This is a genomic window from Mycobacterium sp. DHQP2018-32-09, assembly GCF_058148405.1.
Genome location: NZ_JBYVYK010000013.1, coordinates 1 through 57,197, shown reverse-complemented (window position 1 = coordinate 57,197; position 57,197 = coordinate 1). Strand labels below are relative to the sequence as shown.

Here is a 57,197-nt window from a genome sequence, read left to right as displayed (position 1 = left end):
GGTCGGCACGCTGGCAGCGTTCGCCACCTATTTCGTCGGGTATCTCGCTCGCCCCCTCGGCGGAATCATCTTCGGACACTTCGGCGACAAGCTCGGACGCAAGAACGTCTTGATCGTCACGATGCTCATGATGGGCATCGGCACGTTCGCCATCGGCCTCTTGCCGTCCTACGACACCATCGGCATCGCCGCGCCGATACTGCTCGTCGCGATCCGCGTGCTGCAGGGTCTCGGCATGGGCGGCGAGTACGGCGGCGGCGTGCTGATGGCGCTCGAACACAGTCCGCGCGAACGCCAGGGTCTCTTCACGTCTCTCGTTCACATCGGGACCCCGGCTGGAGTCCTCATTCCGGTCGCCTTGGTCGCCGTGCTCGACGGCGTCCTACCGGCTGGCGCTTACGAGGAATGGGCCTGGCGACTGCCCTTCCTCGCCAGCATCGTCCTGATCGGCGTGGGCGTCTACATCCGGCTCAAGGTCACCGAGAGCCCCGAATTCGTCCAGATGCGGGAACAGAAGGCCGTGCAGAGCATGCCGGCCAAGGACGTCGTCACCCGCCACGGCGGGATCCTGGCCACCTCGGTCCTCGCCAAGATCGCCGAATCCGGACTGTTCAACATCTACTACGTCGTGGCGATCGCCTACGTCACCACCGAACTCGACCTTCCCCGGGGAACGGTCCTGATGGCGGTACTGGTGGCCTGCGCCATCGAGTGCTTCACCCTGCCCCTGTTCGGCGCGCTGTCCGATCGGATCGGACGCCGTCGCGTCTACATCGGAGGCGCCCTGTTCCAGGCCGCCTTGAGCGTCCCCTTCTTCCTCCTGCTGCAGACGGGAAGCTTCGCAGCCATGGCGTTGGCGATGACGCTCGGCCTCGCGATCGGGCACGGCGCCATGTACGGAGCCCAGGGTGCGCTGTTCGGAAACCTGTATCCGGTCAACGTGCGCTACACGGGCCTGTCCATGACCCAGCAGATCGGCGCCACCCTCGGCGGCGGGCTGTCGCCCATCATCGGGACCGCGCTCCTGGCCGCCGGTGACGGCCACTGGTCGTACATCGTCGCCTACTGCGTCGGTGTTGCCCTGATGTCAAGTCTCGCAGCCTACTTCCTGCGCCGCGGCGAGCGGCCGGCATCGCCACCCCTGTCCGACGAGACGCGACGGCATTCCACGTCCGCTCCCTCCATCTCCTGAGCGCGCACACCCCGAAACGGCAACCGCTCCCCCACACCGAGTTCACCGTGAGATCGGCGTCGACGACGGGTGAGGCATCTCCGCTCCCATTGATCGATGCCGGACAATCGGCGAAACCGGCGGTTGGACCATTGAAGAGTGGCCTGCATCACAGTAAAGTGACCACTGGTCACATCACTGGGAGGCGCCATGCCGACGGTCACCTGGTCCCGTCTCGGTGGTGAACGCCGGGCGGCGGTGGTGGCCGCCGCAGAGTCGGAGTTCGCCACGCACGGCTTCTCCGGCGGCAGCCTGAATGTCATCGCCCGGAGAGCAGGCGTGGCCAAGGGCAGCCTCTTCCAATACTTCGCCGACAAACGAGACCTGTACGCCTACATCACCGACGTGGGCAGTCAGCGGGTCCGGTCCCACATGGAAGACCAGATTCGCCTGCTCGACGAGAGCCGACCGTTCTTCGAGTTCCTCACCGACCTGCTCGACGTGTGGGTGGCCTACTTCGCCGAGCATCCACGCGACCGGGCGTTGCACGCGGCGGCCAGCTTCGAAGTCGACACCGACGCCCGAGTCAGCGTTCGAGCCGTCGTCCACCGGCACTACCTGGACGTGCTGCGGCCGCTGGTGCGGCACGCGCGCGAGCGCGGCGACCTGCGCGCCGACGCCGATGTCGAGGCGCTGCTGTCGCTGCTGCTGATGTTGTTGCCGCACTTGGCCCTGGCGCCGTACGTGCGGGGCATGGACCCCGTCCTCGGCCTCGACGAACAGACGCCCGATCAACCCGCGCTCGTCGTCCGACGCTATGTCGCCGTGCTGGCAACGGCTTTCGGATCGGTCGCGCCACGAACCCTCACCATCACCACCACCGGAGGTACCCACCCACATGAATAGGACACACTCGGATTCACTGGCCGCCGGCGGCCTAAACTGGGACAGCCTGCCGCTCAAGCTCTTCGCCGGCGGCAACGCGAAGTTTTGGAATCCCGCAGACATCGACTTCTCCCGGGACCGCGCCGACTGGGAGAAGCTCACCGACCTGGAACGCGAATGGGCCACCCGGCTGTGCGCCCAATTCATCGCCGGCGAAGAGGCCGTGACACAGGACATCCAGCCCTTCATGACGGCGATGCGTGCCGAGGGCCGCCTGGGCGACGAGATGTACCTGACGCAGTTCGCCTTCGAGGAGGCCAAGCACACCCAGGTGTTCCGGCTGTGGCTCGATGCCGTCGGGGTGACCGAAGACCTACAGGTCCTCGTCGACGACCTGCCGACCTATCGAACCATCTTCTACGAGGAACTGCCCGCCTCGCTCGACGCGCTCGCCACCGATCCGTCGCCGGCCGCCCAGGTACGTGCGTCGGCGACCTACAACCACGTCATCGAGGGGATGATGGCGTTGACGGGATACTATGCGTGGCATCGCATTTGCGTGGACAACCACATTCTTCCCGGCATGCAGGAGCTGGTCCGCAGGATCGGCGATGACGAACGCCGCCACATGGCGTGGGGCACGTTCACCTGCCGACGGCACGTCGCGGCCGACGACCACAACTGGGCGGTGTTCGAGCAGCGCATGAACGAACTGATCCCGCTGGCGCTGCAGAACACCGACGACGCGTACGACCTCTACGACGAGGTGCCGTTCAACCTCCAGAAGGAGGAATTCCAGAACTACGCGGCAGACAAGGGCATGCGTCGGTTCGGGACCATCAGCAGTGCACGCGGCCGCCCGCTGGCCGAGATCGACGTCGACTACTCGCCGCTGCACCTCGAGGACACTTTCGCCGACGAGGATCGCAAGGCTCTCGCCGCCTCCGCCTGACGCGGTCGGTGCGCGCTCGCAGTTCGCCGGGGCGCGCGGTCAGGGATCGAGGCATGGCCGTTCCGGTTGCCGTGAGGGTCGTCAACTCGACGCGATCACGACCATGACGGCAATCGAAGCGCACCCGACGCTCGTCTGGGTCCGGCGACGACGGATGTGTCAGACATCGAATGTATGTTCGAAGCATGCGGGCGGGGATGGTGGCAGAGTCGGTGGCAGCGTTGCGTGCCGCCGTGGATGCGCTGGCTTCCTGCGACCTCGAATCACTCGACGCCGCCGAGCGGGTGGAGCTACTGGCCGAGCTGGAGACCCACCGCTGCCGCATCCCCGCGCTCGAACATCGCCTGATCACGTCCCTGGACGCCGACACCCCGCCCGCCCAGCTCGGCGCCAAGAGTCTCGCCGATGCGTTGCAGACCCGGCTGAACCTGCACCCCAGGGAGGCCAAGCGCCGCGTCGCGGTGGCCGCCGACCTCGGGCCCCGACGGTCTCTGACCGGACAGCCGATGCCACCGAAGCTGCCCGCCACCGCGATCGCGGTGGCGCACGGAGTGATCAACGCCGACCACGTGACCGTGATCCGCGACGCGGTCGCCAAGATCCCCGGCCACGTCGACCCGATGCAGCGGTCGGGGTTGGAGGTCGCGTGGGCGCGGGCGGCCACGACCATGGCGCCCCATCAGTTGGCCACCGACCTCAAGCGCACCCTGTACCTCCTCGATCAAGACGGGCCGGAACCCACCGACGAGGACGGGGTGCGGCGTCGTGGCATGACCGTCGGCAAGCAGGCCGCCGATGGCACCGTGGCGGTGAACGTGGTGATGACCGCCGCGGCGTGGGCGGCGTTGGAGGTGCTGTTGGCGAAGTTCGCTGCCCCCGGGATGTGCAACCCCGCCGACGACGAGCCCTGTACGTCGGGGACGCCGAGCCAAGCGCAGATCGACGCCGATGACCGCACCCTGGCCCAGCGCCGTCACGACGCGTTGGCGTTCCTCCACCGCACGGCCCTGGCCAAGGGTGAACTGGGCCGGCTCAACGGGATTCCCACGGCGATCCTGATCCGCACCACCCTCGCCGATCTGGAGTCGCGCGCCGGCGTCGGGGTGACCGGCGGCGGGACCGTGCTGACGCGCCGCGAGATGCTGCAGCTGGCCGCCCAATCCACCACCACCGGGTTCCTGACGCTGTTCGACGATGCGACCGGCAAGGTCCTCGACCTGTTCCAGACCCGCCGCACCGCCACCGTCGTGCAACGCCTCGCCCTGATCACCCGCGACGGGGGCTGCACCAAACCCGGTTGCACCGTGCCCGCCTACGGCTGCCAGGTGCATCACGCCAAGAAGGACTTCGCCGCCGGCGGGAACACCAACGTCAACGACAACGCCCTGGCGTGCGGCGCGGACAACCGTCTCGTCGGCACGACCGGCGGCTGGACCACCCGGATGAACGCCCGCCACGAGGTCGAATGGCACCCACCCCCGCTGCTGGACCGCGGCCAAACCCGGGTGAACAGCTACCACCACCCCGAACGACTGCACCCACCACCGGCCGCTGCGGAAAGTGCCTGCACGGCAAGCCGACCGCAGGTCGATGCCGGGACCGGACGTACCGGGGCGGACCCCGGCACGAATACCGATACCGGCGCGGATCTCGGCACGAGTACCGATACCGGCGCGGACCCGGCCAGGAACGGTGAGTCGGACCCGAGCAGCGACGCGGGATCGGATGCCAGTGACGGCATCCCCGGAGAAGCCACCGTGAGAGCCGGCATCGACGACCCGTGGGCGCCGGAACTCCACCCGAACCGCATCGGCCGCCTGCCGAGGACCGGCTGCCCGGTCACCGATCCCTGGGCACCGCACCACACCCAGGGACCCCCGACGGGACCCCCGACCGGCGAACTCGCCGCACCGGTGCACGACCTTGGCAACGAGGGGTGACGACGATGAGGGATGGAGCGGGACGCGCGTGCGTGACGAGGCGCCCCGACGGTCTTGCGCCCGCCGGTACCAAGCCCGCCGGTACCAGGCCCACCGGTACCAGGCCCACTGGTACCAGGCCCGCCGGCACCAGGCCCACTGGTACCAGGCCCACCGGTACCAAGCCCGCCGGCACCAGGCCCGCTACACGCCTGCCAGGCGATGCACCTGTTCGCGGGTTGCCGGGTACAACTCGCGCCACGTGCCGTACAGGTCGTCGTACAGCGCCCGTGTGTGCGGGTTCGGCGATACCTCGCGCTCGATGCGCGCCCAATCGGTGTCACGGTCGACGAGGCCCGTCCCGATGGCCGCCAACAGCGCATCCCCATACGAGGCGCCGATCGCCTGCTCGGGTACCAACTGAACCCGGCCCGTGACGTCGCTGACCGCTTGCGTCCACGCCGAACTTCGCAACCCCCCGCCCACGGCCACGGTCCTGGTACCGGAATGCGCATCGTCGAACCGCTCCAGGATCTCCCGGATCCCGAACGCGATGCCCTCGTAGGCGGCACGGAACAGATGACCCCGGCCATGCCTCAGCGTCAACCCGGCGAACACCCCGCGCGCCTGCGGATCGAACACCGGCGTCCGCTCGCCTGCGAAGTAGGGCAACACCAGCAGGCCCTCGCTGCCCGGCGGAACCGCCGCCACCTCCGCCATCAACTGCTCGAACGGGGCGCCTCCCGTGATGGTCTGCAACCAGCCGATCAAGCTGCCCGCCGTCGACGTGCCCGCCGCCAAGGCCAAACTGCCGTGCTCGATGCCCGCCGTCGTCCACAGCGTCGGATCACTGTGGTACTCCCCGAGAATCTGCACCAGGAACATCGTCGAGCCGTACATCAGCATCTGGTCCCCGGCGTGCCGAACCCCCACCGAGAACGCCTCGGAGTACGCATCGACCGCGCCCGCCACCACCGGCGTGCCCACCGGCACCCCCGTCGCCTCGGCAGCCTCGGCATGCACGACGCCGACGACGTCACTGGGCCACACCAGCCGCGGCAGCGGCAGACGACCGCAGATGCGCTCCGCCCACGGCAGATTCCAGGTGAACCGGCGTGTCGCATACAGCGGGTCACACTGGCTGGCGGTGTGGTGGTCCATCACGTACTCGCCGGTCAGCTTGGCCGCGACATACGAGTTGGACCCGTACCACCCGCGAGCCGCCTCGAACACCTCCGGTTCGTGGCGTCGGACCCATTCCAACTTGGGTCCCACGGCCTGACTCGACAGCAGCGTGCCCGCCTGATCGAGGATCGCGTCCCGCCCGAACTCCGCTGTCAACGAGGAGATCTCGTCGGTCGCGCGAGTGTCGATGCCGTACAGGATCGCCGGCCGCAACGGCCTCAACTCGGCGTCGCAGAGCACCAGGCACGGTCCCACGCCACTGACGCACATCGCCGCCAACCGCCCGGACCCCGGGATCCGAGCGACGAGCCTACGGCTGATCTCGCACACCTCGCGCCACCACAGGCCCTCGGCGTCGACCTCCGCCCAACCCGGCCGGGGCAGGCTCATGGCGTGCGTCACGGTCTCCGAGGCGACCACGACGCCCGCCGTGTCGACGAGGACACCCTTGGTGCTTCCGGTCCCCATGTCGATGCCGAGCAGCAGATCCACGGACCTCACCCTACGTGCGCGCCGCCGCCGGACGTCCGCCACCGGTCAGCGGATCAGCTCCGACCGCGAATTGGTGGTGAAGTCGATCTGCGCTGCCGGATTGCTCACCGCCGTGACCATGCCGGTGCCGAACGGTCCGTCGACGTCGAACAGCGTGGCGGTGCCCGTCGAGATGCCTTCCGCGGTGAGGTGGTCGTCGGCCTGCAACCCGATCCAGTCGCCGACGGGCAGTCGGCACAGGGCCACGGTGAGATCGCCGTTGATGTAACCGACACCGGCCGAGCCGAGATTGGTCACCAGGCTGGTGGTCTCCGCGGCCAGCACGGCATTGACGAACGGCGAATTGATGCGGCCGGCGATCGCGGCGATGGGCCGCTGCAGCGCCCGCTTGCGCGCCGCATTCTGGTGCTCGGCGATCCCCGGCGTCCAGCCCAGGTCGTCGCAGCCGACGTAGACGTGCTGACCCACATCAACGTCGGCGGGGAAGTCGAATCGCGTTGTCCTGCTCCACTCCTCGCCCGGCGGAGATGCCGAACGCCGATACTGCGTCATGACCGCGCGCGCCACCGGCACGCCGTTCTGAACGATCTCGCACTCGGTGTTGCGCACTCTCCTGCCGTCGCGCACCAGCCGCGAGGTGACCGTCGTCGGGACGCCCCGCGCCGCCTTGAACAGGTCGACGGTGAGCCGCGCGGGCAGCAGATCGGCCTCCCCGAACCCTTCCTCGAGCACCGATGCCGCCAACCCGACTACCGCGGGGCCGTTGAGATGATCATCGCCCCAGAGGCTCTGCGCAAACGGGGTCGGCTCGTAGCCGTCGTCGGTGGTGCGCACGAAGTGTGCGGGGCCCGCGGTCATTCCGGCATCGTCGCATACGGCGATCGACCCTCCGCGTGGCCCTCGATCCGTGCGGGACAATCGTCTCGTGGACACCCGACGCCTGCACCTGCTGCTCGCGCTGTCGCGACTGGGTTCGATGCGGGCCGTCGCGGAAGCCCACGGCCTCACCACGTCGACGGTATCGGCGCAGATCGCCGCGCTGGCGCGTGACACCGGCACCACGCTCGTCGAACCCGACGGACGCCGCGTGCGGTTGACGCCCGCGGGCCGGCGGCTCGCCGACCACGCCGTCCGGATCCTGGCCGCCGTCGACGCGGCGCGCCTGGACCTCGATCCGGACGCCGAGCCTGCGGGGACGTTGCGGGTGGGCGGGTTCGCCACCGGCGTGCGGGTCTCGCTGCTGCCCATCCTGGCCGACCTCGGCACGCAGCACCCCGGCATCGACGTGGTGATCTACGAATTCGAACCCAGTGAGGCCTTCGCCATGCTCGGCAGGGACGACCTCGACCTGGCGCTCACCTACGACTACAACCTGGCGCCGGCGTCGCCGAGCCCATCGCTGGATGCCGTCGCCCTGTGGTCCATCCCCTGGGGGCTCGGCGTGCCCGACGACGAACCCGACGGCGTGCCCGACCTGTCGCGATACTCCGGCACGCCGTGGATCGTGAACTCGCGCAATACCGCCGACGAGGCTGCGGTGCGGACGTTGGCCGCGTTGGCGGGCTTCACCCCGAAGATCGCCCACCAGATCGACAGCCTCGACCTCGTCGAGGACCTCATCGTCGCCGGCTTCGGGGTGGGGCTGCTGCCCATCGGAAGACCCACCGTCGCCGGCGTCAAGGTGTTGCCGCTGCGCGACCCCGTCATCCTGACGGCCTACGCCGTCACACGCGTGGGTCGAGCCACCTGGTCACCGCTACGCGCGGTGCTGGAACGCATGACACCCACCAACGGCGAGGTGTTCCAGGCCGATTGGCCTCGACCCCAGGCGGGGTGAGCGTCACTGGCCCAGTGTCAGGCGCTGCGCCACCTGGTAGCGCTCGACCACCTCGGGTGTCGGGTCCGCCTCGAACGTGCTCGTCGCACCGGCCGACCACTGCGGCGGGGCCTCCTGCCCGGAGTGCACCCACGCCGCCTGCCGCGCCGCGCCGAGGGCGACGTACTCGCCGGGCGTGGGCACCTGTACGGGCTTGCCCAGCACCGCAGGCGCCAGCCTGCGCACCGCCTCCGACCGGGCTCCCCCGCCGACCAGGAGCACCCGTTCCACGGCGACCCCCTGGGCGGTGATCTGGTCGAGACAGAATGCGATCGAACTCAGCAGACCTTCGACGGCAGCGCGGGCCACGTTGGCGGGCGACAGGTTTCGCGTCGTGATGCCCTGCAGAGCGCCCTGCGCGTTGGGAAGGTTCGGCGACCGCTCGCCGTCGAAGTACGGCACCAGGACCAATCCCTCGGCACCGGCGGGTGCCGCCAGGGCCAACCGGTCCAGTTCGTCGAAGTCGACACCGAGCATCTTCGTGGCCGCCGCCAGCACGGGCGCACCGTTGAGCGTGCAGACCAGGGGCAGTTGGCGACCGGTCGCGTCGGCGAACCCGGCGACCAGCCCACTGGCGTCCTGCGACGCCGCGTCGCCCACGGCGCTCACCACGCCGGACGTCCCCAGGGACACCACGCAGTCGCCAGGTCCGGCACCGATGCCGAGCGCGGCGGCGGCGTTGTCCCCCGCCCCCGGGCCCAGCGTCGCGCCGCTGCGGGTGCGCCCGGCGCTGTCGCGGGGACCCAGGACGGCCGGGACGTGCGGGCGACGGCCGCGGCAGGCCATCTCGAGCAGCTCGAGGTCGTAGGCATCCGACCGCGCCGAGAAGTACCCGGTGCCGCTGGCGTCGCTGCGGTCGGTGCGCAGTTCCGCGAGGTCGCCCGAACCCGCCAGCCGCCACGTGAGCCAGTCGTGCGGCAGACACACCGCGGCAGTGGCGTCGGCATGGGCGGGCTCGGCGTCGGCCAACCAGCGCAGCTTGGTGGCGGTGATGGCGGCGACGGGCACGACGCCGATGCGCTCGGCCCACGCCGCCGGGCCGCCCAACTCGTCGATGAGAGCGACCGCCGCGTCGGCCGAACGGGTGTCGTTCCACAGCAGTGCGGGTCGCACCACCGTGCCGTCACCGTCGAGGCAGACCATGCCGTGCTGTTGCGCGCCGACAGAGACGGCGGCCACGTCGTCGAGGCCACCTGCAGCCGTCGCGGCCTCGCCGAGCGCCTGCCACCACGCCGCCGGGTCCACCTCGGTGCCACCGGGGTGCGGCGCCGAACCGGAACGCACGATCTCGCCGGAATCGGCATCGCAGACGAGGACCTTGCACGACTGGGTCGAGGAGTCGATTCCCGCGACGAGTGCCACCGACATCTCCTTCTGGCGCTGCTGGCGTGTTCGACGACGAATGCTTCGACGTCAGAGCCGAAACTACCGCGTGAGTGCCCGAGCCCCGGCAGTGACCGGCGCCCCGATGAAGATCAAATCCGGGTTTGTGACGGTGACCGCGTGGGAATATCGCCCGCATGTTGATTCGTCGCGTCGCCCGTCCCATGCTGGCCACCACGTTCATCGCTCGCGGCGTGGAGTCGCTGCGCAGCCCGAAGCCGGCGGCCGACGCGGCGCAGCCCGCGTTGGACGGGTTGTCCAAGCTCCCCGACCCCGTCGGCACGAACGTCCCCACCGACGCCGAGACCGTCGCCAAGGTCACCGCCGGCGTGCAGATCGGCGCCGGCCTGCTGCTGGCCTCGGGCAAGCTGCCCCGGGTGGCATCGGCCGCCCTGGCTCTCAGCGTCGTGCCGGGTGGCCTTGGCAGCCATGCCTTCTGGAACGAGTCGGACCCCGAGCGCAAGGCCGCCGAGCGACGCGCGTTCCTGGCCGACGTCAGCCTCATCGGCGGTCTGATCATCGCCTCGGTGGACACCGAGGGCAAGCCCTCGCTGGGCTGGCGTGGCCGCCGCGCCGCGCGCAAGGTGTCCGAGTCGGTCGGTGGCGCCGTCTCCCAGGTGCTGCCGTCGTCGCACTCGGCGCTCATCGACAGCGAACTGGTCGACCGCGTCGGACACAACGTGCAGAGCGGACTGCACGTGGGAGCCGAGCGCGGGCGGGAGTTCGCCCACGTCGCCCTCGAGCGGGCCGCGCCGTTGGCCGAGGTGGCCCAAAAGCGCGGTGCGGAGCTGGCCGAGGTCGCCCAGAAGCGCGGCGAGAAGCTCGCCGAGGTCGCTCAGAAGCGCGGTGCGGAGTGGGCCGAGGTCGCCCAGAAGCGTGGTGCCGACCTGGCCGACACGGCACGCGACCGCGGCGCCGAGTTCGCGGAGGTGGCCCAGAAGCGCAGCGAGAAGCTCGCGAAGAAGGCCGAGAAGCGCAGCGACAAGCTGGCGAAGAAGGCGCGCAAGCGCGGCGAGAAGCTGGCCAAGGTCGCCCAGAAGCGCGGCGCCGACTGGGCCGAGGTCGCGCAGAAGCGCGGCGCTGAACTCGCCGACACCGCGCGCGACCGCGGCGCCGACCTCGCCGACACGGCGCGCGACCGCGGACTCGAGTTGGCCGACACCGCCCGAAAGGAAGTCAAGCGTCGCCGGTGACCCCCGGCGGTAGATTGGGCGCATGAGCGCTGGCTACCCCTACCCCGGTTCCTACGGCGATTCGCAACCCGTTGCGGGCCAGCCAGGCGGTCTCCTCGTCCGCTGGCTGGCCCGCGTCATCGACGGGATCCTGGTGGCGATCGTCGGACTGGTGCTCGCCCTGGTGACCGACACGATGTCCGATGTCATGGTGACCGGGCTGTTCACCGGCGTCCTGGCGTTCGCGTACTTCGTGCTCTTCGAGACCACGCAGGGCTGGACCCCCGGCAAGAAGGTCCTGGGCCTGCACGTGCGGGGTGCGGGCGGAGCGGTCAAGCCCGACCTCAAGCAGTCGGCGATCCGCAACCTGTTCACGCTGCTGCCCGTCATTCCCTTCGTCGGTGGCCTGCTCGGCGTGATCGCGATGATCGTCATCGCCGTCACCATCAGCAGCAGCGTCACCAAGCAGGGCAAGCACGACGAGATGGCGGGCGGCACGCAGGTCGTGAAGACCTAGCCGTCACACCACCAGGTCGAGCAGCAGCACGACCGCCAGACCGCTGACCGACAGCACGGTCTCCATGATCGACCAGCTCTTGACGGTCTGGCCGACGCTCAGGCGGAAGTACTCCTTCACCAACCAGAACCCGGCGTCGTTGACGTGGGAGAAGAACAGCGAACCCGCGCCGACCGCCAGCACCACCAGCGACACCTGCCCGGTGCTCATACCCTCGACCAGTCCCACCACCAGCGACGACGCCGTGATCGTGGCCACCGTGGCAGATCCGGTCGCGAGCCGGATGAGCACGGCGAGCACCCACGCCAGGACCAGCACCGAGATGTTGCTGTTCTCTGCCCATTCGGCCAGCGCGGTGCCGATCCCGGTGTCGACCAGGACCTGCTTGAAGCCGCCGCCGGCGGCGACGATGAGGATGATGCCGGCCACCGGCGGCAACCCCGATTCGATGCACGTGGTGATCTCCGACCGGGTCATGCCGGACCCGCGGCCGAGGGTGAACAAGCCGACGATGACGGCGATCAGCAGGGCGATGAGCGGCGTGCCCAACGTGTCGAAGGTGCGGCGGAACCACTGATTCTCGTCGGCGATGAAGATGTCGACCAGCGCCTTGCCGAGCATCAGCACCACGGGCAGCAGCACCGAGAACATCGTGGCCGCGAAGGACGGGCGCCGGTCGGCGTCGGAGGACCGGTCGGCGTCGAACGTGTCCGGGGCGTCGACGACGACCCACGTGCCCGCGAGCCTGCCGAACAGCGGTCCGGCGACGATGATCGTCGGGATCGCCACGGCGACGCCGAGCGCCAACGTGACACCGAGGTCGGCGTCGAGATAGCCGATCGCGGTGAGCGGGCCGGGGTGCGGCGGCACGAATCCGTGCATGGCCGAGAGGCCCGCAAGCGCGGGGATGCCGATGGTGATGAGCGACTGGCCGGAGCGCCGCGCCACCAGGTAGATCACCGGCATCAACAGCACCAGGCCGATCTCGAAGAACATCGGCAGGCCGATGATCGCGCCGACGAGCGCCATCGCCCAGGGCAGCATGCGTGGTGACGCCCGACCGATGATGGTGTCGACGATCTCGTCGGCGCCGCCGGAGTCCGCGAGCAGTTTCGCGAACATCGCCCCGAGCGCGATCAGGATGCCGACGCTGGCCGCGGTGGAACCGAAGCCGTCGGTGAACGACTTCAGCGCCTTCGCGAAGTCCTCACCCGCCACCAGTCCGACGGTGAGGGCACCGAAGATGAGCCCGAGGAACGGGTGCAGCTTGATCACCGTGATGAGCACGACGATCACCGCGATGCCCGCGAGGAAGGCGACGACCAGTTGCGGGATGGCCGCCACCGGCTCGGTGAGTTTCGGCGCGTCGGCCAGGATCGTGCTCACCGGGTTCATCTGTCCTCCGCTCCGGTCCGTGCGACGTAGTCGTCGACGATGGCGTCGATGCTCTGGTCGACGTCGATGGTGATGCCGTGCTCGTCGGCCGTGAGTGGCTCGAGCGTGTCGAACTGGGATTGCAGCAGTGAGGCGGGCATGAAGTGGCCCGGCCTGCTGGCCTGACGGCGTCCGATGACCTCGGGCGTGCCTGCCAAGTGCAGGAACGACACGCCTGCGCAGTGTGCGCGGAGTACGTCACGGTACTCGTGCTTGAGTGCCGAGCAACTCATCACGCCACCGTGCGCATGCGCCGCGAGCCAATCTCCGATGGCCTCGAGCCATGGTTTGCGGTCGGTGTCGTCGAGGGGGTGCCCCGCGGTCATCTTGTCGATGTTGGCCTGCGGGTGGAAGTCGTCGGCGTCGGCGAACGGCACCCGCAGACGCTGCGCGAGCGCCGCCCCCACCGTGGACTTGCCCGATCCCGACACCCCCATGACCACCACCGGATTCATCGGTCCGCCCACGGCACTGCGCCTACCCCAAGGTGCTGCATGTCACACACCCTGCATCAAAGATCTGACGTTTGCAACCTACGGCCCGTGAATGCCATTCTTATTTCAATCCCTGAGGCTTATGACAAGATGTATGGCGTGGTCACACCGTCGAGCGTCCGGGCGCTGCACGACAACGTGCTGGCCGCCATCGGCGCCGAGATCGTCTCCGGCGCCCTGGCGCCCGGCCAGGTGATCACGCTCGACGGCATCAGCGACCGCCACCGCGTGTCACGCAGCGTGGCCCGCGAGGCCATCCGGGTCCTGGAGTCCATGGGCATGGTCGCCTCGCGGCGCCGCGTCGGGATCACGATCCAACCGGTGGAGCGATGGAACGTGTTCGACCCCATGGTGATTCGCTGGCGCCTCGAGTCGGGCGACCGCGCCGCACAGTTGGTGTCGCTGTCGGAACTGCGCCGCGGGTTCGAGCCCACGGCCGCGGCGCTGGCCGCCCGTCGCGCCGATCCACACCAGTGCCGCATCATGGCGGCCGCCGTCTCCGACATGGTGATGCACGGCCGCTCCGGTGATCTGGAGTCGTACCTGTTGGCCGACAAGGTGTTCCATCGAACGCTGCTGGCGGCCAGCGGCAACGAGATGTTCCGCGCACTCAACGGCGTGGTGGCCGAGGTGCTCGCCGGACGTACCCACCACGGGCTCATGCCCGAGACCCCCAACCCCGCCGCCATCGCGCTGCACGACGAGGTGGCCCGTGCCATCCGGCTGCGCGACGAGGAGGGCGCCGAACGCGCCATGCGCGCAATCATCGACGAGGCCGCCAGCAGCGTCGTCAACCCGCCGTCAGACTGAAGTTCATCGTCAAACCCGACACCGACGTGACCCGGACCGTGCGCCGGTGCCGCGTACCGCCGGCGTCGACGTCGCAAAAGGCCTCCGCGTCGGCGTTGCCGACCAATCCCGACTCGCAGGCGACGAAGTCGACCGGCGGCCCCCCGCCCTGGACGACGAGCCGCGCCACCGCCGCCTCCAGCTGCGCTCGTGACAACGCGGGCGTCATCTCGTAGGACACCGTGCCGCCCGACACGTCGGTGACGGTGACGATGGGCTGAAAGCTGTTCGTGTCGTCGACGACCACGTCGCAGCGTGAGGTGCGGCCGATCTCGCCGACGAGATCCTCCCGGCAGACCACCGACCGCGGGGCCTCGCCGTCGTCGTCCAATCGGGCCGCCACGTCGGCCTGCAGCGCCTCCTTCGACACCGTCGGCGACGACCCACCTCCACAGCCGGCGAGCACCACACCAACTGCGACCATCGCGATCCCCGGCACCGCGCGGCGGGTCGGCGTCACGCCTGGTTGCGGTTCCACTCGAGCCAGCCGACGCCGCTGCGACCGTCGGTCGTGGTGACGGTGGCCCACGCGCGCGGGAACAGGCTGACGCGACCGTCCGGTGCCACCAGCCGGACTGGGGCGTGACCCCGAACGTCGGCGCGTGCGACGAAACCCCCGGGGTCGCATCGCAGCGTCGTCGTCACCGGCAGGTCGCCGGCGAACGTCTCCTCGGCCACCACGCGGTCGAACTCGACCATCGGGGCGCCCCCGCCCTGCAGGTATCCCGCCGCCAGTCGGGGCGCGCCGGGGATCCGCAAATCCAGTCCGTGGACGTGCGCGCCGTCGTCGAGATGCAGGGCGCTCCACACCCAATCCATGCTCCACCAGTCCCTGGCCGCCCACGAGTGGTCGCGTTGGGCGGGCACGCCCGCGATGCGGTGTTCCGTGCCGTCGATGGTCACCGTTCCCGTTGCCGTGCAGGGAATCTCGTATCGCGACGACAGCCGATACTGATACGGCGTGCCCGCCGTCGTCCACGTGATGTCCATGGCGAGGTCGACGGGCCTTCCGGGTTCCCCGCGCAGCAGTGCCGCCGGATCGTCGTGCGCCTCCCCCCGTCCGGTCAACGACACCCGGTACTCCTGCAGCGGGGCGACGGCATCCAGGCGGAGTTCGGCCGCCGCCGACCGGACCGCGGCGTGGTCGGCGGGCAACGGGGCGTCGAAGTCGAGCACGGCGACCGTCGGCATGTCCGGGCCGCACACCAGCGCGTTGATCCAGGAGCGTCCCTGGTTGGGGAGCAGTCCCAGCCGGATCCACCCGCCGATGCCCTGCCCGGCGTCGACGAAGTCGAAGTACCAGCTCTCACTCCACGACGGCTCGTCGGTGGGCTGGTGCGCACCCTCGTCGGCGGCGTTGGCCTGCAACGGTTCCGGGACCGTTGGTGCCGGCAGTAGCTCGAGGGCGCCGGTGTCCAGCACGTGGTCGCAGTGCCTGGCCAGGATGGTCGTGAACATGTCGTCACCGCGGTCGGTGCGCTCGACGAGCATCGACGACACGATCGCCATCAGCACGCCGAAGAAGCTTTGCCGGCGCACCTGCTCGCGGACGTCGTCGGCCGTCAGCCCGTTCCCCGGGCCCAGCGCCTCGTGATACGCCGCCAACAGGGCGTCGTAGTGCTCGCGCCGGGCGTCGGTCGGCAGGGCGCATCCCAAGAAGTAGGCGACGTCGGTCAGCGCGGGCCCGCTGGTCACGGTCTGCCAGTCGACGACGGTCACGTCCTCGGCGTCGAACAGCAGGTTGTCCAACCGGTAGTCACCGTGGACGAGCCCGCGCGGCGCCGTCTCCTGCTCGGCCATGAAGGCGTCGAACGAGGCCACGTACCGGTCGCACACCTCGCGGTGCTCGGGGGCGATGCGATCGTGGTAGCGGTCGAGGAAACCCGCGTACAGCGCGCCGATGAGCGCTTGGTCGACGGGTGACTCCCGGGTCAGCCAGTCGGCGTCGGCCAGCGCCGCGTCGCGCATCGCGGGGCCGTGCACGCGGCCCAGGGTGCGCAGCGCCGCCATCGCCTGATCGACGGTCGCACCGCGGATCTCGTCGCCGGGGACGGCGGGGTGGGCATCCTCGAGCAGCAGGTCGAAGGCGCCCGTCTCCGGATCGTAGGCGGCGTGGTGACAGGCCGCGACGCCGTCGCCGAGGCCGGGCGCCACGTCGGCGTAGAAGCGGACCTCCCGCTCGTACAGGCCCATCGACAGCCCGGTCTGGCGGCTGCTCGGATCGGCGGCGGCGACCTTCAGGATGACCGACGCCGGGCCCGTCGCCGCCGTCTCGGTCCCGTAGCGCAGCCGCACCCGGTAGCACTCGCTCATCTGCCCGGTGCCGATGCGCTCCACCTCGAACCCGGTCACCGGTGGGCCGCCGAGGGTGGCGGTCAACCAGTCGGCCGTCAGGTCGGTGGGGCGCTCGATGAGGGTACGGGTCGGCATGGGCACAACATAGGACACGAATGGCGGCGGCCACCCCGTTTCGGCCAAACCGTTGACACCTGTCAAGTGGTGGCCGTCAGGGCTCGGCGTGGCAGTGCGCGGCGGCCGTCGGCGGCACGTCGAGGCTGGGGTTGCGGTCGAAGAAGCCGAACGGCTTGAGCCAGAACGAGACCACGTCGACCGGCATCACCGGCCAGTCCTCCGGCCGCGTCACGTGATGCAACCCGAAGACGTACCACAGCACCACGTCGGTGTTCTCGATGGGCCGGTCGGCCGCGGTCCACACGCCCAGACCACCGTCGGTCGCAGACTGGTTGACGAACTCACCCGCCGGCCACCGTTCGTCGGGATGATGCGGCGTGACCCACAGGGTGTGCCCGATGACGTTGGCGCGCTGGAGAACCGGCGAGTCTGGGTCGAACATGGGCGGGATCGCTCCGCTAGGCACCAGCTTGTAGGCCGGATGGGTCCCCAAGCCGTTCACGACGTTCGGGTTGACGACCTTCCACGCCCGCTGGGTCGCGAAGTCGACGTCCTGGCGAGCTTCCAGCTCGGTGCGCAACGCGACGTTGCGCGTAACCAGCGACAGTCCGTGGGGATTGTCGGGTCCCGTCGGTTCGGCGTACGACTCGCTGCACTGCACGGTGTTGTCCGGCCCGTCCACGTCCAGATCCAACCGCGCCACCAGGAAGTGTTGGTGAAACGGGGCGTACGTGCGCTCGTCGACCAGAGTCCCGTTGGGGTGGGGTTGCCCGGCAGCCAACGGCGTGGTGACCATGATGCCGGTGGCGCGCACCTCACACTCGATGTTGCCGTCCTGATACAGCCGCCAGTACGTCAGGTACTCGTAGTTGGCCACCGTCACGTGGAACGACAGCGTCAGCCTGCGCATGCGCCGCACCTCGGCGCCGCTGTGATGGTCGACGTGCTTCCACAGGACCGCGTCGTCTTCCTCGTGAATGCAGACGGCGTTGCTGATGGTGTACGGCTCCCCGGCGCTGTCGTGCAAGACGGCGTCGAGATAGCGGATCTCCCCGAGGCAGTCGCATCCCAATGCCAACGACTGGGTCATGAAGCCGAGACCCCACTCACCGATGTCGAACGCCGTGCGGCGGTAGTGATCCGGCGACGGATCGCGGTACGGCACCACCATCTCGGCGAACGACAGCCGGTGCGCGATCGACCGATCGCGGTCCCCGTCGCGATAGCGCACGGTGTGCAGCGTCATGCCCTCGCGATGGTTGAAACCGACGCGCAGCGACCAGTTCTGCCACCGCAGCAGGTTGCCGTCGAGGGTGAACGACGGCCCCTCGGGTTGGGTGATGAGCAACGGCTTGAGCGGCTCGCGTCGCGACGCCGCCCGGATCCGCTCCGGGACGTGCCTCGGCACGTACTCCCCCATGACCGGCGGTGCGTCGACGCCCCCGGTGTCCTCGACCCGCAGCAATTCCATGCGGTTCAGGTCGATCACGCAGTGCAGACCGCTGACCAGATGCGCATACGGGTTCATGCCGGGCCCGTCCTTGAGCCAGGTGTCCGACCAACCGAGACGACGTCCCCGGAACTCGTCGGGGATCACGGCGTCGCCGTAGGTCCACGTGTCCACGAAGACCAGGTCGACGTCGGTGATGCCGCGCGCGGCCAGCGCCGCCAGGAAGTCCGGGTGGCTGCGCAGCATCCGGTCGCACTCTTCGAACTCGTCGACGGTGAAGTTGGGCTGGACGCCGGGCACGTGCTCGAACGACTCCGCATGCTGCTCGGTCAGCGACACCACGCTCTTGTAGGTGGCATTGGCCGCACGATCGAGCAGCGTCACGGTGGCCTTGCGCGCGGGAGCGGCGCCACCGCCCTCGAACGTCGCCAACTCGGACTTGCCGGGCTCGGACATCTCGATCGACGCGAACCGCCAACCGTCACCGACGCCGTGCTCGCGGCGCAGGATCGAGGCCACGGCGCGGAACTCGTCGGCCGACAGCGGATCGAGTGGGTGGTTCATGCGCACAGCCGATCACATCCGGACGACGGCCGCGGCGTTTCGCACGCGTCAACCCGCGCTGAGCGTGAACCCCTCCCACGCCTGGCGGCGTTCCGGATTCGGGTCGTGCTCGACGCGCGTCTCGCGGTCGAAGACGAGCACCGCGCGCTCTCCGACGTCGTAGGAGGGCCATCCCGGGCCGGGGTGGCCCGTGCGGCTGAACGTGCGCCACCGGTTCTGCACGTCGTTGCTCACCCGCAGCGCCGAACGCCGGTCGGCGGCGGCGGTCAGCAGCCCGCCCAAGCGGGTGCGATAGGTGTCGAACACCGCCAGCAGTTCCGTGGCGTGCGTGGCGCCCAGACCCGACCAGTGCAGCGTGCGGGGAGCGTAGTCGTAGCGGTAGACGAAGGTCGGGGCGTGCCTGCCGTGCGCTTCCGCGATCTGCCACGCCGCCGTCCCGAACGCGAAGTCACCACCCAACCGCACGCACGCCGCCGGGTCCGGGTAGCCCGGGTACGCGGCCATGATGCGTTCGCGCGCACCGGGATCGGCGTAGGCGAGCAGCTTCTCGATGGCCGATTCGTTGATCGGCAGCAGTGGCAGGAAGCGTGTGAACAGCCGACCCTCCGACCTGTTGGTGCCGACGATCAGGGGCACCCGGTGCGCCGTGCCGGCATGCATCGCCACCACCGGATCCTCGGGCAGCACGTCGTCGCCGAACGCCGGACCCACCGGGAACGCCCCGGGCATGTCGTCCATGCCGCGCTCGATGAGCTTGTCGAGGGTGGCGACCAGGTCAGCCGGCTTGGCCGCCCGCACCGCGGCGGCGCCGTCGGCGGGCGTCGCTCCCAGCAGCTCGACGAAGTGCTCGGCGAACGTGCGTGCTGCGTCCTGGGAACGCACCATCCCGCTGGCCGGGCTCTCCGCGATCACCTGCGAGAACAGGCCTGCGGCCTGCGGCACGGCCAGCAGCGTGGCCACGGCGTGCGCGCCGGCGCTCTCACCGAAGATCGTCACGTTGCCGGGATCCCCACCGAACACCGCCGCGTTGGCGCGAACCCAGCGCAGGGCCGCGACGAGATCCCGCAGGAACAGGTTGCCGTCGATCGGATGGTGCGGCGTGGACAGCGACGACAGGTCGAAGCACCCCAGGGCGCCCAGCCGGTAGTTGACCGAGACGTAGACGCAGCCGCGGCGCGCCAGCGCGGCACCGTCGTAGAGCGGCGTGGCCGAGCTGCCCAGCAGGTAGCCGCCACCGTGGACGAACACCATCACCGGGAGCGGCTCGGCACTCGGAACCTCGGGGGCCACGACGTTGAGCGTCAGGCAATCCTCGCTCATCGGCTGGTACTTGTTGATCCCCACCAGGGTGTACTGGCGCTGCTGCGGTGCGCAGTAGCCGAAGCCGTGGCAGTAGCGGACGCCCCGCCACGGCCGCACCGGCTGCGGAGCGCGGTAGCGCAGCGCGCCCACCGGCGGGCTGGCGTAGGGAATGGAGCGCCACCGGTTGACGCCGTCTCGGGTGAAACCCTCGATGGTGCCGCTGTCGATCGTCACGCGAATCGTGCGTTCGTGCATGAGACCAGACGGTAGCGAAGAATGCGTATGGCCGGGGCGTACAACGCACCGAAAAAGACCGCGTCCCCACATGATCGCCGCGGCCCGCTAGCCTGGCAACCATGCGTTTGGCCGTACTGATCGCGGCGTCGACGCTGGTCGCGGGATGTTCGTCGACGACCGGTGACGGTGCCGGGTCGTCGCAACCCACCGTGACCACCCCGTCGAGTTCGGCGACGTCGAGCGCGCCGCGGACGTCGCAGCGTCCGCCGGCGCCCACCACGCCGCCGCCTGCCGGCGCACCGGTCGCCGACGTGATCTCGTGGATCGAGGCGGTACCACCGGCCGACGTGGCCCCGTTCCATACCGCGACCCGCGACGGCGAGGCCACGAACCTGCAGACCGACGTGGCCTTTACGGGTCCGTCGGGCACCCCCAACTGCATGACCGACGTCCGCTTCGACGGCGCACTTGCATGCCTGGTCGACCTCGCCGATCCGCCGCCGCAACCGGCCGAGGCGTACGGCCAGTGGAAGGGCAACTGGGTCGACTTCGGCGGCCAGAGCGTCGAGATCGGTTCCGTGCACGGTGACCCCGGCCGGTTCAGCGCCGGGCTGGGGCCCGAGTTGCCGCCGGGAAGGTCACTGGCCTTCGGCGACTACAAGTGCCGCGCCGACCGCTCGGCCGTGGTGTGCGTCGACTACGCGCACCAGACGGCGGTGAGGTTCGACGGCACCGGCATCCAGACGTACGGCTGCCTCAAGCCGGTGCCGCCGCCCGCCGACGTCGGCAAACAGTACCGCTGCTGACCAGCTGGGCGACGCCAGGCGATTGGGGCGGCGTATACGCAGCCCTGCGCGGGTGTCGAAGGCCCGTCGCCAGGGTGCCCCTGACCGGTCGGCCGTCGGGTCTACCGCCAGCCGTCGGCAGCCTTCGCCGCCTCCAGCAGTGCCGCGCACAGCTCGCGGAGTTCGGCGGGCCCGGCACCCTCCTCCACGGCGGTGGACACGTCCTCGGCGGCACACCTCACCTGGTAGACCCGGTCGGCCAGTTCGGCGGCCTCCTCGGCCGTCAACACCACGGCGTCCTCGGGCAACGACGTGCCCTTGACCAACGCCCGCTGCTCGTAGGCGCGCTGGCGACACGATTGCCTGCAGTACTGCCGCCGGCGGCCGATGCCTGCGTCGGCCACGTCACGCCCACACCAGCGGCACGGCTGCGGTCGGGTGCGTCTGCGGGTAGGGGTGGTCACGACACCCGACTCTAAGGGGACGAGCGCGGGTATCCGCGTATCATGGACCGTCGGGTCGGGAACTTCTCGATGCCAGGTGGCGTTGTCGTTTCCGGACGTTTTCGCATGATGAGGAGTGTTGACGATGGCTGATCGTGTCCTGAGGGGCAGTCGCCTCGGAGCCGTGAGCTACGAGACCGACCGCAACCACGACCTGGCGCCCCGTCAGGTCGCTCGTTACCGCACCGACAACGGTGAGGAGTTCGAGGTTCCCTTCGCCGACGACGCGGAGATCCCGGGTACCTGGCCGTGCCGCAACGGCATGGAGGGCACCCTGATCGACGGCGACGTGCCGGAGCCCAAGAAGTCGAAGCCCCCGCGCACGCACTGGGACATGCTCCTGGAGCGCCGTTCGATCGAGGAACTCGACGAACTGCTCAAGGAACGGCTCGACCTGATCAAGACGCGCCGCCGCGGCAGCTGACGCCCGGTGCACCGGCAAGGTGCGCCGCGCGTCAGCGCACCTTGCCGCGCGCGCGGTCGATGCGGCCGCGAATGCCCCACTGCGCGATCCTGACGATCGCCTCGCGGATGTTGGATCCGCTCATCTTGGACTTGCCCAGTTCCCGCTCGGTGAACGTGATGGGGACCTCGACCACGACGAAGCCCGCGCTGATGGTGCGCCACGTCAGGTCCACCTGGAAGCAGTAGCCCTTCGAGTCGACCGCGGCGAGGTCGATCTTCTCCAGCACCTCGCGCCGATACGCGCGATACCCCGCCGTGATGTCGTTGACGTCCACCCCGAGCGAGATGCGCGAGTATCCATTGGCGGTGCGCGACAACACCATTCGACGACGCGGCCAGTTGCGCACGGTGCCGCCCGGCACGTAGCGCGAACCGATCGCCAAATCCGCGCCCGCGTCGACGGCGTCCAGCAGCCGGTACAACTCCTCCGGCGCGTGCGAGCCGTCGGCATCCATCTCGACGAGCACCGAGTATCCACGGCTCAAGCCCCACCCGAAACCGGCGAGATACGCCGCGCCCAGCCCGTCCTTGCTGACGCGGTGCATCACGTGCACGCGATCCGGGTCGGCCAGGGCCAGTTCGTTGGCCAGTTCGCCGGTCCCGTCCGGGCTGCCGTCGTCGACCACCAGCACGTGCACGTCCGGCCGCGCCGCGTGCACGCGGCCGACGATCAACGGCAGGTTCTCGCGCTCGTTGTAGGTCGGGATGATGACCAGGGTGCGCGCGCTGGGGCGATCCTCGGAGGGGCTCATGAACGCCCACGCTCCACGTCACGCTCGTCGCTCATGACACTCCTTCGTCGTTCTCGGGGCGTGCGCCGGCCCTGCGGCGGCGACGCGCGAAACTCCCATTGTGCAGCATCGCCGCGACCACCGATGCACCACCAAGGACCACCAGGACGGCGTTGATCATGGGTCCCCACCGGGTGGCAGGCGTGATGTCGGTCTTCAGCCGGAGCGCGTCGTCGAGGTAGGCGGGCTCGAAGAATCCGCTGCTGGCGATCTCGCGACCATCGGGGGCGACCATCGCGCTGATCCCCACGGTCCCCGCCACCACGACGTAACGGTCGTGCTCGACCGCACGCAACCGGGCGAACGCCAGCTGCTGGGCGCTCATCCCCTCCGTGAACGTCGCGTTGTTGGCGGGCACCGTGAGCAACTGGGCGCCCCCGAGCACGGCCTCCCTGGCGGCGCGGTCGAAGATCACCTCCCAGCACGTGGTGACGCCGACGGGGATGCCCGCCGCATGGACGACGCCGTCACCGTCACCGGGCACGAAGTACCCAGCGCGATCGGCGTACGAGGAGAGCATCGAGAAGAAGCTGCGCCACGGCAGGTACTCGCCGAACGGCTGGATGATCTTCTTGTCGTGGCGTTCCGCGGGCCCGACCGGATCGTGGCCCTCACCGTTCCAGACGATGACGGTGTTCGACGCCGCCGGCGTCTGCGGCGTCCAGCCCGGCGCGCGCACCACCGCGCCCACCAGGATCGGCGCTCGGATCGCGTCGGCGGCCGCCGTGATCTGCGCGGCGGCGTCCGGGTTGGTCAACGGGTCGATGTCCGACGAGTTCTCCGGCCACACCACCACCGCCGGCTGGGGCGCGCGGCCCGCGCGGACGTCGTCGGCGAGCCGCATCGTCTCGCGCACGTGGTTGTCCAGGACGGCGCGTCGCTGTGCGTTGAAGTCCAAACCCAACCGCGGCACGTTGCCCTGGACGGCGGCCACCGTCACGGGCTCGCCGTCGTCGGCACCCAGCCCGGCCTTGCGCGCCGCGGGGCCCGCCACCGCAAGGCCCACCAGGACCACCACGATGCACAGCCCGGGCAGCACCGCGGCCGACGCGGACGGACCACTGCGGCGAGGCCCGTCGGCGTGCCGCCACCACCGCAGCCCCTCGTCCACGAGCGCGACCATCGAGAACGCCACCAGCACCGTCGCGAACGACACCAGCGGCGCGCCGCCCAGCCGGGCCAGCGGCAGCAGCGGGCCATCGTCCTGCGAGTAGGCGACGGCACCCCACGGAAAGCCGCCGAACGGCACCGTCGACTTCAGCCACTCGGTGAGCAGCCACACCCCGGCGAACCACAACGGCCAGCCCGGCAACCGCGAGACCACGACCCCCAGCATCCCGAACAGCCCGGTGAACAGCGCCTGCAGCACCGCCAGCCCCACCCAGGGCGCGGTGCCGACCAACCCGCTGATCCACGGCAGCAGCGGCAGGTAGAAGGCCAACCCGAACAGGAAGCCGTAGCCGAACCCGCCGACCTTCGTCGTGGCGGGAACCCGCAGCACCCACGCCAACAGCGCCGCCGCCGCGAGCGCCGAGTACCACTGTCCGAAGGGCGGGAACGCCAGGCACATCAGCAGCCCGGCCGCCAGCGACGCCGTGAGCCGCACCAGCCGGGGGCGCAGGACACGCCACAGCCCGTCGCGCGCGCGCACCACGCGGCGCTGCAGGGAACCCGCCGCGTCGGGGGTGTCGCGACCCTCGTCGACGTCAGCCGTCATGGAGCACCACGCCTCGATGCACGGTCGTACGGCAGCGCGGGAGCTCCGCGGCGGCGTCCAGCCGCGGCAACGCCGGAACCCGCGAGTTGGGCTCGGTGGACCAGCGCTGCACGGCGTCGGCGGGTGCGGCGACCTCAAGGACGTCGGCGGTGCCCGGGAGATCCCACACCGCGTACGAGGCCGGGGCGCCCGGCACCAGCGTCCCCGTGACGCCGTCGCGGACTCCCCCGGCGCGCCACGCGCCACGCGTCGCCGCGGCGAACGCCGCACGGGCGGAGATGCCGCTGCCCGTGGTGCGGTGATGCACCGCGGCGCGCACCGTCGACCACGGGTCGATGCCGGTCACGGGCGCGTCCGAGCCGAACGCCAGCGGCACGCCCGCGGAGGCCAACAGCGCGAACGGGTTGAGCCGGGCCGCGCGATCGGCGCCGAGCCGCCGCGCGTACATCCCGTCGGGACCGCCCCACAGGGCGTCGAAGTGGGGTTGCACGCTGGCCACGACGCCCCACGCACCCAGCATCCCGGCCTGCTCCGCGGTGACCATCTCGAGGTGCTCCAGGCGGTGCCCGCAACGCGCCACCGCCGGCGCCCCGAAGCGCTGCACGACGCGTTCGAACGCTGCCACGACGGTGCCGACCGCGGCGTCGCCGATGACGTGGAACCCGGCTGCGACGCCGATCTCGGTGCACGCGGCGACGTGCGCCTCGACGGCGTCGACGTCGAGGTAGGCGTTGCCGCACGTGTCGTGATCGGCGTAGCGCTCGCTCAGCCATGCGGTGTGCGAACCCAGCGCGCCGTCGACGAACAGATCGCCGCCGAGACCCCGCGCTCCGGTGGCGGCGACGAGGTCACGGGCCTGCGCGGCGGTGGCGGCGGCCTCACCCCAGTAGCCGACGACCTCGACCCCGTGCCGCAACTCGCGGACGGCGAGCCAGTCGTCGAGGCCACCGATGTCGGGTCCCGCGCATTCGTGGACCGCCGCCACGCCGTTGCGGGCGGCGAGGTCCAGCGCGGCCGTGCGGGCGGCGTGCAGCTGGGCCGGCGTCAACCGGCCACGCGCGGCCGCGCGCACCAGGTGGTGTGCCGAGGCGGTCACGGGCCCCGTCGCCGAGTGGCCGCGGGCCGTTTCGAGCCCGTCGCAGAGGCTCCTCAACGCCGTCGACGCCAGCGCGGAGTGCACGTCGACGCGTGCCAGGTAGGCGGGGCGCTGCCCCACGGCGGCGTCGAGTTCCGCGGTGGCGGGCGGGGTGGGATCCGGCCAGGCGGTCTCGTCCCAGCCGTGCCCCCAGATCGGCCCGTCGGGGTGCGCGGCGGCGTACTCGCGCACCCGCCGCAGGAGGTCTTCGCGCGACGCGGTGCCGCGCAGGTCCAGGCCGTCGACGGTCAGCCCCGTCGCGGTGAGGTGGACGTGGGCGTCGACGAACGCCGGCGCGACGAACGCGCCGGCCAGGTCCACCACGTCCGCGTCGGGGAACTGTGCGCGACCGACGTCGTCGGATCCGAGCCAGCGGACCGTCGCATCGGCGCCCGTGGTGACGGCCATGGCCGTGGCGTCCGGCATGGCCGGGCTGTGGATCCGGCCATTGACGAGGAGCGTCGTCACCTCAGGCGACGGGTGGGCGGCCGGGCAACACGGGGCGATCGGAGCGCACGGCGGTCGCATCGTCCGCGTCCACCACCATGCCGTCGACCACCTCGCCCTCGACGACCTCGCCCTCGACGACCTCGCCGTCGACGTACGCGGCGCGCGGCGCGCGGTGCGGGACGCCGCCCGGCGTCGTGACGACGAGCGGCATCGTGCGCATGCGGCGGACGGCGAGCGCGGTCACGACGGGCCGGGCGAGTGCCCGGGTCGGCGGCGCCAGCAGCAGCAGGCCCAACAGCGAGGACACCAGGCCCGGAACGACGATCAGCACGGTCCCGATGGCGACGAGGGCCCCGTCGGTGACGGCACCCCGGGGGTCGACGACGCCGGCGCCGAGCCGACGCAGGTGGGCGCGTAGCTGGGCGCCCGCGAGCGCGAGCCCGAGGGCGAAGGTGCCGACGAGGAGCAGCAACGTCCAGCCGATGCCGATGGTGGACGCCAGCAGCACCACCACCGCCAGCTCGACGAGGACGTAGACCCCAAACAGCCGCTTAGCCATGTCTGGTCAACGTCTCCCGGCGTCGCCAGGTTCCGCGGGACGCACCTCGATGGCGGCGTGCACGGTGTCGACGCCGCCGCGCAGGATCGCCTGGGGAATCCACCACCAGGCATGCCACCAGTAGCGCCGGGTCACCATGTCGAACACCCGCCGGGTCTCGGACTTGGGCAGGTTGCGCGCCACCGCTTCGACGGGCTCGCCCTTGACCTTGCCGAGCACCCCGCACTTCTGGATGGTGACCCGCGGAGTGTTGTTGATGCGCTTGGTCTTCCACGACCCGTCGTCGGTGCTGATCAACAGCTTGCCCTCGTGCGGCACGCCCCACACCGGGGTCGGCTTGGGACGCCCGTCCTTGGTGAACGTGGTCAGCAGCAGGTACCGCTCCCGGTAGACCTCGGAGAACTCAGGCATCCGCCACCCCACCCGACGCCGCGCGCAACTCGACGGTGACGTTCTTGTCCATGCCGCCACGCAATTTCGAGAAGATGGTGAAGACCTTGCCCACCAGGCCGTAGCGCCGGCCCAGCGCGCGGTACGTCTCGGCGTTGGCGGACTTGGGCAGGATGGCGGCGGTGGCCGCCACCGCCTCACCCGTGGGCTTGCCACGGCGATCGCACGGCGCCAGCGTCACCCGCGCCGTGTTGCGGATGCGCTTGACCTTCCAGGAACCTTCCTGGGTGATCGCGATGAGGCGGTCACCGGCGGGGACGGCCCAGATGGCGGTCGGCTTGGGTCGGCCGTCCTTGGTGAACGTGGTGAGCAGGACGTACTCGGACTTGGCGACGTCGGCAAAGGTCACGGGCATGGCATCAACTTAACCCGTGCCGCCGACGGCCGCCCGTGGCGTCAACGGTCCGAGTTGCCCCAGCGGCTCTGCCACGACTGCGGGTACGGCAAACCCGCCACGACGGCGAGCCCCACCACGACGGCGGCGAAGGCGATGAGTCCGAGCATGGGCGTTCCTCTCCGTGGGGCCGTTCCGTCGCCCGTCGACTCCGATGTCGTTGGCGGATGACCCTTTCGAGAGAAGGTAGTACCTGCGGTACCGGGTTCACGCGTTTCGTGGGGGACGGAACAGGTGCGCGAAGATGGTGACCGGACTCACAGCGGCCGGCGTCGCGGCTGGTCAGGACCTCAGGAAGGCCAGCACGTCGGCGTTGATGGTCTCCGCGTGCGTCGTCGGCATGCCGTGCGGGAAGTCCTCGTAGGTCTTCAACGTGCCGTTGACCAGCAGGTCGGCGGACTTCGGCCCCGACGCCACGTAGGGCACGATCTGGTCGTCACGGCTGTGGAGCACCAGCGTCGGCACCGTGATCTTCTTGAGGTCCTCGGTGAAGTCGGTCTGGGAGAACGCGACGATCCCGTCGTAATGGGCCTTGGCCCCACCCATCATCCCCTGCCGCCACCAGTTCGCGATCACCGCTTCCGACGGCTGAGCGCCCGGGCGGTTGTAGCCGTAGAAGGGCCCCGAGGGCAAGGCGCGGTAGAACTCCGAACGGTTGGCGGCCAACTGCACCTGCAGGTCGTCGAACGCGGACTTGGGCAGGCCCTCGGGGTTCGCGTCGGTCTGGACCATCAGGGGTGGCACGGCCGCGATCAACACGGCCTTGGCCGCCCGGCGTTGGCCGTGACGAGCCAGGTACCGCACCACTTCGCCGCCGCCGGTGGAATGGCCGACGTGAATGGCGTCGTACAGATCGAGGTGGGCGACCACGGCCGCGAGATCGTCTGCGTAGTGGTCCATGTCGTGACCGTCGCCGGTCTGCGTCGAGCGACCGTGGCCGCGGCGGTCGTGGGCGATCACCCGGTACCCCTGGGCCAGGAAGAACAACAGCTGGGCGTCCCAGTCGTCGGAACTGAGCGGCCAGCCGTGGCTGAACACGATCGGCTGCCCCGAACCCCAATCCTTGTAATGGATTTCGACCGCATCGTTGGTCGTGATGGTGGGCATTCAGGGCTCCTCGACTCGGGCGTGCCGCGCGCCGGGGATCGGCCGCGCTCTTCAACATAGGTCGCCGGGCGCCCGTCCGCGTCCGCGAACGACGGATCTTCCCGCTAGCCGGTAACCGGCGGCACCCGAATTCGAATCGCGGCCAGCCAAACCGTGGTGTCACCCCGGCTGCGGTGTCGACCATGAGGACATGGCTTCCCCGTCCTCCGCATCCCCCTCCCCCGCCGTCGTCAAGCTCGGCGCGCACATCGGCGCCCGCGTCGACGGCGTGCGGCTCTCCGAAGCGCTCGACCCGACCACCGTCGAGGCGATCAACGCCGCCCTGCTGGAGCACGGGGTGCTGTTCTTCCGCGACCAGCACCACCTGGACGACGCCGGCCAGTACGCGTTCGCGCGGACCCTCGGTACCCCGACGCTCGCGCATCCCACCGTGCTGTCGCGCGGCACCGACGTGCTTCCCATCGACTCGCGCTACGACAAGGCCAATTCCTGGCACACCGACGTGACGTTCGTCGACCGCATCCCGAAGGCCTCCATCCTGCGGGCCGAGACGCTGCCCAGCTATGGCGGCTCCACCACGTGGGCGTCGACCAAGGCGGCCTACGACCAACTTCCGGAACCGTTGCGCCACCTCGTCGATCACCTGTGGGCGATCCACACCAACGACTACGACTACGTGCGCGACTTCGACGAGACCCGGGACGCCGCCTCGGACACCACGGCGAACTACCGCAGCGAGTTCGTCTCCGACACCTATGAGACCGAGCATCCCGTGGTGCGCGTGCACCCCGAGACCGGACGGCGGGTGCTGCTGCTGGGGCACTTCGTGAAGCGCTTCGTGGGCCTGGGCACCAGCGAGTCGGCCACGCTGCTGGCGCTGCTGCAGGCGCGGATCACTCGGCTGGAGAACACCGTGCGGTGGAACTGGTCCCCCGGCGACGTGGCGATCTGGGACAACCGTGCCACCCAGCACTACGCCGTGGCCGACTACGACGACCAGTACCGCAAGCTCAGCCGCGTCACGCTGGCCGGGGACATCCCGGTGGACCCACACGGCAGGCGCAGCCGCGTCATCACCGGCGACGCCTCGCACTACTCGGACGTGGTGGAGGTCGTGGCGGCACCCACGCTGACCGCCGTACCGTAGGCGGGGTGACCCGAGCCCGCGCCGACGACGCCTGCCCAGGTGCGCTGCAGGTGCACCAGGCGGCCGACGGTGCGCTGGCACGGGTACGGCTCCCCGGCGGCATGATCACCGCCGCACAGCTGGAGGCGGTGGCCTCCGCCGCGCTGCGCTACGGCTCCCCGCAGCTGGAGCTGACGTCACGCGGCAACCTGCAGATCCGTGGCATCACCCACCCCGAGTCCGTCGCCGACGCGCTGGCCGACGCCGGGCTGCTGCCGTCGCCCAGCCACGAGCGCGTGCGCAACGTGGTCGCCTCGCCGCTGTCGGGCCGCAGCGGGGGCATCGCCGACGTGCGTGGCCTCGTCGGGGAGCTCGACGCGGGGCTGCGAGCCGACGCCGCCCTGAGCGGGCTGCCGGGCAGGTTCCTGTTCGGCCTCGACGACGGGCGCGGTGACGTGTCGGGGTTGCGTGCGGACGTCGGCACGCACGCCGTGGGTCCCGACACCGCCGCGCTGTTGCTCGCCGGCGTGGACACCGGGGTGCGCGTCGCGACCGGCGCGGTAGTGCCCACCCTGCTCGAGATTGCGAGACGCTTCGTCGAAATTCGCGAAACAGCCTGGCGCATCGATGAATTGACCGATCCGCACGTGGTCGTGGCCGGACTGCGAGCCACCGCGGAACCCGGTGCGACGTGGCCGCGGGTGGTAGTGCCACCGGTGGGCTGGATCGCCCAGGACGACGGTCGCGTGACCCTGGGCGCGGCGGTCCCGCTGGGCACGCTGGACGCTCGCACGGCCGAGTTCCTGGCCGCCATCGAGAAGCCGCTCGTCGTCACGCCCTGGCGGTCGGTGCTGGTCTGCGACCTGGACGAGGGCGTGGCCGACGTGGCACTGCGCGTGCTCGCCCCGCGCGGGCTGGTCTTCGACGCCGATTCACCCTGGCTGACCGTGAGCGCGTGCACCGGGCAGCCGGGGTGCGCCAAGGCCATCACCGACGTGCGCGCCGATGCGGCCCGGGCCGCCACCGACGACGTCGCGGCCGACTCGCACCGGCACTTCGTGGGATGCGAGCGCGCCTGTGGGGCACCGGGTGTCGGCGAGGTGCTGGTGGCAACGCCGACGGGCTACCAGGTGCGCTCAGAGGATTCGTAGCGGCAGACCCACGCAGATTCGTGCCGCGTCGTGTCCGAGGGTGCGGGCGGCCGCGACGCCGGCGCCACTCACCAGTTCCGGTACCACGTCGGCGACCTTCTCGGGTTGCACGCACACCGTGCCCGCGGCGTCGATGCCCACGCCGACGCCGAGCGGTGACCGCAGCGCCGCCGCGCGGGCCAGCGCCACCGCGTCCGACGTCAGGGCGCCGCCGGGGCGCTCCACCACGTACGGCACCCCCTCCTCCTCGATGCCGGCCAGCACGGCCGCCTCCACCGGGGTCCCCGCGACGCTGGCGACCACGATGGCGGGCCGCGTCGGCCCACCGCGACCCGTCACGACCCGCGCCGCGCGAACGCGGCGACCAGTCCGGTGGCCACCGCGTTGCGCGGCCCCTCGGTACCGCGGACGTTGCCGGTGCCGCACACGATCCCGTAGGGGGCGACGGCGTCGGCGATGAGATCGGGGATCTCGAAGTCCAGCGCGCACCCGCCCAACAGCACGACGAAGCCGATGCGCCGCAGGTCACCGTCCGGGGCCACCGCGGCGAGCCCCCGCAGCGCGTTCACCACGAACACGCGTTCCTTGGCTGCGCGGCGGACCGCGCGGATGCGATCCATCGAATGCCGCGTCGGGATGGGCGTCATGGAGTGCTCGCCGAGCGTCAACACCCTGCCGAACGCGGGCGCGGGCAGCGGCTTCTCGAAGAACTGGACGGCGCCGTTCTCCAACCGCACGTGAAAGAAGCTCTCCGCCTTCGCCAGGGGATGCCGCTTGATCTCCTCTGCCAGTTCGAGGTTCGCGGTGCCGAGTTCGGCGTCGATCAGCTTCGTCACCAGGTCGCCGGCTCCCGCCAGGTGCACGGTGCCGACGGCGTCGTCGGCGTCCAGCAGCGCGGCGTCGGTGGAGCCGCCCCCGAGATCCAGGACCACCAGCGGGCGGTCGGTACCCGGTGTGGTCAGCGCACCCTGGACCGCCATCTCGGCCTCGACGCCGCCGACCACGACGTCGAGATCGCCTGCGCCCAAGCCGCGCAACCGGTCTCGCACGGCGTCGGCCACGGCCTGCATGCCGCTCTCGCGCGTGCGGACCATGGCGGCGAGCGCTACGGCGTTCTCGAGGGCCACCTCGCCGGCCAGACCGCCGCGCACCTCCTGCGGCACGAACGTGTCGACGGCCAGCAGGTCGCCGATCCGTACGTCGGCCAACGGGTTTCCGCACAGTTCCGCCATGCCCTGCCGGACACCCGAGATCATCCCGCCGGTGTTGGTTCCGGACTCCCCGACCACGTCGAGCAGTGGGCCCACCCGACCGACCGCCGCCATGATCTCGGCGGCCCCGGCCGAGACGTCCACGCTCGCCGTGCGGCGTTCGCCGCGCAGTTCCAGTGACCCCGCGGGGATCACCCGGTCGCCCACGTCCCCCGACGGCGTGCGGACCACGACGGCGGACCGGTTGCCCACGAGGGCGCGAGCGACCGGGGCGACGAGCCTGGTCTCGTCGGCGTCGAGACCGAATATCGTGGCCAACCCATAGGCGTTGGACAGCGTGCGGATGGACTGGCCGGGCCCGGCGACCTCGACGGCGGCCCGCATCCCCAGCGGCACCGCGTCGATGCGCGACACCTCGTCGACCACGGGGATGGTGACGTCGAGGCGGTTCACCACAAGGACGGCGTCGTCGTTGCTCAAGATGGCGCCCACCACCTGAACGCCCCTGTCCCGGGCGGCATTGATGCCCGCGGCGGTCACGTCGAAGTCGACGTCGCCGGGGACGACGACGATCACGGCATCGGAGTCGGCCGCACCGGGTCGCGTCGACGCCAGACTCGAGAACGCGACGACGGTGCCGATGCCGATGCCCCGCCCGCCGGGAGTGCGCGGATCGTGTCCGATCATCGTCGACTCGGTGATGATGGTCTCGGTGATGGTCTCCATGGCCAGCCCGCTGATGACCGGCGTGGCCTCGTTGAGCAAGATGACGTCGAGATCGGCCAGCGGTGTCCGCGTCGCCGCCAGGGCATCGGTCACCGCCGCCACCACGCCGTCGACGTTCTTCACGGTGCCCTTGACCCCCGTGGTGGGAGTCAGTGCGCCGCCGCGGAATTCGACGCTCGCGGCATCGACGGTGGCCGCGCTCGCCTCGGTGGTGGAGTTGCCGATGTCGACGCCGACGACCAGGCGTGCCGGGGTGGCCGGGGTCGCCGGGGTCGCCATGCGGCTCCCGTCAGAGCGCCGCGGCCGAGGCGAAGCGGGGTGTCACCTCGAGCGGGCGTGCCTGCTTGACGATCTGCTCGGTCTCCTTGAGGTGCAGCAGGGCGGCCTTGGCCTGCCAGCGGGGCCGCGCCATCTGGTCGTTCATGGTGGGCACCGGCTCCGGCGACTCGCCCTTGGCGTAGCGCGCGGCGTTGGAGCCGATGCGCCGGAAGGTCTCCAGCGTGAGCAGGGGGCACTGCGGGAACAGTTCCAGGCTCGACAACCGCGGCAGGTCGCGCTGGTGGATCATCGTGGTGCCGCGGGACAGCAGCCCGATGCCGATTCCCGAGCCCGACAGCTTGGCGCCGGTGTGTGCGACGACGGCCAGATCGGAACTGTGCAGCACGCGGATGCAGCGTGCGGTCACCTCCTGCTCCTCGATGCCCGCCAGCACCTGCCGGATCACGTCGGCGTGCGGGATGCCCACGATGGTCTTGGTGAAGAACGCCGCGAACGCCGGCGACACCGCCACCACCACCTCGTCGGACCGGGTGCCGCGCTGGGCTGCCCCGACGTCGTCGAAGCTCAACGTGCGCTGCGCGTCGGCGGATTCGACGTCGGCCATCACTGCACCTCCACTTCCGGGTTGGCGGCGCTGGTCACGTGCCGCAGCCGCTTCATCTCCTCCCAGCGGGCACCGGACGGCCGGTACCCGCTTCCGGGACCGGCGTAGTCGTTGCGGTCGTTGATCGCCGACAGCGGCTGCAAGTCCCTGGTGAGGATCGCCGACGTCTGCAGCATGTCGCCCGAAACTCGTTGGCGCAGCACGGTGAGGATGTTCTCGGCGATGCCGGAGAACCCCGTCGACTCCAGGGCCTTCACCACGTCCAGACCGGTGACGCCGCGATCCATCACCTGCTGGGCGCTCTTGATGTCCTCGAGGACGTCGCGTGGGATCAGGTCGTTGCTGCCATGGGCGTAGACGGCGGCGTCGATCTCGTCGTCGGTGATCGGGGCCAGGTCGAGCTGACGGAACACCGCCTGCAGGGCCTTGGCGGCGTGCAGTCGCACGGCGAGGATCTCCGACTCCTTGACGTGGCGCAGCCCGCCGTCGATCTGGAAGTCGCGCTGCAGCGTGTTGAAGTCGTCGAAGTCCTCGGCGTCGACGTTGGAGCCGGCGAACATGTTGTCGTAGTTGGGGGTTGCCGAATAGCCGGAGCACACGAAGTCGGTACCGGGCATGAGCTGCGGCATCAGCCGCGCGGTGCGCCGCATCGGCGAGTGGGAGAACGACTGGTCGTTGCCGGAGGCGCATTCGAGGTCGAGGGCCGAGGCGATGAGGTTCTCGGCGGCGACCGCCCGGATGCCTGCCGGCACCGCCCCGGGCACCCCGATGCAGGAGATCGAGCCGTTCTGCAGGCCCTGCACGCCTGCGCCCTTGGCGATCATGATGCAGCGGATCTCGAGGTACAGCATGGAACGCCCCTGGGCGTTGCCCATCTGCACCTCGGAACCGGTACCGGAGGTGAAGCGCATCTTGATGCCACGCGAGGCGTAGGCCGCCGCCAGGAACGCCTTGGACCACGGGGTGTCGTCGCCGTCGACGAACACCGGTTCCGTGCCGTACACCGAGATGGTCTCGGCGTAACCGGTGATGCCGCGCATGCCGAGTTCCAGTTCGGTGGCCTCCTCCAGCGCGCACTGGGTCAACGGCCCGCCCTCCCCCGCCTGGCTGCCGATGAGCAACGCCATGGCCACCAGCGGGGCGTAGCGCACGACACCGAGCGTGGTCTCGACCTCGCTGAAGCCGCGGATCGCGGCCTCGGCGGCCTCGCACACCACCTGCAGCGGGTTGTCCCGCGCACTGGTGCAGTGCGCCTGGTTGGCGGGCGTGCGTCGGGCGCGCATCTTCTGCATGCCCATCATGATCTCGACGATGTTCATGGTCTTGGCGACCTCGAGCAGTTTCGCGGGCGTCAAGCCTCGCGTGATCGCCAGCACCTCGTCGCGAGTCACGTTCGGATTGACCAACATTCCCGCGATCTCGGCGGCCGGGATGGCCATCGACCGTTCGGTACTGGCCACGTCGATGGCCTTGTCGGCGATGAACTGGTCGATGAAGTCGAAGTCTGCGCGGGCGCGGCCATCCATCTCGACGATCACGCCGTCGGTCACCCGCACGCTGGGCTGCGGGTCGAAGTCGCTGTCCATGGCCACCATGCCCGCTTCCGGCCACTCCTCGACGAAGCCGTCGAGGTTGACCGGCCGCTCCTCGAGCACGCGGGTGCGGTGGGACTGTCGCTGGGCCCCGGCGGGCCGGGGTGCCGTTGCGGTCATCTGCGCCTCCTATTCGCTCGCCGCCAGCACGTCGCGGCGCTCGTAGACGTCGGCGGCCTCGCGGACCAGCTCCGCCAGCAGCGTCGCGCCGTACTGCCGCTGGAGTTCCTCGGCGATCGCCAGCAGTTCGTCCTTCGACGACGCGTTGGGGCGCAGCGCGTTGTAGATCTCCAGGACGCGCTCGTCGCTGATCACGGTCATCTCGGCGGCCCGACGCAGGTTTGCGCCCAGCTGCGGGCGACCGACCTTCTCGGCCAGCTGAGCCTGCAGCCGCAGGGTCTCCGGGGTGATCCGCAAGTCGTTGCTGTCGACCTCGCCGGCCATGACCGCGTCGATGGTGATGTCGTCGATCGACTTGCCCGACGGCGTGAACAGCACGTCGGTGCGACGCACGCTCAGCGGGTAGTCCACGTCGGGGTCCAGTGTCGGTTCCGTCACTCCCCGATTGTGCGGTGGGTCACGTTGCACGTGCGTTGCATGCCAGGTCAGCCGGACGCCCACCCGCCGGCATCCGCTCAGAGCGCGGCGACGCCCGCCGTGGCCACCGAGACGTCCTGATCGACGCTGCCTGCGCTGACCCCGATGGCGCCCACGACGTCCCCGTCGACCTCCAACAGGAGCCCGCCGCCGAAGGCGACGAGGCCACCGGACAGTTGCTCCAGACCGTAGAGCTCGGCGCCCGGCTGACAGACGTCCATGAGCGCACTGGTGGGCAGGTTCATCATGACCGAGGTCCGCGCCTTGCGAATCGAGATGTCGATGCTGGCCTTGATGGCGCCGTCCATGCGGGCGAACGCGACGAGGTGCCCGCCGTCGTCGACCACCGCGATGTTCATCGGCTGACCGATCTCGGTGGCCTTGGCCTTGGCGGCCTCGACGATCCTGGTGGCGGTCTCCAGCGGCAGGCGGTTCATCGGGTTCCCTTCGGATGCGTTCGTGCCCATGGCTTTTGGGTTGGGCGACGAGCGTCGATGGTAGACGCCACCACGGTCGGTGTCACCGCGTTGGCCCGCGCCGACACGAAACCCCTTGGGCTCGGCTCCGATACGCGGACCACGTGAGCGGTTCGGGGACTATCCTCGAATCACGATGTCGAGGCACGCAATCCTGGGGCGCCGCAATCCCACCGTGCGGCGCATCGTCGCGGACAGCTGGAGGCGCAGCGCGGCCGTCGGTGTCGACCCGGAGCTCGACGGCGCACCATCGTCGTCGGCGACCATCCGCAGCGCCACTCAGCGCGACGCCCATCCGCTGGCGCCCGCGCTACCGGTGATCCGCCGCCTGCTGGTCGACGACGCCGCCGCAGCGGGGGCGGTGGTGGCGGTGTTCGCCGCCGACGGCACGCTGCTGTGGGTCGAGGGTGACGGCGCGGCATGCCGCGCCGCAGAGTCGATGAACTTCGTGCCCGGGTCGAACTGGAGCGAGCGCAGCGCCGGGACGAGCGCCCCCGGCACCGCGCTGGCGCTGGACCGCGAGATCCAGATCGACGGCCCCGAGCACTTCTGCGCGGTGGCCCGCAGGTGGTCGTGTGCGGCGGTGCCCGTGCACGATCCGGTGACGGGCGCACTCATCGGCGTCATCGACGTCACCGGTGGCGACCAGATCGCCACCCCGACGGCCATCGCATGGGTGCGCGCCGCGGTCGCCGCGGTCGAGAGCCGCCTGGCCGTGCTGCGGCTGCGCCCTCCGCCCGCCGACCGCACGGAGACCCCGCGCCTGTCGGTGCTCGGCGCCCAGCGCCCCCGCTGGGAGGTCGTCGACGAATTCGGTCGGCTGCGATCGGTCACCCTCACCCGGCGGCACGCCGAGATCCTGGTGCTGCTCGGCAGGCACCCGCAGGGACTGTCCACCGACGAACTCGCGGGGCTGCTGGAGGAGCGCGACCTCGATGCGGGCACCGTCCGGGCGGAGTTGTCCCGGCTGCGCCGCGTCGTCGGCCCCGACGTCGTCGGATCCCGCCCCTACCGCCTGCTGCGACCCGTGGGCAGCGACCTCGACGACACGCTGGCGGCCGCCGCGGCGGGCGCCGCCGACGACGCCGTCGCCGCCTACGTCGGTCCGCTGCTACCGCAGTCGGCGGCGCCGTCGATCGCCGCACTGCGCGCCGAGGTGAGCGCGGCCGTGCGCGCCGCGGTGCTCGACGGCGGCGGCACCGCGCTGCTGCGGCGCTGGCTGGACCACCCGGACGGGCGCGACGACCGGGATGGCTGGCGCCTCCTGCACGATCGCGCCGCCCCCGGGTCGGCCGAGTGGATCCAGGCCCGCGGCCACCTCGCGGGCATCGACTTCGACCTCGGCTGACGTTGGCCTACCCCTGACCTCCCGGGGCCAACCAGGGCCGACCTGGAGTGACCGTGCGCCGAGCGGCGCGTGCAACCGTGATGCAACGCTGCCCTTCCTAGGTTCCGTGGCACCGACGTCGTGACCACCGACACACCGACCTACCAACACCGACCTACCGAGAGGACGGGCCCGTGACCTCGCAGCCGGTCTCGCATCCCGCGGCATCCGCGGCCGAGGCACATCGTGACAGCATCACCGACCCCGAGGGGTTCTGGCTGCGCGCCGCCCAGGCCATCGACTGGCACACCGCACCGCGCACCGCGCTCGTGCACACCGACCCCCACACCTGGCGCTGGTTCCCCGACGGCGTGCTCAACACCAGCCACAACGCGCTGGACCGTCACGTGGACGCGGGCCACGGCGACCGCACCGCGCTGATCTTCGATTCCGCGATGACCGGGACCCGGCGCCGCACCAGCTACCGCGAGCTGCGCGACGACGTCGCGACGCTCGCCGGCGCGCTGACGCGACTCGGGGTCGGCGTCGGCGACCGGGTGGTGATCTACCTGCCGATGATCCCCGAGGCGCTGGTCGCGATGCTGGCGTGCGCACGCATCGGCGCCGTGCACTCGGTGGTGTTCGGCGGGTTCGCGGCATCGGAGCTGGCGGCCCGCATCGACGACGCCCACCCCACCGTGCTGCTCACCGCCACGGGCGGCCTGGAACCGGGCCGCACCGTCGAGTACCTCCCGACGGTGGCCAAGGCCCTGGCCGCGAGCGCGACCCCGCCCGCCACCGTGGTGGTCAAGCATCGCGCGGAGGTTTCCGCCGACCGTGCGCTACCGGCAGGCTGGCTCGACTGGGACGCCGTGGTGGCCGACGCCTCACCGGTCGACGCCGTGCCGGTGCCCGCCACCCATCCGCTCTACGTCCTCTACACCTCGGGTACCACCGGGAAGCCCAAGGGCGTGGTGCGCGATCACGGCGGCCACGCCGTCGCGATGGCATGGTCGATGGCCAACGTCTACGGCGTCGGCCCCGGAGACGTCATGTGGGCGGCCTCGGACGTCGGCTGGGTGGTGGGCCACTCCTACATCGTCTACGCGCCGTTGATCGTCGGCGCCACCACGGTGCTCTACGAGGGCAAGCCCGTCGGCACCCCCGACGCGGGCGCCTTCTGGCGGGTGGCGGCCGAGCACGCCGTGAACGTGCTGTTCTGCGCGCCCACCGCGCTGCGGGCCATCCGCAAGGAGGATCCCGAGGCCGCGCGGCTGGCCGACCACGACATGCCGGCCCTGCACACGGTGTTCGCCGCAGGCGAGCGCTTGGACCCCGACACCTATCACTGGGCGGCGCAGCACCTGGCGCGGCCCGTGGTGGACCACTGGTGGCAGACCGAGACCGGGTGGTCGATCTGCGCCAATCTGCGTGGTCTGCAACCCCTTCCGCTGAAGCCCGGATCCTCGTCGGTGCCGGTGCCCGGGTTCGACGTGCGGGTCGTCGACGCCAACGGCACCGAACTGGGCGCCGGCCGGGAGGGCAACATCGTCATCAAGCTGCCGCTGCCGCCGGGCGCGTTGCAGGGCCTGTGGAACGCCCCGGAGCGCTTCGCCGACTCGTATCTGCGCGCGTTCCCCGGCTACTACGCCACCGGCGACACCGGCTACTTCGACGACGACGGCTATCTGTTCATCCTCGGACGCAGCGACGACGTCATCAACGTCGCGGGGCACCGTCTGACGACCGGCTCGATGGAGGCCGTCGTCGCGACGCATCCCGCGGTCGCCGAATGCGCCGTCATCGGCATCCCCGACGAGGTCAAGGGCGAGCGGCCCGCCGCCTACGTCGTGCTCAAGTCGGGTGCCACGGCAACGCCGCAGCAGGTGGCGGCCGACGTCGTCGCGCTGGTGCGCGATCGCATCGGCGCCGTCGCCGCCCTCAAGGACGTGTTCGTCGTCGCCGCACTGCCCAAGACCCGGTCGGGGAAGATCCTGCGCCGCACCATGCGCCAGATCGCCGCGGGTGGCGACGTCACCGTGCCGCCGACCATCGAGGACGCCTCGGTGCTCGACGGCCTCCGCGACCTCGCGGGCCGATGACGGGCAGGCCGTAGGGTAGCTGGGTGCTCGACTACGTCCGCGACGCCGCGGAGATCTACCGCCAGTCGTTCGCGACCATTCGCGCCGAGGCCGACCTGGCCCGCTTCCCCGACGACGTGGCCCGGGTGGTCGTGCGGCTGATCCACACCTGTGGGCAGGTCGACGTCACCGACCACGTCGCGTTCACCGACGGGGTCGCCGCGCGCGCCCGCGCGGCGCTGCTGGCCGGCGCGCCCGTGCTGTGCGACTCGTCGATGGTCGCCGCGGGCATCACGCGGTCCCGGCTGCCCGCGGACAACGAGGTGGTGTCCCTGGTCGCCGATCCGCGCAGCGCGGCCGTCGCCGCCCAGCTGGGCAGCACGCGGTCGGCCGCCGGCGTCGACCTGTGGGCCGATCGGCTCGGCGGCGCCGTCGTCGCGATCGGCAACGCCCCGACGGCGCTGTTCCGGCTGTTGGAGTTGCTCGACGACGGGGCGCCGACGCCGGCCGCGGTGCTCGGCGGCCCGGTGGGCTTCGTGGGGTCGGCACAGTCCAAGGATGAGTTGATCGCGCGCCCGCGCGGCATGGACTACCTGGTGGTGACCGGCAGGCGCGGCGGCAGTGCGATGGCCGCCGCCGCCGTGAACGCGATTGCGAGCGAACGAGAATGAGTGAGCGCGGCACCCTCTTCGGGGTGGGACTGGGCCCGGGCGACCCGGAGCTGGTGACGGTGAAGGCCGCCCGGCTGATCGGTGCGGCGGACGTCGTGGCCTATCACAGTGCGCGGCACGGCAAGAGCATCGCCCGGGGCATCGCGGCGCCGTACCTGCGCGGCGATCAGATCGAGGAGCACCTGGTCTATCCGGTGACCACCGAGACCACCGCACACCCCGGCGGATACGCCGGGGCCATGGAGGACTTCTACCGCGAGGCCGCCGCGCGCATCGCCGCGCACCTCGAAGCGGGCCGCGACGTGGCCCTGCTCGCCGAGGGCGATCCGCTGTTCTACAGCTCCTACATGCACATGCACACCCGGCTCACCGAGCGGTTCGAGGCCGTGATCGTGCCCGGCGTGACGTCGGTGAGCGCGGCGTCGGCCGCCACGGGCACGCCCCTGGTGCAGGGCGACGAGGTGTTGACCATCCTTCCCGGGACGCTGCCGCCCGCAGAACTGCGGCGTCGCCTCTCCGACACCGACGCGGCGGTCATCATGAAGCTCGGGCGGTCGTATCCCGCGGTGCGCGAGGCACTCTCGGAATCGGGTCGGCTGGACCGCACGTTCTACGTGGAACGCGCCAGCACCGCGCGGCAGCGCGTGCTGCCCGCCGCCGAGGCCGACGCCGACGCCGTGCCCTACTTCGCGATCGCCATGCTGCCCGGCATGACCACCCCGCAGCAGCCGGCCGCAGGCAGCGTCGCGGTCGTGGGACTGGGCCCTGGGGACCCAGACTGGATGACGCCGCAGTCCCGCCGCGAACTGGCCGCGGCGACCGACCTCATCGGGTACGGCCCGTATCTCGAGCGCGTCGCCACCCGTCAGGGCCAGACCCTGCACCCCAGTGACAACACCGACGAGCCCGCCCGCGCCAAGCTCGCCTGCGCGCTGGCGGCGCAGGGCCGCACGGTCGCCGTGGTGTCGTCGGGCGACCCCGGCATCTTCGCGATGGCCACGGCGGTGCTGGAGGAAGCCGCCGAGTGGGCGGAAGTCGACGTGCGCGTCGTGCCGGCGATGACCGCGGCCCAGGCCGTCGCCAGCCGCGTCGGCGCGCCCCTGGGCCACGACTACGCGGTGATCTCGCTGTCGGATCGGCTCAAGCCGTGGGAGGTCATCGCCGATCGGCTGACCGCGGCGGCCACGTCGGATCTGGTGTTGGCCATCTACAACCCCGCGAGCAAGACCCGCACCTGGCAGGTGGGCGCCATGCGGGACCTGTTGCTCGAACACCGCGACCCGGGCACCCCCGTGGTCATCGGCCGCGACGTCGCCGGACCGCGGGAAGAGGTGCGGGTGGTGCGGCTGGCCGACCTGGATCCCGCCACCGTCGACATGCGCTGCCTGCTGATCATCGGGTCGTCGCAGACCCGCTGGGAATCCCGCGACGGGGTCGACCGGGTCTATACGCTGCGGCGATACCCCGGCTGACCGGCCCGGGGATCGTTGACAGCCGTCAGGGGCGCGATTAGCGTCACAGCGCATGACGGTCGCCGCGCCGATCCCCCGCACCCCCGAAGACGTGACGCCGCAGTGGCTTTCCACCGTCCTGGGCGCCGAGGTGGTGTCGTCGAACGCGAGCCCGGTGGGCACCGGTCAGACGGGTGCCACCTACCGGTTGACCGTCGAGTATGCGGGTCCCACCGAGCTGCCGTCGACGTTCGCGGTGAAGCTCGCCGCCCAGGACGACACCGTGCGAGATCGCGTGGCGTTGGGCTACCGGTCCGAGCACGCGTTCTACACCCAGGTGGCCGACGTCGTGAAAGTGCCGGTGCCACGGTGCTTTCACTGCGACATTTCGGACGACGGCGGGGACGTGGTGCTGCTGCTGGCAGACCTGGCCCCGGCCGAACAGGGCGACCAGATCGCCGGATGTGACGCCGCCGCAGCCGAACTGGCCGTGCGTGCCATCGCCGGTCTGCACGGGCCGACGTGGTGCGACCCGGCGTGGGCCACGTTCCCCGGATTGGTGATGTCCACCCCTGACGCGGCCACGGCCCAGGGGTTCGGCGACGTCGCGGTCATGGCCACGCAGCTCACCCTCGACCGGCTGGGCTCCGAGATGGCCGACGAGAATCGTGAAACGGCCACGGCGGCAATGGCGTTGACCACACCGTGGCTCCTCGCCGAACCGGGGCGGTTCGCACTGATGCACGGCGACTACCGGCTGGACAACCTGCTGTTCACGCCCGACCGCGCCGCCGCCACCGTCGTGGACTGGCAGACCCTCGGCGTCGGACTGCCCGCCCGCGACCTGGCGTACTTCGCGGCCACCAGCCTGCAGCCCACGCTGCGCGGCGAACTCGACGACCACCTGGTCGCCGCGTACCACGATGCGTTGCTCGAACACGGCGTCACCGACTACGACCTGGACGCGTGCCGCCGCGACTACCGCCTCGGCATGCTGCAGGCCCCGCTGATCACCACGCTCGGCTGCGCGTTCGCCAGCACCACCGACCGGGGCGACGAGATGATGCGCATCATGCTCGAACGCGGGTGCCAGGCCATCCGCGAACTGGACAGCCTCTCCCTCGTCGCCTGAGCGCACGCCTCACCGCGGCATCCGCCGCACACGCCTCACCGCGGCATCCGCCGCATACGCCTCACCGCGGCATCCGCCGCATACGCCTCACCGCGGCATCCGCCGCCACAGCGCCCGCGGCACCACGCGCAGCACCCCCGCCACCGCCCCCAACGACCGCGGCACCCAGATGGCCGTCGACCCTCCACGCCGCAACGCGCGCACGGTCGCGTCGGCCACCTGCGCGGGCGTGCTCGACAGCGGCGCGGGTGACATGCCCGCGGTCATCCGGCCGATGACGAACCCCGGCCGCACCAGCAGCAGCCGCACCCCCGTCCCGTGGAGGGCATCGGTGAGCCCGGCCGCGAACCCGTCCAACCCGGCCTTGGCCGAGCCGTACACGTAATTGGCCCGCCGCACCCTGGCCCCCGCCACCGACGAGAACACCACCAGCGTGCCGGTGCCGGCCGCGCGCATCGCGTCGGCCAGCACCGTCAGCAGGCTCACCTGGGCGGTGAAGTCGGTGTGCACGATCGCCGCGGCATGCGCGGCATCCCGTTCGGCCCGCGCCTGGTCACCGAGGACGCCGAACGCGACCACGGCCGTGGCGATGGGCCCGTGCTCGGCGACGATCGCCGCGACCACGCCCGGATGCGACGCGAGGTCGTCGGCGTCGAACTCCACCACGTGCACGGCCGCCGCGCCCGCCGCCGTCACCGCGGCGACCTCGGCGGCCAGATCGGAGGCGCGGCGAGCGGCCAGCACCACCGTCGCCCCCGCCGCCAGCCGCCGGGCCACCTCGACGCCGATCTCGCTGCGCCCCCCGAACACCACGATCACGGGACGGCCGGACTGAATCGTGTCGGTCACGGCGGACATCATGCCCTGCGCTAGGTTGAACGCGATGGCTACTCCCCGCCGCGGCAAGGGAACCACCCGGCTCACCACCGACGCGATCGCGTTCCTCACCGAACGCCACCTCGCGATGTTGACGACGCTGCGCTCCGACAACTCCCCGCACGTCGTGGCCGTCGGTTTCACGTTCGACCCCAAGACCCACGTCGCCCGGGTGATCACCACGGGCGGTTCGCAGAAGGCCGTCAACGCCGCCGAACGCGGCGTCGCCGTGCTCAGCCAGGTCGACGGGGCGCGGTGGCTGTCACTGGAGGGCCGTGCGACGGTCAACCCGGATCCGGAAGCCGTCCGCGACGCCGAGCTGCGCTACGCGCAGCGGTACCGCACCCCGCGCGTGAACCCGCGCCGCGTCGTGATCGAAGTGCGCGTGGAACGCGTCCTGGGATCGTCGTCGCTGCTGGACCGCGGCACCGACTGACCCGGCCTGCGGGGCGCACCCGAGCGGGTGACAGTGCCCGTCACTTCCACGCTTCCGAGCACGTCTTGGGGGCGCATCCACCACATTTCCGGCTGCAACGTTTATCCTCGCGCCCTATGAGCGTGGCGTGGTCCAGACAACCGGTGATCCGAACCCAGCGCTCGACGTTCTGGTGGGTACCCGCGGCGGCGGGCTGGACGGTCGGCGTCATCGCGACGCTGTCACTGCTGGCGAGCGTGTCCCCCCTGATCCGCTGGGTCATCCGGATCCCGCGCGAATTCGTCAACGACTACGTCTTCAACTTCCCCGACACCAGCTTCGCGTGGGCGTTCGTGCTGGCGCTGCTGGCCGCCGCGCTGGCGGCCCGCAAGAACATCGCCTGGTGGATCCTGGTGCTGTACATGATGGCCGCGGTGATCGTGAACGTCGTCGACATCGCGACCGGCGAGGAGAACATCGCCGAGGAGGCCGGCGAGGTCATCGGGCTGGTGTTCCACGTCGCGGCCATCGGGTTCCTGGTGCTGGCCCGCAAGGAGTTCTGGGCCAAGGTGCGTCGGGCCGCGCTGTTCAAGGCGGTCGCCACGCTGCTCACCGGCATGGCCGTGGGCATCCTCATCGGCTGGGGACTGCTGGAACTGTTCCCCGGCAGCCTGGAACGCGACTACCGACTGCTGTACGCGGCCAACCGCGTCGTCGCGTTCGCGGGCGTCGACGCCGGTGCGTTCGAGGATCAGCATCCGCACGCCTTCGTCAACGCCCTGCTGGGGCTGTTCGGTGCGCTGGCGCTGATGAGCGCGGCGATCGTGCTATTCCGGTCGCAGCGCGCCGACAACGCGCTCACCGGACCCGACGAATCCGCCATCCGGGGACTGCTGGAGGTCTACGGCAAGAACGACTCGCTGGGCTACTTCGCGACGCGGCGCGACAAGTCGGTGGTGTTCGCCCCGAACGGCCGCGCGGCCATCACCTATCGGGTCGAGGTCGGCGTCTGCCTGGCCAGCGGAGATCCCGTCGGCGACCCGAAGGCCTGGCAGGCCGCCATCACCGAGTGGCTGGCCCTGTGCCAGAGCTACGGCTGGGCACCCGGCGTGATGGGCGCGAGTTCGACTGGCGCACAGGCTTTTCGCGAGGCCGGACTGAATGCGCTCGAACTCGGCGACGAGGCCATCCTGCATCCCGACACGTTCAAGCTGTCCGGCCCCGACATGAAACCCGTCCGCCAGGCCGTCACGCGTGCCCGCCGCGCCGGGCTGACGGTGCGGATGCGCCGCCACCGCGACCTCGGCAGCGAGGAGCTGGCCGCCGTGCTGCAGCGCGCCGACGCGTGGCGCGACACCGAGACCGAGCGTGGCTTCTCGATGGCGTTGGGCCGGCTCGGCGACCCCGCCGACGGTGACTGCCTCCTGGTCGAAGCCGTGCAGGGGGCCGACGAGCACGGCGGCGGCGGCGAGGTGGTGGCGATGCTGTCGCTGGTGCCGTGGGGCACCAACGGCGCATCGCTGGACCTGATGCGCCGCTCACCGCAGTCCCCCAACGGCACCATCGAGCTGATGGTCAGCGAGATGTGCCTGCAAGCCGAGGAGATCGGCGTCACGCGGATCTCGTTGAACTTCGCGATGTTCCGCTCGGCGTTCGAAGAGGGCGCACAGCTGGGTGCCGGCCCGGTGGCGCGGCTGTGGCGCGCGCTGCTGGTCTTCTTCTCGCGGTGGTGGCAGCTCGAGACGCTGTACCGCTCCAACATGAAGTACCAGCCGGAGTGGGTGCCGCGGTACGCCTGCTACGAGGACGCGCGGTTGATCCCGCGCGTCGGCGTGGCGTCGGTGATCGCCGAGGGCTTCCTGGTGCTGCCGTTCAGCAAGCGCACCGAGCAGCACACCGGGCACCACTCCGCCGTGCCCGAGACGCTCATCGAGAGCGGTCTGCTGCACGACGACGGCACGGCCCCCGACGGCGTCGGCATCGCAGGCGGCGACGACGCGCCGACAGGTCCGCGCCTACCCGAACAGGTGCGGGTCCGCATGGCGAAGCTGAAGGCGTTGCAGGCCAAGGGCATCGACGCCTACCCCGTCGGGCAGCCGCCCAGCCACACCGTGGCGGCCGCGCTGGCCACCGACGGCGAGACGGTCAGCGTGGCCGGCCGCGTGCTGCGCATGCGCGACTACGGCGGCGTGCTGTTCGCGCAACTGCGCGACTGGTCCGGTGAGGTGCAGCTGGTGTTCGACGACGCGCGACTGCTCGACGGGCACACCGCCGACGTCACGGGCGCCGTCGACCTCGGCGACCTGGTCGAGGTCACGGGGATGGTCGGCGAGAGCCGCTCGGGCATCCGGTCGCTGCTGGTGGACCGGTGGCGGCTGATCGGCAAGTGCCTGCGCCCGCTGCCCGACAAGTGGAAGGGACTCACCGACCCCGAGGCCCGCGTCCGCACACGCTACGTCGACCTGGCGATCAACACCGACTCGCGCGAGCTGATCACCGCCCGCAGCCGCATTCTGCACGCGATCCGGGAGACCCTGGTGGGCAAGGGTTTCCTGGAGGTGGAGACGCCCATCCTGCAGCAGATCCACGGCGGCGCGAACGCGCGGCCCTTCATGACCCACATCAACGCCTACGACCTCGACCTCTACCTGCGCATCGCACCCGAGCTGTACCTGAAGCGGCTCTGCGTCGGCGGTGTGGAGCGGGTGTTCGAGCTGGGGCGGGCATTCCGCAACGAGGGCGTGGACTTCAGCCACAATCCCGAGTTCACGCTGTTGGAGGCCTACCAGGCGCACGCCGACTACGAGGTGTGGGTGCACGGTTGCCGCGAATTGATCCAGAACGCCGCACAGGCCGCCAACGGATCCCAGGTCGTCATGCGCCCCGGCGCGACCGACGGCCAACTGGAACCCGTCGACATCTCCGGTGAATGGCCCGTCAAGACCGTGCACGGCGCGGTCTCCGAGGCACTCGGCGAGGAGATCGGCCCCGACACCGAACTCGGTCGGCTGCGCGCGTTGTGCGATCGGGCCGGCGTGCCGTACCTGACGCACTGGGACGCCGGCGCGGTGGTGCTCGAACTCTACGAGCGACTGGTCGAGGGTCAGACGCAGCACCCGACGTTCTACAAGGACTTCCCGACGTCGGTGTCGCCGCTGACACGGCCGCACCGCAGCATCCCCGGGGTGGCGGAACGGTGGGACCTGGTGGCGTGGGGCGTCGAGCTGGGCACCGCGTACAGCGAGTTGACCGACCCCGTCGAGCAGCGCCGCCGGCTGCAGGAGCAGTCCCTGCTCGCCGCGGGCGGCGACCCCGAGGCCATGGAGCTCGACGAGGACTTCCTGCAGGCGATGGAGTACGCGATGCCGCCCACGGGCGGCCTCGGAGTCGGCGTCGACCGCGTGGTGATGCTGATCACCGGCCGCAGCATCCGCGAGACTTTGCCATTCCCCTTGGCCAAACCGCGCTGAACCGCCCGTCGCCCGTGGGATCGGCGCGGCATCGGCGCAGCTCGACCACGGAATCCGTAGGGGCGGAGAAACCTCACAGCTGAATTCCAGGATTCGCATCCACGATGATGCCGTGACGACTTCACACACGGGAATCGCCGCCACGTTCCTGCACGATCTGACCGCTCCGCTTCGGCAGCAGCACCTTTCGCTGATGCACGGCTGGCTGCCGATCACCGTGCAGGGCGTGGCCGCGGCCGTGCTGGTGGCGGCGATCGGCTGGCGCCACCCACGGTGGCGGCAGGTGTGGCTGCCGTTGGCCGTCGTCGTCGGGTTGGCGCTGACCGCCGCGACGTACTGGTACGTCTCGTCGGAGGGACTCGCCGGTGACCCAGCTCCCAAGTTGCTGTGGATCTGGACGACGATCGCCGGTGCCACCGTCGTCGTCCTGATCGCCGGCTGGCGCAGCGCCCGTTGGTGGCGCCGCGGCCTTTCGGCGCTCGCCATCCCGCTGAGCGTGCTGTGCGCGGCGCTGGCGCTGAACCTCTGGGTGGGCTACTTCCCCACCGTGCAGACCGCCTGGAATCAGCTGAGTTCCGGGCCGCTGCCCGACCAGACCGACACCGCGACGGTGATGGCCATGCAGAAGGCCCGCCAGATCCCCACCCGCGGCTCCGTGGTTCCCGTGGACATCGACTCCACCGCGTCGGGCTTCAAGCACCGCGGCGAGCTGGTGTACCTCCCACCGGTGTGGTTCTCGTCCAGCCCGGCACCCGCCCTGCCGACGCTGATGATGATCGGCGGCGAGTTCAACACGCCCGGCGACTGGCTGCGCGCCGGCAACGCCATCGCCACCGTCGACGATTTCGCCGCCCACCACGGCGGCAACGCCCCGGTGCTGGTGTTCGTCGACTCCGGCGGCACGTTCAACAACGACACCGAATGCGTCAACGGTGCCCGCGGCAACGCCGCCGACCACCTCACCAAGGACGTCGTGCCCTTCATGGAGCACACCTACGGTGTCAGCGCCAACCGCGCCAACTGGGGCATCGTCGGCTGGTCGATGGGCGGCACGTGCGCCGTCGACCTGACCCTGATGCACCCCGACATGTTCCACTCGTTCGTCGACATCGCCGGTGACATCGCGCCGAACGCCGGCACGCAGGCGCAGACCGTCGAGCGGCTGTTCGGCGGCAGCCAGGCCGCCTACGACGCCTTCGATCCGACGACCGTGATGAACCGGCACGGCCAGTACACCGACGTGTCCGCGTGGTTCGACCTCAACAGCGCGGGCCCGGCGGCGCCGGCGGTGGTCAACGTCGACTACTCGCCGGCCGCGGAGGCCGCCGCGCACACCACCGGCATCCACGCCACCGACCAGGCCGCGGCCGCCAACTCGCTGTGCGCCCAGGGCAGCCGGCACGGCATCGACTGCGCCATCGTGCAGCAGCCCGGCAAGCACGACTGGCCGTTCGCGGCAACGGCGTTCGCAGCCTCGCTGCCGTGGATCGCCGGGCAGGTGGGTACGCCGGGCATCCCGGTGCAACCACTGCCCAAGCCGGCACCCGAGCAGACCGCGCCGCCGGCCCCCGCCGCGCCGCCCATCGCCCAGGCAGCTGCACGCTGACGGCGCGGGTACGGTGGCGGTGTGTCCGAGTCGAATCCGGCCGGTGGGCCCACCGAGCAGCCAGTCTCCGGTGAGATCGTCGACGCCGAGGTGGTGCCGGACGCGGCCGGGTCGCCCATCGTCGCCCCGGTGACGCCCGAGGAGACCGGATACACCGCGGCCGGCGTGCCGACGTTCGACGCCGTGCGCGAGAAGATCGAGACGCGGTTCGGCACGGCCATCGGTGCTGCCGAGTTGGCAGCCGAGACCCCGGAGGGCCGCAGCCTCGACGAACAGTACGAGCAGCGGCAGCGGGCGGCCGCCGAGCGGTTGGCGCAGATCCGCGCCGCGATGCGGTCCGACGACGCTTGAGGTCGTTCACGGTCGCCGAGCGGCGGGCGCGGCTCGGTCGGCGTCAGCTGCTCGCGGAGCCGGCCGAGCTCGACGTGACCGCGCTCACCGCGCGGCTGGTGGGCCTGCACGCCACCGACCCGGCGACGCCGTTCCTGAGTCTGTGGGCGCGGTCGCCCGGGTTCGCGGTGGCCGATCTGGAGCACGCACTCTACGAATCACGTCGAGTCGTCAAACATCTGGCGATGCGTCGCACACTGTGGGTCCTTGCGACCGAGGACCTCGCCGCCGTGCAGTCGGCCTCGAGCGACCGGGTGGCGGCCGAGCAGTGGCGGCGTCTGGCGGCCGACGTGGTGAGGGCCGAGATCGCGGCCGACGGCGACGCGTGGCTGACGGCGGCGACGGCGGCCGTGCTGGGTCATCTGACCGCCCATGGGCCGGCGAGTGCGCGCACGCTGCGGGAGTCCCTGCCCGAGTTGGCAGGCACGCACGACGCCGCGCCGGGCAAGCCGTGGGGTGGTGCGACGCCCATCTCGCCGCGTGTGCTCACGGTGTTGGGTGCCCAGGGGCACGTGCTGCGGGGCCCGAACGACGGGGCGTGGACGTCGTCACGGCCACTGTGGGCGGCGACATCGGAGTGGTTGGGCGCACCGGTCGAGCGGGTGGAGCTGGAGGCGGCGCGGGCGGCGCTGGTGCGCCGATGGCCGTGGGCGTTCGGGCCTGCCACGACGGCCGACGTCGGCTGGTGGTTCGGCAACACGCTGACGTGGACACGCGCCGCGCTGCGCGACGTGGGCGCGGTGGCGGTGGATCTGGGAGGCGAGGCCGGATGGGCGCTGCCCGACGACGTGGAGCCGGAGCCGGACACCGAGCCGTGGGTGGCGCTGCTGCCCGGTCTGGACCCGACCGTGATGGGGTGGCAAGCGCGCGACTGGTACCTGGGCGAGCACCGGGCCGCGGTGTTCGACCGCAACGGCAACGCCGGCCCGACGGCGTGGGTGGACGGCCGGGTGGTGGGCGGCTGGCGGGCCGACGCCGCCGGCCACGTCGAGGTCCAGCTAGTCGAAGACGTGGCCGCCTGGGCCCGAAAGGCGTTGCAGCGCAAGGCAGCCGAACTCACGGAGTGGCTCGGCGGCGTGACGGTCAAGCCTCGGTTTCCGGCGCCGCTGGCGAAGGGGTAGCGCCCGCTATGCGCTGACCTTCACCTTCCGCGCCCTCGTCTTCTTCGCCGGCGCCGGTGCCTCGGCTTCGAAGCCCGGCAGCATCTCCGCGAGGAACGAGCCGGTGTAGCTCTCCGGCGTCGCCGCCACGTCCTCGGGCGTGCCGACCGCGACGACGGTGCCGCCGCCGGCACCGCCCTCCGGGCCCATGTCGACGATCCAGTCCGAGGTCTTGATGACGTCGAGGTTGTGCTCGATGACGATCACGGTGTTGCCCTTGTCGACGAGGCCGTTGATGACCTTCAGCAGTTTGCGGATGTCCTCGAAGTGCAGACCCGTCGTCGGCTCGTCGAGGATGTACACCGTGCGGCCGGTCGAGCGCTTCTGCAGTTCGGCGGCCAGCTTGACGCGCTGTGCCTCACCGCCGGACAACGTCGGCGCCGGCTGTCCCAGCCGCACGTATCCGAGTCCCACGTCGACCAGCGTCTTGAGATACCGGTGGATGGAGCTGATGGGCTCGAAGAACTCCGTGGCCTCCTCGATGCTCATGTCGAGCACCTCCGAGATGGTCTTGCCCTTGTAGTGCACCTCGAGCGTCTCGCGGTTGTACCGCGCACCGTGGCACACCTCGCACGGCACGTAGACGTCGGGCAGGAAGTTCATCTCGATCTTGATGGTGCCGTCACCCGAGCACGCCTCGCAGCGGCCGCCCTTGACGTTGAACGAGAATCGACCCGGCTGGTAGCCACGCACCTTCGCCTCGGTGGTGGCCGCGAACAGCGTCCGGATCTTGTCGAACACCCCGGTGTAGGTCGCCGGGTTCGACCGCGGCGTGCGTCCGATGGGCGATTGGTCCACCCGGACGAGCTTGTCCAGCTGATCGAGCCCATTGACCCTCGTGTGCCGGCCCGGAACCTGGCGGGCACCGTTGAGCTTGTTCGCCAGTACCGAGGCCAAGATGTCGTTGACCAGCGTCGACTTGCCCGATCCCGACACGCCCGTCACCGACGTGAGCACGCCCAGCGGGAACGCGACGTCGATGCCCTTCAGGTTGTGCTCGCGGGCACCGACGACGGTGATCTGCCGCTTGCGATCGATCGGCCTGCGCAACGCGGGCACGTCGATGCTCTCCTTGCCGGCCAGGTAGCGACCGGTGATGGACCGGTTGTTCTTGAGGAGGTCCTTGTACGTGCCGCTGTGCACGATCTGGCCGCCGTGTTCGCCGGCGGCCGGGCCGATGTCGACCACCCAGTCGGCGTGGGCGATGGTGTCGAGGTCGTGCTCGACGACGATCAGCGTGTTGCCCAGGTCGCGCAGCCGCACCAGCGTGTCGATGAGCCGGCGGTTGTCGCGCTGGTGCAACCCGATGGACGGCTCGTCGAGCACGTACAGCACGCCCACCAGACCCGAACCGATCTGCGTGGCCAGCCGGATGCGTTGCGCCTCACCGCCGGACAACGTGCCCGCGGCCCGCGCCAGCGACAGGTAGTCCAGGCCCACGTCGAGCAGGAAGCCCAGCCGCGACTGCACCTCCTTGAGCACCTGGCCGGCGATGGCCGCCTCGCGGTGGCCCAGCGTCAGCGCGTTGAGGAACGCCGAACAGTCCGCGATGGACAGTTCGGTCACCTGCGCGATCGACTTCGGACCGAACTCACCCGCCTCCATGGTGACGGCCAAGATCTCCGGCTTGAGCCGGGTGCCCTCGCAGACGGGGCACGGCACGTCGCGCATGAAGCCCTCGTACCGCTCCTTCATCTGCTCGGAGTCGGTCTGCTCCATGCGGCGCTGCAGGAACGCCATGACGCCCTCGAAGTCCGCGTAGTACGACCGCGTGCGGCCGTAGCGGTTCTTGTAGCGGACGTGCACCTGCTGATCGCAGCCCTCGAGGATGGCCTTGCGCGCCTTCGCGGGCAGCTTGTTCCACGGGGTGTCGACGTCGAAGCCGAGCGCATCCCCCAGCCCGGTCAGCATGCGGGTGAAGTACTCGGCCGACTGCCCGATGGACCAGGGCGCGATGGCGCCCTCGGCCAGCGTCAACTCCGGATCCGGGACCACCAGGTCGGGGTCGACCTCCTTGCGGATGCCGAGGCCGGTGCACTCCGGGCAGGCGCCGTAGGGCGAGTTGAACGAGAACGACCGGGGTTCCAGGTCGTCGACCGCCAGCGGGTGCCCGTTGGGGCACGCGAGCTTCTCGGAGAACCGCTGCTCGCGCTGCGGGGCGTCCTCGTCCTGGTCGACGAACTCCAGCACGACGATGCCGTCGGCCAGGCCCAGCGCGGTCTCGATGGAGTCGGTGAGCCGCTGCTTGGAGGACGGCTTCACGCTCAGGCGGTCGACGACCACCTCGATGTCGTGCTTCTCCTGCTTCTTCAGCTTCGGCGGATCGGTGAGCGGATGCACCACGCCGTCGACGCGGACGCGGCTGTAACCCTGCGTGTTGAGCTTCTCGAACAGGTCGACGAACTCACCCTTGCGGGTGCGCACCACCGGCGCGAGCACCTGGAAGCGCAGGCCCTCCTCCATGGCCAGCACCTGGTCGACGATCTGCTGCGGCGTCTGCCTGGCGATGCGCTCGCCGCACACCGGGCAGTGAGGGGTGCCCGCGCGGGCGTACAGCAGACGCAGGTAGTCGTACACCTCGGTGATGGTGCCCACCGTGGACCGCGGGTTGCGGTTGGTGGACTTCTGGTCGATCGACACCGCGGGCGAGAGCCCCTCGATGAAGTCGACGTCGGGTTTGTCCATCTGGCCGAGGAATTGGCGCGCGTACGCCGACAGCGACTCGACGTATCGGCGCTGCCCCTCGGCGAAGATGGTGTCGAACGCCAACGACGACTTGCCCGATCCGGACAGCCCCGTGAACACGATCATCGCGTCCCTGGGCAGGTCCAGATCGATGCCGCGCAGGTTGTGCTCGCGCGCTCCCTTGACGATCAGGCGATCGGCCAACTGATTTCTCTCCTGACGAAATACCGCTCTCCGCACCGCGGAGAGCTGTCCGCGGTCATGGTAGGCCGACCCACCGACACGTTCCGGCCACGCCCCGGTCGTGGCACTGCGTACCGTGGCGACCATGACCAACGTCACCGACGACTACACCGGCCACGTCGACGGCGGCACCGCCGCGCGGCGCACCTTGCCTGGGGCGACCATCGTGAAGGCATCGGTGGGCCCGATGGACAACAACGCCTACCTCGTCACGTGTTCCCGAACCGGCGAGACCCTACTCATCGACGCCGCCAACGACGCGCCCGTCCTGCTGGACCTCGTCGCGCGACACGCCCCCACACTGGTGCTGCTGGTCACGACCCATCAACACCAGGACCACTGGATGGCCCTCGAGGAGGTGGTGGCCACGACCGGCGTCACCACCGCGGCGCACCAACTGGATGCCGGCCCGCTGCCGGTCACACCGCAGCGCATCCTCGCCGACGGTGACCAGATCGCCATCGGCGACCTGCGCTTCGACGTGATCCACCTGCAGGGGCACACCGAGGGTTCGGTGGCCTTGGCGCTGACCGGCCCGGCCACCGGCGACGTCGTGCAGCTGTTCACCGGCGACTGCCTGTTCCCCGGTGGCGTCGGCAAGACGTGGCGCGACGGCGACTTCGATCGACTCCTGGGCGACGTCACCCACAAGCTGTTCGACCGCTTCCCGGACTCCACCGTCGTCTACCCCGGCCACGGCGACGACACCACCCTCGGTGCCGAACGTCCCCATCTCGCCGAGTGGCGCGAGCGGGGGTGGTGACGCCGTGGCACCGCATCCCGTTCCCGACCGGCCCGGCCCCGACCAGGAATCGGTGTGGGACTACCCGCGCCCACCCCGCCTCGAGGAGTTCCGCGGCTCCATCACCGTCGAGCTGGGCGGCGAGGTGATCGCGTCGACCGAGCGCGCGTGGCGCGTCCTCGAGACCAGCCATCCGCCGACCTACTACCTGCCCGCGGCGGCCTTCCGCGACGGCGCCCTGCGCGAGACCACCGGATCGTCCTGGTGCGAGTGGAAAGGTCAGGCCAATTACTACGACCTGGTGGCGGGCGATCGCGTCGCCGAGCGCGCCGCGTGGACATACCACCGGCCGACGCCGGGGTTCGAGCCGATCGCGCATGCGATCGCCGTGATGGCGGCCGACGTCGACCGGTGCACCGTGAACGGTGAGACGGTGCAACCGCAACCGGGCGGCTTCTACGGTGGCTGGATCACCAGCAAGGTCGCCGGGCCCTTCAAGGGCGTGCCCGGCTCGATGGGCTGGTGATCCGCCGCGTCGGCTAGGACGTGTGGACGATCAGCACGTCGGTCTTCGACCGGCGTGCGACGTTGGCGGGCACCGAGCCGAGCAGTCGGCCCGCGATGGTGCTCAAGCCCACGTTGCCCACGACGAGCAGGTCCGCCTTGACGTCCTCGGCGAGTTCGACGAGTGCATCGACCGGAGCGCCGACGATGGCCTTCTCCTCGATGTCGGTGGCACCCGCAGCGTGGGCGCGCTCACGTGCCTCGCGCAGGATGGCGTAGATGGGGGCGTTGCCCGACATCTTGTAGCCCTCGTCCTTGAGCAGGTCGGCCGCGCGGGCATCCTCGTTCTGCGGGAAGTAGGCCGTGGTGACGATCAGCTTGGCGCCGGCCGCGGCGGCGAGCGCACCCGCGCGGTCCACGGCGCGCAGCGACGAATCCGACCCGTCAGTGCCTACGACGACGGTCTTGTAGCCGCTCATTCATGCCCTCCAAGTGTCGGTATCCGAGCCATCAGAACAGTAATCGCATACCCCGCGATGACGGGTGCGATTCGTCCGGATGGCCGACGATGTCGTGGCCCGATGGTAGCCGGGCGCCTCGGGCCCGCACCGGCGGTGGTGACGAAACCAACCGCGACGAGGCCGGTGGACCGGCGCCGCACCCACCCGCCCGACGTGACGCGCATCATCGCTTGCGGGTAATCATCAGCCACGTCAACGGATTTCGATCGTCGCGCGCCGCTCGACGCGCACCGTCACGACCGCCCGAAGTACAACTCCTGCGTGGCGACGCAGACCAGTTGGCCCGCACGGTTGTACATGGTGGACGTCGCCAGCCCGCGGCCGTCGACGCCGCTGGGCGAGACCTGGTCCGAGAGCACCCAATCCGAGGTGTCGACGGGCCGGTGGAACCACAGGGCGTGGTCGATGAGCGCGTTGAACGAACTCACCTGGGTGGTGCGGCGCATGGCCAACGCCGTCTCGAGCATCGTGGTCCCGGACAAGTACGTGAGCAGGCAGCTGCCCAGCACCGGGTCGGTCACGGGTTCGGTTGGGCGCCACCACAACCGGATGCGCGGCGTCGGATCGTCCACCGACGTGGTGAGGCGAGGCGGAGCGTCGACGTAGCGCAGGTCGAACGGCTGCGGCCGCACCCAGTAGCCACCGGCCTCGTCGGCGAACGGCGCCATCTGATCCGCGAAGGGCGGCAACGAGTCGGGATCCGGCACGTCGGGCAGCGGCAGATGATGCTCCGGACCTCCGAGCGGGGTACTGAACGACGCGAGGGCCTCGAGCAGCACCTGCCCGTCCTGCACGGCCCGCACCTGGCGCGTCGACAGCGTGCCGCCGTCGCGGAGCCGATCCACCTCCATCTCCACCGGGCGGCGGGCATCGCCTGCCCGGATGTAGTAGACGTGCACGCTGTGCGGCGACCGGCCCGTGGCGGTCAGGCCGGCGGCCATGAGCGCCTGCGCCCCGATGTGCCCGCCGACGATGTGGTGCTGCGGGTTGTCGAGCTGCTCGGCGCGGAAGCGATCGTCGTCGAGGCGGTCGAGGTGCAAGGTGGCGACGATGTCGGCCAGCGAGGGCGAATGACTCACCGCCGCATCATGCCTGACCCTCGGCGCCTACCAGTGCTCGCGTCGGACGACGGTCGACCCGGCAGCGTGCCCGGGTGCGGCAGTGTTCTCGGCCGACCAGGCGGTGCCCTCGCATACCAGGTCGGTGGGGATCGGCAGCGTCGCGGGCAACGACAACCCGAGGTCGGGAACCGCACTGCCGAGCGGGATGCCCGCGGGTGCCGGGATGCCGCCGACCGGCACCGGGGGGACCGCGGCGGCCGGTACGACGGGCACGGGCGGGGGCAGTAGCGCCGCGGCGTCGACGATCGGTGCGGCTGCCGCGGATGCGGCCGCCTCGGGTGCGGCCATGGGAGCCACCGCGGGAGCCGGCGCGGCGGCATCGACCACCGGGGCCGCGGGTGCCGGCTCGGCGGGGGGCGGCGGGAGCTCGGCGGGCGGCGCGACCGGCGG

51 protein-coding genes and 1 pseudogene (1 of these 52 running past the window's edge) are annotated in these 57,197 nt (G+C 70.7%); 24 read left to right on the top strand and 28 right to left on the bottom strand.

The annotated features are described in order from the left end of the window. The 4 genes from AC30CM_RS08795 to AC30CM_RS08780 all read left to right on the top strand — a co-directional run. Positions 1-1,192: the 3' portion of an MFS transporter gene (locus AC30CM_RS08795; protein WP_490116465.1), read on the top strand. The gene continues 161 nt to the left of window position 1, outside the view; 1,192 of the gene's 1,353 nt are visible here — the last part of the coding sequence; the start codon falls outside the window, past its left edge; it ends in the stop codon at positions 1,190-1,192. Positions 1,193-1,381: 189 nt separating this feature from the next. Continuing rightward, positions 1,382-2,077, top strand: coding sequence for a TetR family transcriptional regulator (locus AC30CM_RS08790; protein ID WP_490116464.1), 696 nt, complete (start codon positions 1,382-1,384; stop codon positions 2,075-2,077). Next, positions 2,070-3,008 carry a R2-like ligand-binding oxidase gene (locus AC30CM_RS08785; protein ID WP_490116463.1) on the top strand — a complete coding sequence of 313 codons (939 nt, stop codon included), beginning with the start codon at positions 2,070-2,072 and terminating at the stop codon, positions 3,006-3,008. Before AC30CM_RS08790 ends, AC30CM_RS08785 begins: the two co-directional genes overlap by 8 nt. A gap of 170 nt (positions 3,009-3,178) precedes the next feature. Further along, a complete protein-coding gene (locus tag AC30CM_RS08780) occupies positions 3,179-4,948 on the top strand; it encodes an HNH endonuclease signature motif containing protein (RefSeq protein WP_490116462.1) in 1,770 nt (589 codons plus the stop codon). A 183-nt stretch (positions 4,949-5,131) separates the two neighbouring features. Here the strand turns inward: AC30CM_RS08780 and AC30CM_RS08775 are convergent, their stop codons facing one another. After that, positions 5,132-6,604 carry an FGGY-family carbohydrate kinase gene (locus tag AC30CM_RS08775; protein WP_490116461.1) on the bottom strand — a complete coding sequence of 491 codons (1,473 nt, stop codon included), beginning with the start codon at positions 6,602-6,604 and terminating at the stop codon, positions 5,132-5,134. 45 nt (positions 6,605-6,649) lie between these two features. Then, on the bottom strand, positions 6,650-7,462 hold the full coding sequence (locus AC30CM_RS08770) for an acyl-CoA thioesterase domain-containing protein (RefSeq protein ID WP_490116460.1): 813 nt from the start codon (positions 7,460-7,462) through the stop codon (positions 6,650-6,652). A gap of 67 nt (positions 7,463-7,529) precedes the next feature. On the opposite strand from AC30CM_RS08770, the gene AC30CM_RS08765 reads away from it, so the two are divergent. Beyond that, positions 7,530-8,441, top strand: coding sequence for a LysR family transcriptional regulator (locus AC30CM_RS08765; RefSeq protein WP_490116459.1), 912 nt, complete (start codon positions 7,530-7,532; stop codon positions 8,439-8,441). Positions 8,442-8,444: 3 nt separating this feature from the next. On the opposite strand, the gene AC30CM_RS08760 is transcribed toward AC30CM_RS08765, so the two are convergent. Beyond that, positions 8,445-9,842, bottom strand: a complete 1,398-nt coding sequence (locus AC30CM_RS08760) for a xylulokinase (protein WP_490116458.1) — start codon at positions 9,840-9,842, stop codon at positions 8,445-8,447. Positions 9,843-10,000: 158 nt separating this feature from the next. Here AC30CM_RS08760 and AC30CM_RS08755 point away from each other — a divergent pair, with 158 nt between their 5' ends. Together AC30CM_RS08755 and AC30CM_RS08750 are read left to right on the top strand one after the other, a co-directional pair. Continuing rightward, positions 10,001-11,056: a DoxX family protein gene (locus AC30CM_RS08755; protein WP_490116457.1), complete on the top strand. Its 1,056-nt coding sequence runs from the start codon at positions 10,001-10,003 to the stop codon at positions 11,054-11,056. 22 nt (positions 11,057-11,078) lie between these two features. Further along, positions 11,079-11,552, top strand: a complete 474-nt coding sequence (locus tag AC30CM_RS08750; RefSeq protein ID WP_490116456.1) for an RDD family protein — start codon at positions 11,079-11,081, stop codon at positions 11,550-11,552. Between the two features lie 3 nt (positions 11,553-11,555). On the opposite strand, the gene AC30CM_RS08745 is transcribed toward AC30CM_RS08750, so the two are convergent. Further along, the gene (locus AC30CM_RS08745) at positions 11,556-12,947 is read right to left on the bottom strand and encodes a GntP family permease (RefSeq protein WP_490116455.1); all 1,392 of its coding nucleotides are present in this window, start codon (positions 12,945-12,947) and stop codon (positions 11,556-11,558) included. Next, the gene (locus AC30CM_RS08740; protein WP_490116508.1) at positions 12,944-13,441 is read right to left on the bottom strand and encodes a gluconokinase; all 498 of its coding nucleotides are present in this window, start codon (positions 13,439-13,441) and stop codon (positions 12,944-12,946) included. Before AC30CM_RS08740 ends, AC30CM_RS08745 begins: the two co-directional genes overlap by 4 nt. Positions 13,442-13,570: 129 nt before the next feature. Between AC30CM_RS08740 and AC30CM_RS08735 the strand changes: the two genes are divergently transcribed. Continuing rightward, complete coding sequence (locus tag AC30CM_RS08735) at positions 13,571-14,290, top strand: FadR/GntR family transcriptional regulator (RefSeq protein WP_490116454.1); 720 nt, start codon at positions 13,571-13,573, stop codon at positions 14,288-14,290. On the opposite strand, the gene AC30CM_RS08730 is transcribed toward AC30CM_RS08735, so the two are convergent. The 4 genes from AC30CM_RS08730 to AC30CM_RS08715 all read right to left on the bottom strand — a co-directional run bounded on the left by AC30CM_RS08730 (position 14,271) and on the right by AC30CM_RS08715 (position 20,312). Then, complete coding sequence (locus AC30CM_RS08730; RefSeq protein WP_490116453.1) at positions 14,271-14,753, bottom strand: DUF4333 domain-containing protein; 483 nt, start codon at positions 14,751-14,753, stop codon at positions 14,271-14,273. The two genes, AC30CM_RS08735 and AC30CM_RS08730, sit on opposite strands and share 20 nt — an antisense overlap. A 32-nt stretch (positions 14,754-14,785) precedes the next feature. Further along, positions 14,786-16,759 carry a DUF7064 domain-containing protein gene (locus tag AC30CM_RS08725; RefSeq protein WP_490116452.1) on the bottom strand — a complete coding sequence of 658 codons (1,974 nt, stop codon included), beginning with the start codon at positions 16,757-16,759 and terminating at the stop codon, positions 14,786-14,788. Positions 16,760-16,835: 76 nt separating this feature from the next. After that, positions 16,836-18,755 (bottom strand): primary-amine oxidase, encoded by a 1,920-nt coding sequence (locus AC30CM_RS08720; protein ID WP_490116451.1) that lies wholly within the window; start codon positions 18,753-18,755, stop codon positions 16,836-16,838. Positions 18,756-18,803: 48 nt separating this feature from the next. Next, positions 18,804-20,312, bottom strand: a complete 1,509-nt coding sequence (locus tag AC30CM_RS08715; protein ID WP_490116450.1) for a carboxylesterase/lipase family protein — start codon at positions 20,310-20,312, stop codon at positions 18,804-18,806. A gap of 101 nt (positions 20,313-20,413) precedes the next feature. Here AC30CM_RS08715 and AC30CM_RS08710 point away from each other — a divergent pair, with 101 nt between their 5' ends. Further along, entirely contained in the window at positions 20,414-21,100 is a 687-nt protein-coding gene (locus AC30CM_RS08710) for a hypothetical protein (protein WP_490116449.1), read from the top strand. A 101-nt stretch (positions 21,101-21,201) separates the two neighbouring features. On the opposite strand, the gene AC30CM_RS08705 is transcribed toward AC30CM_RS08710, so the two are convergent. After that, complete coding sequence (locus tag AC30CM_RS08705; protein WP_490116448.1) at positions 21,202-21,543, bottom strand: hypothetical protein; 342 nt, start codon at positions 21,541-21,543, stop codon at positions 21,202-21,204. 124 nt (positions 21,544-21,667) lie between these two features. On the opposite strand from AC30CM_RS08705, the gene AC30CM_RS08700 reads away from it, so the two are divergent. After that, complete coding sequence (locus AC30CM_RS08700; RefSeq protein ID WP_490116447.1) at positions 21,668-22,006, top strand: RNA polymerase-binding protein RbpA; 339 nt, start codon at positions 21,668-21,670, stop codon at positions 22,004-22,006. Between the two features lie 31 nt (positions 22,007-22,037). On the opposite strand, the gene AC30CM_RS08695 is transcribed toward AC30CM_RS08700, so the two are convergent. The 7 genes from AC30CM_RS08695 to AC30CM_RS08665 all read right to left on the bottom strand — a co-directional run bounded on the left by AC30CM_RS08695 (position 22,038) and on the right by AC30CM_RS08665 (position 28,650). Then, on the bottom strand, positions 22,038-22,799 hold the full coding sequence (locus AC30CM_RS08695) for a polyprenol monophosphomannose synthase (protein ID WP_490116446.1): 762 nt from the start codon (positions 22,797-22,799) through the stop codon (positions 22,038-22,040). A gap of 31 nt (positions 22,800-22,830) precedes the next feature. Beyond that, a complete protein-coding gene (lnt, locus tag AC30CM_RS08690; protein ID WP_490116445.1) occupies positions 22,831-24,555 on the bottom strand; it encodes an apolipoprotein N-acyltransferase in 1,725 nt (574 codons plus the stop codon). After that, the gene (locus AC30CM_RS08685) at positions 24,545-26,116 is read right to left on the bottom strand and encodes an amidohydrolase (protein WP_490116507.1); all 1,572 of its coding nucleotides are present in this window, start codon (positions 26,114-26,116) and stop codon (positions 24,545-24,547) included. Before AC30CM_RS08685 ends, lnt begins: the two co-directional genes overlap by 11 nt. 43 nt (positions 26,117-26,159) lie before the next feature. Continuing rightward, positions 26,160-26,699 carry an FxsA family protein gene (locus AC30CM_RS08680; protein ID WP_490116444.1) on the bottom strand — a complete coding sequence of 180 codons (540 nt, stop codon included), beginning with the start codon at positions 26,697-26,699 and terminating at the stop codon, positions 26,160-26,162. A gap of 6 nt (positions 26,700-26,705) precedes the next feature. After that, a complete protein-coding gene (locus tag AC30CM_RS08675; RefSeq protein ID WP_490116443.1) occupies positions 26,706-27,110 on the bottom strand; it encodes a PPOX class F420-dependent oxidoreductase in 405 nt (134 codons plus the stop codon). Beyond that, positions 27,103-27,504 (bottom strand): PPOX class F420-dependent oxidoreductase, encoded by a 402-nt coding sequence (locus AC30CM_RS08670; RefSeq protein WP_490116442.1) that lies wholly within the window; start codon positions 27,502-27,504, stop codon positions 27,103-27,105. The genes AC30CM_RS08675 and AC30CM_RS08670 overlap by 8 nt, the downstream gene beginning before the upstream one ends. A 321-nt stretch (positions 27,505-27,825) precedes the next feature. Next, positions 27,826-28,650 (bottom strand): alpha/beta fold hydrolase, encoded by an 825-nt coding sequence (locus tag AC30CM_RS08665; protein ID WP_490116441.1) that lies wholly within the window; start codon positions 28,648-28,650, stop codon positions 27,826-27,828. A gap of 190 nt (positions 28,651-28,840) precedes the next feature. Between AC30CM_RS08665 and AC30CM_RS08660 the strand changes: the two genes are divergently transcribed. Both AC30CM_RS08660 and cobG read left to right on the top strand, forming a co-directional pair. Next, on the top strand, positions 28,841-29,797 hold the full coding sequence (locus tag AC30CM_RS08660; RefSeq protein WP_490116440.1) for a TauD/TfdA dioxygenase family protein: 957 nt from the start codon (positions 28,841-28,843) through the stop codon (positions 29,795-29,797). A 5-nt stretch (positions 29,798-29,802) separates the two neighbouring features. Next, positions 29,803-30,927, top strand: coding sequence for a precorrin-3B synthase (gene cobG / locus AC30CM_RS08655; RefSeq protein ID WP_490116439.1), 1,125 nt, complete (start codon positions 29,803-29,805; stop codon positions 30,925-30,927). On the opposite strand, the gene AC30CM_RS08650 is transcribed toward cobG, so the two are convergent. The 6 genes from AC30CM_RS08650 to AC30CM_RS08625 form a co-directional block, all read right to left on the bottom strand. Beyond that, positions 30,913-31,266, bottom strand: coding sequence for a glycerol dehydratase reactivase beta/small subunit family protein (locus AC30CM_RS08650; RefSeq protein ID WP_490116438.1), 354 nt, complete (start codon positions 31,264-31,266; stop codon positions 30,913-30,915). The genes cobG and AC30CM_RS08650 overlap by 15 nt on opposite strands. Continuing rightward, complete coding sequence (locus AC30CM_RS08645; protein ID WP_490116437.1) at positions 31,263-33,143, bottom strand: diol dehydratase reactivase subunit alpha; 1,881 nt, start codon at positions 33,141-33,143, stop codon at positions 31,263-31,265. The genes AC30CM_RS08650 and AC30CM_RS08645 overlap by 4 nt, the downstream gene beginning before the upstream one ends. A gap of 10 nt (positions 33,144-33,153) precedes the next feature. Beyond that, complete coding sequence (locus tag AC30CM_RS08640; protein ID WP_490116436.1) at positions 33,154-33,747, bottom strand: propanediol/glycerol family dehydratase medium subunit; 594 nt, start codon at positions 33,745-33,747, stop codon at positions 33,154-33,156. After that, positions 33,747-35,459 (bottom strand): propanediol/glycerol family dehydratase large subunit, encoded by a 1,713-nt coding sequence (locus tag AC30CM_RS08635; protein ID WP_490116435.1) that lies wholly within the window; start codon positions 35,457-35,459, stop codon positions 33,747-33,749. Before AC30CM_RS08635 ends, AC30CM_RS08640 begins: the two co-directional genes overlap by 1 nt. A gap of 9 nt (positions 35,460-35,468) precedes the next feature. Then, positions 35,469-35,897: a diol dehydratase small subunit gene (locus AC30CM_RS08630; protein ID WP_490116434.1), complete on the bottom strand. Its 429-nt coding sequence runs from the start codon at positions 35,895-35,897 to the stop codon at positions 35,469-35,471. 77 nt (positions 35,898-35,974) lie between these two features. Further along, on the bottom strand, positions 35,975-36,373 hold the full coding sequence (locus AC30CM_RS08625) for a GlcG/HbpS family heme-binding protein (RefSeq protein ID WP_490116433.1): 399 nt from the start codon (positions 36,371-36,373) through the stop codon (positions 35,975-35,977). A 175-nt stretch (positions 36,374-36,548) separates the two neighbouring features. On the opposite strand from AC30CM_RS08625, the gene AC30CM_RS08620 reads away from it, so the two are divergent. The 5 genes from AC30CM_RS08620 (at position 36,549) to AC30CM_RS08600 (ending at position 43,074) form a co-directional block, all read left to right on the top strand. Further along, positions 36,549-37,760: a GAF domain-containing protein gene (locus AC30CM_RS08620; protein ID WP_490116432.1), complete on the top strand. Its 1,212-nt coding sequence runs from the start codon at positions 36,549-36,551 to the stop codon at positions 37,758-37,760. A gap of 173 nt (positions 37,761-37,933) precedes the next feature. Next, complete coding sequence (locus AC30CM_RS08615) at positions 37,934-39,841, top strand: AMP-binding protein (RefSeq protein WP_490116431.1); 1,908 nt, start codon at positions 37,934-37,936, stop codon at positions 39,839-39,841. Between the two features lie 23 nt (positions 39,842-39,864). Next, entirely contained in the window at positions 39,865-40,491 is a 627-nt protein-coding gene (locus AC30CM_RS08610) for a precorrin-8X methylmutase (protein WP_490116430.1), read from the top strand. Continuing rightward, entirely contained in the window at positions 40,488-41,963 is a 1,476-nt protein-coding gene (locus tag AC30CM_RS08605; RefSeq protein WP_490116429.1) for a precorrin-2 C(20)-methyltransferase, read from the top strand. The genes AC30CM_RS08610 and AC30CM_RS08605 overlap by 4 nt, the downstream gene beginning before the upstream one ends. Before the next feature lie 52 nt (positions 41,964-42,015). Then, a complete protein-coding gene (locus tag AC30CM_RS08600) occupies positions 42,016-43,074 on the top strand; it encodes a phosphotransferase family protein (RefSeq protein ID WP_490116428.1) in 1,059 nt (352 codons plus the stop codon). A gap of 87 nt (positions 43,075-43,161) precedes the next feature. Here the strand turns inward: AC30CM_RS08600 and dprE2 are convergent, their stop codons facing one another. Continuing rightward, positions 43,162-43,932 carry a decaprenylphospho-beta-D-erythro-pentofuranosid-2-ulose 2-reductase gene (gene dprE2 / locus AC30CM_RS08595; RefSeq protein ID WP_490116506.1) on the bottom strand — a complete coding sequence of 257 codons (771 nt, stop codon included), beginning with the start codon at positions 43,930-43,932 and terminating at the stop codon, positions 43,162-43,164. A 25-nt stretch (positions 43,933-43,957) separates the two neighbouring features. Here dprE2 and AC30CM_RS08590 point away from each other — a divergent pair, with 25 nt between their 5' ends. From AC30CM_RS08590 to AC30CM_RS08570, 5 genes are all read left to right on the top strand, one after another. Further along, complete coding sequence (locus AC30CM_RS08590; RefSeq protein ID WP_490116427.1) at positions 43,958-44,386, top strand: F420-dependent biliverdin reductase; 429 nt, start codon at positions 43,958-43,960, stop codon at positions 44,384-44,386. Between the two features lie 116 nt (positions 44,387-44,502). Then, positions 44,503-47,835 (top strand): bifunctional lysylphosphatidylglycerol synthetase/lysine--tRNA ligase LysX, encoded by a 3,333-nt coding sequence (gene lysX / locus AC30CM_RS08585; RefSeq protein ID WP_490116426.1) that lies wholly within the window; start codon positions 44,503-44,505, stop codon positions 47,833-47,835. A 193-nt stretch (positions 47,836-48,028) separates the two neighbouring features. Then, a complete protein-coding gene (locus AC30CM_RS08580; protein ID WP_490116505.1) occupies positions 48,029-49,441 on the top strand; it encodes an alpha/beta hydrolase in 1,413 nt (470 codons plus the stop codon). A 90-nt stretch (positions 49,442-49,531) separates the two neighbouring features. Further along, on the top strand, positions 49,532-49,792 hold the full coding sequence (locus AC30CM_RS08575) for a hypothetical protein (RefSeq protein ID WP_490116504.1): 261 nt from the start codon (positions 49,532-49,534) through the stop codon (positions 49,790-49,792). Further along, complete coding sequence (locus AC30CM_RS08570) at positions 49,789-50,952, top strand: winged helix DNA-binding domain-containing protein (RefSeq protein ID WP_490116425.1); 1,164 nt, start codon at positions 49,789-49,791, stop codon at positions 50,950-50,952. The genes AC30CM_RS08575 and AC30CM_RS08570 overlap by 4 nt, the downstream gene beginning before the upstream one ends. Positions 50,953-50,958: 6 nt before the next feature. Here the strand turns inward: AC30CM_RS08570 and uvrA are convergent, their stop codons facing one another. Further along, positions 50,959-53,880, bottom strand: a complete 2,922-nt coding sequence (gene uvrA / locus AC30CM_RS08565; protein ID WP_490116424.1) for an excinuclease ABC subunit UvrA — start codon at positions 53,878-53,880, stop codon at positions 50,959-50,961. A gap of 124 nt (positions 53,881-54,004) precedes the next feature. Here uvrA and AC30CM_RS08560 point away from each other — a divergent pair, with 124 nt between their 5' ends. Continuing rightward, positions 54,005-54,682 (top strand): MBL fold metallo-hydrolase, encoded by a 678-nt coding sequence (locus AC30CM_RS08560; protein WP_490116423.1) that lies wholly within the window; start codon positions 54,005-54,007, stop codon positions 54,680-54,682. 4 nt (positions 54,683-54,686) lie between these two features. Continuing rightward, positions 54,687-55,187 carry a DUF427 domain-containing protein gene (locus AC30CM_RS08555; RefSeq protein WP_490116422.1) on the top strand — a complete coding sequence of 167 codons (501 nt, stop codon included), beginning with the start codon at positions 54,687-54,689 and terminating at the stop codon, positions 55,185-55,187. Positions 55,188-55,200: 13 nt separating this feature from the next. On the opposite strand, the gene AC30CM_RS08550 is transcribed toward AC30CM_RS08555, so the two are convergent. The 3 genes and pseudogenes from AC30CM_RS08550 to AC30CM_RS08540 form a co-directional block, all read right to left on the bottom strand. Next, the gene (locus tag AC30CM_RS08550; protein ID WP_490116421.1) at positions 55,201-55,644 is read right to left on the bottom strand and encodes a universal stress protein; all 444 of its coding nucleotides are present in this window, start codon (positions 55,642-55,644) and stop codon (positions 55,201-55,203) included. A 275-nt stretch (positions 55,645-55,919) separates the two neighbouring features. Beyond that, positions 55,920-56,765, bottom strand: a complete 846-nt coding sequence (locus AC30CM_RS08545) for an acyl-CoA thioesterase (RefSeq protein WP_490116420.1) — start codon at positions 56,763-56,765, stop codon at positions 55,920-55,922. Positions 56,766-56,792: 27 nt separating this feature from the next. Next, positions 56,793-57,197: pseudogene (locus tag AC30CM_RS08540) on the bottom strand (hypothetical protein); the annotation flags it as partial.

What these genes read in the sequence shown, in the direction of transcription:
- AC30CM_RS08790 (WP_490116464.1), top strand. Translation starts at nt 1,382, where the DNA reads ATGCCGACGGTCACCTGGTCCCGTCTCGGTGGTGAACGCCGGGCGGCG.
- AC30CM_RS08785 (WP_490116463.1), top strand. Translation starts at nt 2,070, where the DNA reads ATGAATAGGACACACTCGGATTCACTGGCCGCCGGCGGCCTAAACTGG.
- AC30CM_RS08780 (WP_490116462.1), top strand. Translation starts at nt 3,179, where the DNA reads ATGTATGTTCGAAGCATGCGGGCGGGGATGGTGGCAGAGTCGGTGGCA.
- AC30CM_RS08770 (WP_490116460.1), bottom strand. Translation starts at nt 7,462, where the DNA reads ATGACCGCGGGCCCCGCACACTTCGTGCGCACCACCGACGACGGCTAC.
- AC30CM_RS08755 (WP_490116457.1), top strand. Translation starts at nt 10,001, where the DNA reads ATGTTGATTCGTCGCGTCGCCCGTCCCATGCTGGCCACCACGTTCATC.
- AC30CM_RS08750 (WP_490116456.1), top strand. Translation starts at nt 11,079, where the DNA reads ATGAGCGCTGGCTACCCCTACCCCGGTTCCTACGGCGATTCGCAACCC.
- AC30CM_RS08745 (WP_490116455.1), bottom strand. Translation starts at nt 12,947, where the DNA reads ATGAACCCGGTGAGCACGATCCTGGCCGACGCGCCGAAACTCACCGAG.
- AC30CM_RS08740 (WP_490116508.1), bottom strand. Translation starts at nt 13,441, where the DNA reads ATGAATCCGGTGGTGGTCATGGGGGTGTCGGGATCGGGCAAGTCCACG.
- AC30CM_RS08735 (WP_490116454.1), top strand. Translation starts at nt 13,571, where the DNA reads ATGTATGGCGTGGTCACACCGTCGAGCGTCCGGGCGCTGCACGACAAC.
- AC30CM_RS08730 (WP_490116453.1), bottom strand. Translation starts at nt 14,753, where the DNA reads ATGGTCGCAGTTGGTGTGGTGCTCGCCGGCTGTGGAGGTGGGTCGTCG.
- AC30CM_RS08725 (WP_490116452.1), bottom strand. Translation starts at nt 16,759, where the DNA reads ATGCCGACCCGTACCCTCATCGAGCGCCCCACCGACCTGACGGCCGAC.
- AC30CM_RS08720 (WP_490116451.1), bottom strand. Translation starts at nt 18,755, where the DNA reads ATGAACCACCCACTCGATCCGCTGTCGGCCGACGAGTTCCGCGCCGTG.
- AC30CM_RS08715 (WP_490116450.1), bottom strand. Translation starts at nt 20,312, where the DNA reads ATGCACGAACGCACGATTCGCGTGACGATCGACAGCGGCACCATCGAG.
- AC30CM_RS08710 (WP_490116449.1), top strand. Translation starts at nt 20,414, where the DNA reads ATGCGTTTGGCCGTACTGATCGCGGCGTCGACGCTGGTCGCGGGATGT.
- AC30CM_RS08700 (WP_490116447.1), top strand. Translation starts at nt 21,668, where the DNA reads ATGGCTGATCGTGTCCTGAGGGGCAGTCGCCTCGGAGCCGTGAGCTAC.
- AC30CM_RS08695 (WP_490116446.1), bottom strand. Translation starts at nt 22,799, where the DNA reads ATGAGCCCCTCCGAGGATCGCCCCAGCGCGCGCACCCTGGTCATCATC.
- lnt (WP_490116445.1), bottom strand. Translation starts at nt 24,555, where the DNA reads ATGACGGCTGACGTCGACGAGGGTCGCGACACCCCCGACGCGGCGGGT.
- AC30CM_RS08685 (WP_490116507.1), bottom strand. Translation starts at nt 26,116, where the DNA reads ATGCCGGACGCCACGGCCATGGCCGTCACCACGGGCGCCGATGCGACG.
- AC30CM_RS08680 (WP_490116444.1), bottom strand. Translation starts at nt 26,699, where the DNA reads ATGGCTAAGCGGCTGTTTGGGGTCTACGTCCTCGTCGAGCTGGCGGTG.
- AC30CM_RS08675 (WP_490116443.1), bottom strand. Translation starts at nt 27,110, where the DNA reads ATGCCTGAGTTCTCCGAGGTCTACCGGGAGCGGTACCTGCTGCTGACC.
- AC30CM_RS08670 (WP_490116442.1), bottom strand. Translation starts at nt 27,504, where the DNA reads ATGCCCGTGACCTTTGCCGACGTCGCCAAGTCCGAGTACGTCCTGCTC.
- AC30CM_RS08665 (WP_490116441.1), bottom strand. Translation starts at nt 28,650, where the DNA reads ATGCCCACCATCACGACCAACGATGCGGTCGAAATCCATTACAAGGAT.
- AC30CM_RS08660 (WP_490116440.1), top strand. Translation starts at nt 28,841, where the DNA reads ATGGCTTCCCCGTCCTCCGCATCCCCCTCCCCCGCCGTCGTCAAGCTC.
- AC30CM_RS08645 (WP_490116437.1), bottom strand. Translation starts at nt 33,143, where the DNA reads ATGGCGACCCCGGCGACCCCGGCCACCCCGGCACGCCTGGTCGTCGGC.
- AC30CM_RS08640 (WP_490116436.1), bottom strand. Translation starts at nt 33,747, where the DNA reads ATGGCCGACGTCGAATCCGCCGACGCGCAGCGCACGTTGAGCTTCGAC.
- AC30CM_RS08635 (WP_490116435.1), bottom strand. Translation starts at nt 35,459, where the DNA reads ATGACCGCAACGGCACCCCGGCCCGCCGGGGCCCAGCGACAGTCCCAC.
- AC30CM_RS08625 (WP_490116433.1), bottom strand. Translation starts at nt 36,373, where the DNA reads ATGAACCGCCTGCCGCTGGAGACCGCCACCAGGATCGTCGAGGCCGCC.
- AC30CM_RS08620 (WP_490116432.1), top strand. Translation starts at nt 36,549, where the DNA reads ATGTCGAGGCACGCAATCCTGGGGCGCCGCAATCCCACCGTGCGGCGC.
- AC30CM_RS08605 (WP_490116429.1), top strand. Translation starts at nt 40,488, where the DNA reads ATGAGTGAGCGCGGCACCCTCTTCGGGGTGGGACTGGGCCCGGGCGAC.
- AC30CM_RS08600 (WP_490116428.1), top strand. Translation starts at nt 42,016, where the DNA reads ATGACGGTCGCCGCGCCGATCCCCCGCACCCCCGAAGACGTGACGCCG.
- dprE2 (WP_490116506.1), bottom strand. Translation starts at nt 43,932, where the DNA reads ATGTCCGCCGTGACCGACACGATTCAGTCCGGCCGTCCCGTGATCGTG.
- AC30CM_RS08590 (WP_490116427.1), top strand. Translation starts at nt 43,958, where the DNA reads ATGGCTACTCCCCGCCGCGGCAAGGGAACCACCCGGCTCACCACCGAC.
- lysX (WP_490116426.1), top strand. Translation starts at nt 44,503, where the DNA reads ATGAGCGTGGCGTGGTCCAGACAACCGGTGATCCGAACCCAGCGCTCG.
- AC30CM_RS08580 (WP_490116505.1), top strand. Translation starts at nt 48,029, where the DNA reads ATGCACGGCTGGCTGCCGATCACCGTGCAGGGCGTGGCCGCGGCCGTG.
- AC30CM_RS08560 (WP_490116423.1), top strand. Translation starts at nt 54,005, where the DNA reads ATGACCAACGTCACCGACGACTACACCGGCCACGTCGACGGCGGCACC.
- AC30CM_RS08550 (WP_490116421.1), bottom strand. Translation starts at nt 55,644, where the DNA reads ATGAGCGGCTACAAGACCGTCGTCGTAGGCACTGACGGGTCGGATTCG.